The organism is Burkholderia sp. SJZ089 (genome assembly GCF_007828315.1).
Classification (GTDB): Bacteria; Pseudomonadota; Gammaproteobacteria; order Burkholderiales; family Burkholderiaceae; genus Burkholderia; species Burkholderia gladioli.
Genome location: NZ_VIUM01000001.1, coordinates 57,672 through 115,342, shown reverse-complemented (window position 1 = coordinate 115,342; position 57,671 = coordinate 57,672). Strand labels below are relative to the sequence as shown.

The window sequence follows — 57,671 nt, the reverse complement described above, 5'->3', positions numbered from 1 at the left end:
GATTTCCTCGTCGCTGCCGCGCAGATCGACATCGATCGAGCGGCCGGTCGCGTTGTCGAACAGCAGCACCGGGCCCGGCGCCGGCGTCCGCGTCGCGTGCCGGATCGCCACCGCTACCGTGGCGAGATCCCCGGAGACGAGATGGGTCACGCCATCGAAGCCGGTATAGCGTGGAAGAAAGACTGAATCGGACATGGCGTCTGCATCGAGGCCTGGTTGCCAGGCAGGGTGATCGGATTAGCGCAGAATATTACCCGGACAAAAATAAGGCCGTCAATCCGCAAGGGATGACGGCCTGCCTGCCAGATCTCAAACAGCCGACGGCGACGCTTCGGGCACCGGCCCGACATGCGGCACGTTCTGCTCGATCCAGGCGCGCGTCTCGCGCAGCATCTCGTCGGACAGCACCGGATCGTCGGACAGGCGTGCCAGGATCACCGCGCCCACCATGGCTGCCCAACTGCCGATCGCGGCGCGCCGTGCCAGCGTTTCGTCGGCGCCCTCGATGCTCGCCGCGAAGCGCGCCACCTGCCGACCGAGCCCGCCGCCCAGCGCGCCACGCACCTCGGGCGCCTGGCGCGAGGCCTCGGCGCCGAGCGCCGCCAGCGGACAGCCGGCGGCCGGATGGTCGCGGTGGTCGGGCGTCAGGTAGGTGGCGGCGTACTCCAGCACGTTCAGCCCGCGCAGGTCCTCGCTGCCCTTCACCACCTCGGCCAGGGTCTGCGCGATCAGGTCTTCCTTCGACTTGAAGTAGCCGTAGAAACCGCCGTGCGTCAGCCCGGCCGCGCTCATCACCTCGGCCACTGTCACCGCATCGAAACCGCGCTCGCGGAACAGCCGGCTGGCCGCCGCGAGGATCTGCCGCCGATTCTCGGCGACCTGCTCCCGACTCACTCTCATACGCACCTCCCATCCAATGCTTGACATGATACATGATCGACATCATGATTAAAAACATGACGGACATCATGAATAAGTCGATGCCGGTCTTACCCCCATTTCCTTCCTGGAGAAACAGCATGTCGAAGCTTCCCGCAGTGCTCGTCACCGGTGCCTCCACCGGCATTGGCGCCGTGTATGCCGACCGGTTCGCGAAACGCGGCCACGACCTGGTGCTGGTCGCGCGCAATCTCTCGCGCCTGACCGAGGTCGCGAACCGCCTGCGCGCCGAATACGGCGTGAACGTCGAGATCCTCAACGCCGACCTGACCAAGCCCGAGGACCTGCGCCGCGTCGAGGCGCGCCTGGCCGACGACGCCAAGATCGGCGTACTGGTCAACAACGCCGGCACCACCATCCCGGGCAGCTTCGTGCAGCAGACGCCTGACGCGGTCGAAACCCTGATCACGCTGAACACCACCGCCCCGGCGCGGCTGGCCGCGGCCGTCGCGCCGCGTTTCACGCGCGAGGGCCAGGGCGCGATCGTCAACATCAGCTCGGTGGTCGGCTTCGCGCCGGAACTGGGCCTGACCGTGTATGGCGCGACCAAGGCCTTCCTGACCTATCTGTCGCATGGCTTGCGACTCGAGCTCGAACCGAAGGGCGTGTATGTGCAGGCGGTGCTGCCGGCGGCCACGCGCACCGAGATCTGGGATCACGCCGGGACCGACGTGAACTCGCTGCAGGCGGTGATGGAAGTGGACGAGCTGGTGGACGCGGCGCTGGCGGGCTACGACCTGCGCGAGGCGGTGACCATCCCGACCCTGCACGACGACGGCCAGTGGCGCAATTACGAAGGCGCGCGCCAGGCGATGCTGCCGAACATCTCGCAGGTGCACGCCGCGCCGCGCTACAAGCAGGTCGCGTAAGGCCGAGGAAACCGGGCGAGAAGAACGAAACGGCGCGCGAGAACCGCGCGCCGCCATGAAGCGGGAAATCCGGGTAGCGGAAATCCCGGTCGGCGGGCGCCTCAGGCGCCCGTTGCCTTTCTGGCCCTGGCCAGCACGCCGAGGTTGCCCTCGCCGAAACCATGATGGCCGCTGCGCTGGACGATTTCGAAGAATATCTCCCCGGGCCGGCGCTTGACGAAGGTCTGGAGGAACAGGCTGGGCACGCCGTCGACGATCTCGCCGTCGACCAGGACGCCGCGCTTGCGCAGCGCCGCCACGTCGAGCCCGTGGCCCGGCAGGCGCGTATCGATCGAGTCGTAATAAGCGGCCGGCGGCTCGACGAAGCTCACGCCGTTGGCGACCAGCGCATCCACCGAGGCGAGGATGTCGTCGGTGGCCAGCGCGATGTGCTGCACGCCCTCGCCCGGATGATCGGGCAGGTAGTCGTGCATCAGCTGGGTGCGCCGCGTGCCTTCCTCGTAGAGCGGAATGCGTACCTCGCCGCCGGGCGACACCATCACGCGCGATTCCTCCGACACATGCCAGTTCGCGTTGATCTCGTGGATCTCGCGGAAATGCAGCAGGTCGCGATAGAAATCGAGCCATTCCTGCATGCGCCCCGCGCCGACCGTCTGGGTCAGGTGGTCGACCTGGGCCAGCCCGGTGCCGGCGTACTGCAGGTCGGCCTGGGCGGTGGCCGGGTCGATCGGCCGGAAATCGATGTCGAAGATCGAGATGTCGCCGACGCCGCCCGACAGGCCGCCGCGGCCGCGCCAGCGATCGACGAAATAGATGTGCGAATCACCGATGCCCTGGATCGCCGGGATCGCCAGCTCGCCCTGGCCGATCCGCTCGCCCTCGAAGGCCCAGGCGCCGAGTTCGAGCGCGCGGTCGAAGGCGCGCTGCGCGCTGTCGACGCGGATCCCGATCGCGCAGATCCCCATGCCGTATTCGCCGGCGTAGCGCGAGGCGAAGGAATCGGGCTCGGCGTTGAGCAGGAAATGCATCTGTCCTTGCCGGTACAGCGTGACGGCCTTGCTGACGTGCCGCGCGATCGCCTTGAAACCCAGTTGCTCGAAGCGGTGCGCGAGCGCGTCGGGCGCGGGCGCCGCGAACTCGATGAATTCGAGCCCCGCCATGCCGAGCGGGTTCGCGTCCGACGGGACGGGGCGCGCCGAGGCCGTCGACGCGGGAAAGTGGCTGGACATCCGTGGTCTCCAGGAACAGACAATGTTGCGGGGCTGCGTGGCGCGACGGCTGGTTCCGTCGCAGCCGCAATTTTAACCAGATCGTTCACTTCGACCCAAGCCTTCCCGGCGATCGGGCCGCGTGTCTCGCAGCCGACAGTCTGCGGCGCGACGGGTTCGTCCGGCAATCGGGCACATCCAGCAGCAAGGGCACGCCGGCGCTTGCCACCTCCCCGCGCGCCTAGTGCTAACCCGGAAAACGATCGATCATCGCACGGATTTGAACGATAATCGCGCGCCGGCGTTCGCCACGCATTGTCGCGAGCCCGCCGCGCCCCTATGCTGCGAGCATTTTCGTCGCGACGACAGTCAGGCGCGACGCGATGCAGCCGGCCAGACACGCACCGGCCCCGGGACGACAGGAGACAGCCAATGACCCCCGCTTTTGATTCACTCGATCAGGCCGGCGCGCGCCGCGCCCGCAACCAGGCGCGCAAGGCGGCGCTGGGCAGCTTCGTCGGCGCCGTCGTCGACTGGTACGACTTCCTGCTCTACGGCATCGTCGCCGCCCTGGTGTTCAACGCGGCCTTCTTCCCCAAGGTCAGCCCGACCATGGGCACGCTGGCCGCGTTCGCGACCTTCGGCGTGGGCTTCCTGTTCCGCCCGCTCGGCGGCGTGGTGTTCGGCCACTACGGCGACCGGCTCGGCCGCAAGCGCATGCTGGTGCTGACGGTGATGATGATGGGCATCTCGACCGTGGCGATCGGCCTGCTGCCGACCTTCGAGACCATCGGCTGGTGGGCGCCGGTGCTGCTGGTGGTGCTGCGCGCGCTGCAGGGCTTCGCGGTGGGCGGCGAATGGGGCGGCGCGGCGCTGATGGCGGTGGAAAGCGCGCCGGCGAGGAGGAAGGCCTTCTACAGCAGCGGCGTGCAGGTCGGCTACGGCGTGGGCCTGGTGCTGGCCACCGGCCTGGTCTCGCTGCTCAACCACACGCTCGGCGAGCAGGCGTTCCGCGCCTGGGCCTGGCGCATCCCGTTCCTGATGAGCGTGGTGCTGGTGCTGATCGGGCTGTGGGTGCGCGCCAGCATGGAGGAGTCGCAGGAATTCGTCGAGAAGGTCGAGCAGGGCCATCGCAAGCTGAAGATGCCGGTGATCGAGGCCCTCACGCGCCACCCGAAGGCCTTCCTCTACATCGTCGCGCTGCGCCTGGCCGAGCTGTTCACGATGTACATCGTCACCGCCTTCGCGCTGAGCTACTCGACCGCCAATCTCGGCATGTCGCGCGAGCTGTTCCTCAACATCGGCCTGCTGGTGGGGGCGATCAGCTGCGTGACGATCCCCTGCTTCGCCTGGCTGGCCGACCGCTTCGGCCTGCGCCGCGTCTACATCACCGGCGCGCTGATCGGGCTGGCCTCGGCGGTGCCCTTCTTCGTCGCGCTCGAGGCGCGCGCCACGGTGTGGATCGTGATCTTCGCGGTGATGCTGGCCAATATCGCGCACGACATGGTGGTGAGCGTGCAGCAGCCGCTGTTCACCGAGCTGTTCGGCGCCGAGTACCGCTACAGCGGCGCGGGCGTGGGCTACCAGTTCGCCAGCGTGGTGGGCGGCGGCTTCACGCCCTTCATCGCGGTCGCGCTGGTCAGCGTCGGCGGCGGCTCCTGGCACCTGGTGGCCGGCTACCTGGCCGCCGGCTGCCTGATCTCGGTGATCGTCGCGGCGCGCATGCGCCCGGCCTGAAGCACGCCTGAATGCCGCCTGAAACGCGCTCGCCCGCCACGTCGGCCCGGCCTCGCGCCGGCCGCCGTGCCTCTCCCGGACCCGGCCCATGAAGAAAGCCCCCCTCGACAAACGCGACTGGATCGCCGGCCTGGAAAAAGGCCTGATGATCCTGGAGGCGTTCGACAGCGAGCACGCGCGCATGACGCCCACTCAGGCGGCCGCGCGTACCGGCCTCACGCGCACCGCCGCGCGACGCTACCTGCTCACGCTCGAGTCGCTCGGCTACGTGCAGACCGACGGGCGGCTCTACGGCCTCACGCCGCGGGTGCTGCGGGTGGGCTGGTCCTACTTCGACTCTGCGCGGCTGCCGCGCATGGTGCAGCCCTACCTGCAGCAACTGAGCGCGACGCTCAACGAATCGGCCTATGTCAGCGTGCTCGACGACTGGGAGCTGGTGGTGATCGCGCGCAACGGCGTGTCGCGCGTGATGAGTACCGGCTTCGTGCTCGGCGCGCGCGTGCCCGCGCCGCTGGCCTCGGCCGGCGTGGTGCTGCTCGCGCACCGGCACGATCCGGACGAGGTGGCGGCCTGGCTCGCGACCACCGAACTGCCGCCCTACACGCCGCACACGCTGACCAACAAGACGCGGCTGCGGCAGAAGATCGTGCAGGCCCGCGACGACGGCTATGCGGTGATCGAGCAGCAGTTGCAGGTGGGCGTGCGCGGCGTGGCGGTGCCGCTGCGCAACCGCCAGGGCGAGGTGGTGGCCGCGCTCAGCACCAACATGCCGATCGGCGGCGAGACGGCCGAGGCGGCCCTCGCTCGTGTGCTGCCCTCGCTGCAGGAAACCGCGCTGGCGATGCTCAACGTGCTGTGAGGCCGGCGCGATGACGCGCGGCACGGCTGGCGAGGCGCGTCTCGCACGGACCTGGCCACGGGCCGTGAACCGATGCGTCGCCACGCGAACCGCCGCGACGCGCTCGCGTATGAGGCCGCCGCGGCCGCCCTTCCAGCCGTCGAAGCCACGTCAAGCGGCTTTCGACAACGGCTTTCGACAACGCCTTTCAACGAGGCTTCACGCCCGCCAATATCGTCACGAAAAGAACTGGGCCGGCACCCGGACCGGGATCGCGAAACTCGGCCTCGATCCCGGCAGCGCGATGGCCTTCGTCGCCGAACGCGGCCGGCGCCTGACCGGCGCCCAGGGCGCGGTGATCGACCGCGCCGACCAGGCCATGTACGCCACCAAGCACCAGCGCAAGGACGACGACGGCAGCCGCTGAAGGCGGGAAGCCGTCCCGGCGCACAAGCCCAAGTCCAGGCCCAGGTTTACACGCTGGCGCGGCCCCGGTCGACGTGCCACCATGTGCGCGCGACGCGCATTGGCTCGCGCCGCCTCACCGAGGAGCAGCGAACATGGCATTCCCGACCGCCGTCAACACCCAGATCACCGATGCCGTCACCCAGGCCGATACCGAGGTGCTCGGCGACGCCCCGGCCGTGGCGATGGGCAATCTCTTCGTGGCGACTGCGCAGGCACTCTCGAACGCCGCCCATAACGCCACCAATGCCCAGCAGCAACAGAACATTACCGCCCAGGCCGCCACCGTGATGGGCGTGGCCACGCTGTATTCGGTCGACACCGCCACCACCGGCGAAGCCACGACACGCATCTTCCAATGACCGGCTCGCCGCCCGCGCTTCCATCCAGCAGGAGTCACCCATGACCGTCATCGTTTCAGGCCGGCTGCAGCAAGGCCTCGGCAGCTTGTCGGAACCCTCGCGGATCGCGCTGGCCTTCGTCGACGGCGGCATCGAGTGGCTCGCCTGGGCCATCGCCTCGCCCGGCGCCCGCTACGATTTCCCCGACGAGACGCATCTGCTCGACGGCGTGCAGCGCGGCCTGCACGCCTCGCCGCTGACCTTGCTGCCGAGGCTGCAACTGCTGGTCAGCCCGGTCAAGCTGCTGACGCTGAGCCTGGCCGACCTGCGCGCGCTGGCGATCGTCGAGGCCGGCGACGACTCGGAGTTTGCTGTGTCGCGCTCGCGCGCGGTGCTCGACGCGCATCACCTGCTGCCGCACGAGGAACTGGCCACCGGCACCGGCTGGCTGGCCCAGCTGGGGGTGGAAACCGCGCCGCTGTTCCAGGCCCTCGACCTCGACGGCAGCCTGGCGCTGGCCGCGCTCGGGCAACTGCCGGAGCTGGCGGGCCATGCCGAATACCTGCAGCGCGAGGCGGCGGCCTTCGGCATCGAGATGGCGCGCACGCCCCAGGAATTCTGCGATTACTTCCGGCTCTACCTCGACCGCGTCGACGGCCTCGGCAACCACGCCGCCACCAATGCGGCGCAGCGCCGCGACGCGGCGCGCACGGCGGTGCAGACGCTGCTGCCGCTGCTGTTTGGCGCACTCGACTGCCCGCAGGTCGGCGGGCTGGTCGGTCCGTCTGAGGTGGCCGCCGCCGTGCAGGCCTGGCTGCGGCAAGGGCGGATGCTCGGTTTCTCGCGCCTGTCGCGCGGCGCGCAGCAGATGGTCCGCCATGGCGGCTACCGCGACCAGGCCGCCCACGAGGCGCGGCACCTGGTGGAGCGCTACCTGGCGGCGGCCGGCGAGCTGCTGGCGGCGAACCCGGTCGAGCGCGGCGTGATGGGCCAGGACGGCGCGACCTGCTCGTTTCGCATCGAGCACGGCGCGCGGCAGGCGGTGCTGCAACTGGCGCCGGACGGCGTGGTGTCGCTGTCCGCGTTCCACCCGGGCGCCGTCGGCTGAGGCACCGAGGCGGGCGTCCCGGGCCCGGCCGCCAGCAGCGCTCACTGCAGCATGAAGGTCTCGTATTCGAGCGTGTCGAGCTTGCGATCGAGCCAGTAGAGACTCGCCAGCATCACCACGAACAGCGCGAGCGCGAAGCCATAGCCGTAGGCGGCGGGATTCGAGGCCAGCGTCAGCGCGGTCAGCAGCACGTTCAGCACCACGAAGGCCCCTACCAGCCACAGCACGATGCGGCGCTTGTCGAGGTAGAAGAACACGTTGATGATGCCCATGAACACCACCTGCATGCTGGCGGCGATCACGTCGATATAGAGCAGCGGCAGGTAGAGCGCCGGAATCTTCAGCCAGTGCAGCAGGGTCGGCGCGGCCGCGAACAGGATCAGCGCGGCCATCGCCTGGATCTTCAGGATCTCCCACACGCCCTCGCGCAACGCCTCCACCATGGCGCGCTGCATGCGCTCGATGTGCTGCAGCGAGGCGCCCTCGCGCACCGCGTCGTAGAACGCGTCGTAGTACTCGACGAAGTCGGTCTCGATGCGCAGCAGGAACACCGCCATGCCCGGGATGATCGCCAGGTAGGCGAGGAACACCGGGATGTCGTAGATGATCGAGGCGCGCAGCGGGCCGATCACCGGCTGGCCGGTGCCCGCCGAGTACCAGAACATGAACTTGTCGATCCAGATGCCGAGGTTGTAGAGCAAACCGATCAGCATCAGCGAGGGATAGCGGTAGCGCTTCTCGAAGATCTCGAAGGAGATGAAGCGGTCGCTGTCGAAATCGCGGTAGATCAGCCCGAGCAGGCCGCACAGCAGCACCGCCTGGCCCGCCACGAAGCCGGCCAGCAGGCCCGTCAGCCCGAAGCCCTCGAGCGCCAGCGCGGCCAGCGCGGTGGCCGCGTAGCCGACGAAGAACACCACGATGATCGCCACGTAGCGCTTCATGCCCGACAGGAAGATGGTGGCGATCCAGATATTGCTCATCACCACGAAGCCCGCCAGCATCAGCAGCCGGTAGCCGGCGGTCTGGCCGCCGAACGCGAACAGCGCCAGCAACGCGCCGATCAGGGCCGAGGCGGCCGTCACCACCAGCATCACCGCGTGGAAGTTCGGCAGCACCAGTTCGCGCCGCTTCTCGAACAGGCGGTCCGAGGTGAAGCGCGTGTACCAGAGCTGCAGCGGCCCGGTCAGCACCAGCGAGACCGCGATCAGGTAGGTGACCGACACCTGGAACTGCGTGACCGCGCCGTTCGGCTTGACGAAGGGCACGCTCAGCACGCCGATCAGCAGGATCCCGACGATCGACAGCACCCAGGGCCCGGCGCCGATCAGCCCCGCGTAGGTATAGGCCTGCATCAGCCCCGTCAGCGTGTTGCGACGGAGCATCTTGCGCAGCTCGAATCCGATTCCGGCCATGGTTCGCCGCCCTCCTCAGTGCGCCGCGCGGGCCGGCGGCCCGTCCGCGGCCGACTGCGCCGGCGCATCCGCCAGGCGCCGGTACAGCGTGCGATAGGCGCCGATCATCTGCTCCTGCGTGTAGTAGCGCTCCACGCGCGCCACCCCGGCGCGCTGCGCGGCGTGCCAGTTGTCGTCCTGGAACAGCTCGATGGCGGCCTCGGCCAGCGCGCGCGGGTCGGCGATCTGCACTACCCGGCCGGCCGCGCCCAGCGCCGCGTCCTCGCCGGGCAGGCCCTCGATCAACTGCCGGCAGGAGCCCACGTCGGTGGTCACCGAGGGCACGCCGGCCGCGAAGCCCTCCAGCACCACCAGCGGCAGCGCCTCCGAGATCGAGCTGAGCACCAGCAGCCCGCACTTGGGCAGCAGCTCGTCGATCTTCTGGAAGCCGAGGAACTTCACCTTGTCCTTGAGCCCGAGGCTGTCCACCAGCGCGCGGCATTCCTGCGCGTAGGCGAGATCCTCGTCCTCCGGGCCGGCGATCCAGGCCTCGGCCTCGGGCATGCGGCGCAACACGGTCAGCATGGCGCGGATGAAGGTCTTGATGTCCTTGATCGGCACCACCCGGCCGATCAGGCACAGCGTCTTGGGCACCGCCGCGGCCCGTTGCGCGCGCAGCGGCGCGAGACGCGCCAGGTTCACGCCGTTCGGGATCGTACCGGTGCGATCGGCCGGCGCGCCGTCGACGATCTGGCGCTGCCGGTTGCCCTCGTAGAGCGCGATGATGTCGCTGGCCGCGTCGTAGCAGGCGCGGCCCAGGGCCTGGAAGAAGCGCACCCAGAGATCGCGGAAATAGCCGACCTGCGAGACGTCGCGCTCGAAGATGCTGCGGTTGTCGCGGATCCACTCGCTCTGGAACAGGTCGATCTTGCGTTCCTTGGTGTAGATGCCGTGCTCGGACACCAGCAGCGGCCGCCCGCTGCGGTAGTGCGCCAGCGCGCCGAGGAAACCCGCGTAGCCGGTCGACACGGTGTGCAGCACCTTGGCTGCCGGCAGCCCCTCGGCCACGCGCACGAGCTGCCAGAGCGGCTTGTGCATGATGCGCACGGTCCAGAAGTAGTCGACGAAGGACGGATCGGTGCAGTGCTTGCGGTATTGGTCGGTGAGGAAATCCCAGGCCTGCTTCGAATACAGGAAGGCGTCCTCGCCGAGCGCGCCGCCCGGCTTCAGGTCCTCGAGCATCGACTTGAGCAGTTGCGCGCCCACCTCGCGCATCGCCGGGTTGCGCATGGTCTCGTGCAGCTGCGCCGAGCGCGCGAAGGCCTCGGCGTCGCCGCCCATCTTCTTCACCAGCGGCGGCGGCGCGAAATCGTAGAGATAGTGGGTCTCCAGGTGCACCACGTTGTCGGGCAGCGCGTACTGCTGCTTGACGTAGTCCTGCGGGCGGCTGCCGAGGAAGCACAGCGCGAAGCTGTGCTCCGGGAAGGCGCGGATCATCTGGTTGACCCAGCTCGACACGCCGCCGCTCACGTAGGGAAAGGTGCCCTCGAGCAGCAGCAGCACGTCGGCGGAGGTGGCGCGCGGCAGCGCGGGCGTGGCCGGTGTGGTCATGGTGGAACTCATACGCGGGGGGCGCCGGCGGCGGTGGCGGCCGGTTGCCAGAAATCGAGGGCGGCCTGCAGGGTCGGCGTGACGGCATGCCGGTCCATCGCGCCCAGCAGGCTGCGCACGCGCGGGAAATCGCGGCGCCAGTAGGCGGCCTCGGCCAGGTAGGGCAGCAGCCGGTCGCGCGGGAAGCCGCAGTCGATCGCGCGCTGCAGCATCGCGTCGGCCGCGTCGAGGTCGCGGCGCAGCAGCGCCAGCCGGCCGCGCAACCGCCACAGCGCCGCGTCCTCGGGAATCAGCGCGAGTGCCGCCTCGGCGTAGCGCTCGGCCTGCGAGATCGCGTTGTCGTAGACGTCGCCCGTCACCAGTTGCTGGTAGATCAGCTCGCCGTACAACTCGGCCAGCACCTTGTTCGAGCGGGCCCGCTCGACGCCGGAGCGCGCCGCGCCGCCGGGCGCGTCGAGCACGGCGCGCTCGGCCGTGATGCGCTGGGTCAGGGCCTTCTCCTTGCTCTCCAGGCTGCCGTAGGCCAGCAGGCGGATGTCGTCGAGCGGGTCGGCCAGCATCTCCTGCAGGATCGGCGAGACGGTGCGCACCGGCAGCGACTGCAACGCGAGCAGTGCCGTCATGCGGAAATCGACGCTGGCCTCGGCATTGCGCAGCTCGGCCTTGAGCCGCGAGCCGCGGCCGTAGGACACCGAGCCGATCAGGTACTCGGCGAATTCGGGCTCCTCCACCGTGTTGACGGCCAGGCTCGCGCGGTTGGCCGGCAGCACGCGCGACAGCACGAAGGCGCCGAGCGTGCAGAGGACGCCGCCCAGGGGCACCGCGAAGTCGAGAAAGCCGAGCAGCAGCAGGCCGCGCCAGGTGACAGGCCTGAGCCGGCGCGGCAGCAGCCGCGCGCTGCCGGTGGCGGCGAACAGCGCGGCCAGCAGCTGCACCAGCAGGCACAGCGCGAACACCCGTGTATTGGCCTCGGCCGCCGCGGCCGCGGCGCCGGCATCGACCGGCAGGCCGCTCAGCCATTGCGCCGACGGATCGGGCAGGCTGCGCAGCGTCAGCAGGCAGGCCAGCAGCTGCAGCGCGATGCCGAGCGCCAGCGTCAGCGCGGCCAGCAGCGCGCCGAGCGTGTCGCCGGCCGGCGCGCGCGGGCTGGCCGGGTCGGGCCGGCGCGGCTCAGCCGGCGACACCGCAGTGCTCCATCAGCTTGACCAGCGGGCGTATCGGCTCGCTGGCCGGCACGTTCATCGAATACACCGCCACGTGGGCCGCCTCGAAATCGACACCGAACTGCGCGCGCAGGTTGTCCTCGATGCGCAGCAGGTAGCCGTCCACGCCGCTGGCGCCGGACAAGGGCATCAGGGTCAGCACGGCGCGGCGCTTGCCGCCGATCACCTCCCATTGCGAATCGAGCGCGCGGCGCGTGCGCACGATGTGCTCGCTGAGCGCGGCGCCCAGCTCGTCGTTGTCGAACACCAGGGTGACCACCGCGGACAGCACCCGCGAATCGCGGCGCAGATGCACCAGCCGCGCGTAGTCGAGCGCGAAGCGCTGCGGGCAGGCCGGGAAGGCGCTCAGCATCTCGTGCGAGACCTCGGCATGGCGTACCCCGTCGGCATAGAAGCTGCAGAGCACCAGCAGGAACTGCAGGTTGTCGCGCGTGAGCGCCAGGAACGGCATGCGCTCGATCGCCACCACGCCCACCGGCTCGCCTTTCACGTCGAGCAGCGGCACGCAGGCCAGGTAGCGGCTGCCGATCGCGGCGGCGCTGGCATGCGCCTGCGCGTCGACATGCACCAGCCGGCGCGTCTCGATCGCCTCGCGCACCAGCGGATCGTGCACGTCGAGCGGCCCCGCGCCGCCCACCGACGCAGCGACCTCGGCCGCCGGCGCGCCCTGCCGCCAGGTGTGCACGCTGGCCACCTCGAGCTGCACCGCCTGCGCGGCCGCGTCGAGGAAGGCCTGGGCGCCGCGCAGCGCGAGATCGCCCTGCTCGGCCGGCGTCGGCAACTGCTCGAACACCACCGCGCGCAACCGCGCCAGCGAATCGCGCAGCGTGGCCGGGCGGCTCAGCAGGTCCTGCTCGAGCCGCTCGTGCGAGAGCCGCAGCATGAACTGGTTGCGCGTCAGGATCGACAGGCGCTCGGACAGGTAGTCGTTGGCGATCCGGTTCTGCCGCAGCCGCGACATCCAGATGTCGCCGAACTGGCCGGTCAGCAGCGTGAGGAAAAAGCCGCCGAAGAAGAAGCCGACCGGGAACGGCCGGCTCAGCACCGTGTCGCCGGTGAACACCGCGCTCGCGCCGCCGGTGCCGGCCGCCACCGCGGTGACGACCGGCACCGGCACGGCCGGATAGAGCAGATACCAGGCGGCCAGCAGCACGAAGCCCGATACCAGCCCCGCCACCGAGCCGTAGCGCAGCGAGACCACCACCGGCACCAGCCAGATCCAGCCGAAGCCGCTGTGGATCAGCAGCGGATCGTCGGCCGAGAAGGCGCGGCACAGGCCGATCGCGATCAGCGTGAAGCCGAGCGTCTCGAGCAGCGCGACGGTGCGCCGCCGCGCGCTGCCCTCGGGCGGCGCGATCAGCGTGCTCCACCATGCCGCCGCGCCGGTCGCGCGCACGGTTCGCGACCGCGACGCCGCGCGCGACTCGCCCGGGTCCGGCCCGGTTGCCTGGGTATTCATGCCCACCGCCTGATCGATGTCGATATCGGTTTCATCACCGCCCCGCCCTCGCCCACGAACCCATGGAGGCTCAGCGGCCGAGCGGCGCGAGCAGCTCGCGCTCGAGCTTCTGCGCCACGCCCGACAGCGCGTCGCGGCTCCAGCCGGTACGGCTGCCGGTGCCGGTCCAGACCACCTTGCCGGTCTGCACGTCGATCACGTCGAAGCTCAGGCCGACGGCCGGCTCGCCGTCCACGCCGACCTTGTAGCGCCACTCGTTGACCGAGCCGGTCAGCGCGTAGTGGATGTTCTGCTGGCGCGCCCAGTTCAGCGCGTTCTGCTGCGCATCGGGCTTGGCCGGGTCGAACAGGGTCTCGTCGTCGCCGCCGCCCGGGTAGGCCACCAGGTTCTGGTAGCCGAAGGTGCGCAGCAGGCTCTGCGCGATCGAGCCGGCGCGCTGGCCGGCCTGCGGCGTCTCAGTGTGGTTGGCGATCGGCAGGACGGTCCAGGTCTCGCCCTTGGCGGCGGGAATCGCCGCGCTCTGGTCGAGCACCGCGCAGCCGCCCAGCGCGGCCGCCGCCAGCGTGACCGCGCCGGCCAGCGCGACGGCCCGCAGGTGCCGCGATGCGTGCTTCGTGTTCATGCGTTTCTCCTCAGATTGCGTTCAATACAGCCAGCGGTACCGCGCGCCGATTTCCTTCACGGACGTCGAACTGTTCGACGATGCCCCTTGATACAGCCCGTACAGCAAGGCCTGGTCGCCGCCGAACACGCTGCCGGCGAGCCCCAGTTCGACCTGCCCGGTCCAGCCCGCGCGCGAGTCGCGCACCGGGCCGGCCGAGAACATCGGCCGCCAGCCCTTCGAATAGGTTTCCGGCAGGTCGTCGCCGAACGAGAACAGCAGCGCGCCCTGCGTGAAGGTCTGCGGCATGAAGGCGGCCGCGGTGGGCGGCGTGCCGGCCGGCAGGATCGCCGCCAGCTGCGCGCCCGGCGTGCCGCCGGCGTTGCCGTACTGCCCGTGCGTGAAGACCGCGCGGATCGTGTAGTCGGGATAGTCGGCCTTGATCTTGTAGCCGGCGCTCAGCTCCAGCAGGTGGCCGTCGCCGAAATAGGTCCGGTCCTGGCCGTGGAAGCGCGAGTATTCGTAGCGGCCGCTGCCGAACCAGTGTGGATCGAACTGGTAGCTCAAGCCCACCGTGGCCAGGTCCTTGACGCCGCCCACCATCAATTGCGTGGTTTCGGTCGCGTCCTGGTTGTAGCCGAGCGCGTAGCTCAGGGTGAGCTTCGAGTTCAGGCGCGCCCGGCCGTCGACGCGCGCGGTGGTGATATCGCGCAGCGCCTCGCGGCGGCCTACCGTCAGCGTTTCCTGGTCGTCCTGGCACTGGTGGCGGTACATCGCGCTGAGCACGCGGTCCTGGCTCGGGATGTGCGGCAGCGTGGCCGCGTCGCTCGACTGCTCGCGCTGGCGGTAGGTCAGGCGCACGCTCTGCGAGGGCGTCAGGCGCGTGCCCACCGAGGCGCTCTGCTCGTTGTAGCGCAGCGCGCCCTGGTTGCTGTAGCGCGTCGAGACGTCGACCGACTGCGCGCTCTTCATCAGGTTGTCGCGCAACTGCTGCTGCATCACGTCGTCGTGCGGGGTGGCGATCAGCGACTGGTAGGCCGTCGATTGCGCATCGGTCAGGCGCCCCGTCAGGGCCTGGGCGTCGACACGGTTCTGGCGCGGGATCAGGTCCGGCAGCGTGTCGAGCAGGCGGTTCAGCGTATCGACGTCGCCCTCGTCGATCGCCAGTTGCGCCTCGGCATAGACCGGGCGCGTGTTGCGGTCGATGAACAGCCTGGTCAGCCAGGCGTGCTCGAGGTCGGGTTCCTGCTGGGCCTGCGCCCAGGAGACGGCGGCCTCGCGCGCGATCGCCGAGACCACGCGCTGCTCGCGCCGGATCGCCTGCTGCTTGAGCGGCGGCAGCATGGCGAAATCGCCGAGTTGCGACGGATAGGCCGCGCCGCCCGGCCCGCCATTGCCATCGTCGCCGTCGCCGGCCGCGTCGGCGCGCAGCATTGCGATCAGCACCGCGCGCGACTGGTCGCCGTTGGCGAATTGGGTGGTCAACGAAACGAAACGGCCGGCCAGGTCCTCGCGCTCGGCTTCGGGCAGCGGCGCCGCGTTCGGGTCGCGGCGGCGCCGCGCCAGCTCGACCCAGGTCGACTTGCGCAACTGCCAGGCATCGTCGGCGCGGCCGTCGAGTTCGAGCGCATCGGCGAAGGTCAGGCGCCAGAGCGGATCCTGGCGGTTCGCGTCGGCCTGCTTGCGCAGGTAATGCAGCGCCATGCGGCCGTCGCCGAGCCGCAGCGCGGCCGCGATCATCGGCGGCCACAGCGGCGCGTCGCTCTCGGCATGGGCGCCGTAGCGGCGCATCGTGTCGCGCAACTGCGCCTCGGTGCCGCGATCGTTCAGGTACCAGAGCCAGGTGACCTGCGCCTCGGTGCTGTCGGGCGCGATCGCCAGCGCGCGCTGCACGTCGCGCGCCACGTCCTGCTGGCGGCCCGCGTCGCGTTCGTACTGGGCGCGCGCCAGCAGGAACGGCGCCGACTGCTCGGCCGCCGCCAGTTGCTCCGCGCTCAACGAGGCCAGCAAGGGCGAGATGCGGCCGCGCGCGTGGGCGCGCTCGTAGTAATAGATCGCCTGGGTCAGCATCCGCACGTTGCCGGTCTGCCGGTAGCCGTATTCGGCCAGGCGCGCCGCGTCGATCGGGGTGTCGTCGTAGAAGCCGATCATCGCCTCGAGGTCGTCGCGGCCGGCCTTGCCGCTGGCCAGCAGTTCGCGATAACCGGCGCCCGTGTCGTGCTGCTGCTGGGTGGTGGTGCCGAGCAGCGCGTAGAAGCGCCAGAAATCCTGGTCGGCCGGCGTGGCGCCGCGCTTGCCCTCGTTCATCGCGGCCAGCGCCGCGTCGAAGCGGGTGCGCGTGTAGAGCATGGTGGCGATCTTCAGCGCGTAGCCGGCGTTCGGGCCGTAGTCGCGCTCCAGGTCCTGCCAGCTGCGCAGGGCCAGGTCGTCGTCGCCCTTGCGCTCGGCTTCGGTGGCGTAGCGCTCGCGCGCGAGCCGCCCGAGCGGGCCCTTGAAACGCGCCTGCAGGAAACGCAGCGCGCCGTCGGGGTCGCCGTTCAGCTCGTAGGCGTTGACCACCGCGTCGAGCCGCTTGACGTCGCCGGGGCTGGTATCGGCCTGGTGCAGCGTCAGCGCCAGCATCGCGCGCTGGTCGTTCAGGCCCGGCGCGAGCCGCGCCACCTGCTGCCAGGCATGGGCGTCGCCGCGCGACTGCGCGAGCGCGAGGTAGTTGGCCAGCGCCACGTCGGGATGGTGGTTCCATTCCGCCACCTGGGCGAGCCGTTCGCGCCAGCTCGCGGCGCCGGGGTCGCGCTCGAGCGCCTGGTTCGCGACGCGCTCGGCGCTGGCGACATCGCCGGCGGCCAGGAACACGCGATAGGCCAGCGCGAAATCGGCATCGCCGGCCTTCTGCTTCGGGGCTGCGTCGGACGCCGCGGCGGAAGGCGGCGAAACCGGCACGGCTGGCGTGACCGTGGTGCTGGCCGAGTCCGCTGGCGCGGCGGGCGCGTTCGCCGAAGCCGGCGCGCTGCCCGAGATCGGCCCCGTCACCACCTTGCCGTCCGCGCTCGAGGCCGAGGCGGTGGTCGAGGCGATCCGCAGCCGTTGCACGCCCTCGCCCGAACGCGCCGCCGCATCGCGCAACGGCAGCGCGCGGCGCTTCACGGCCGGCAGCCAGGCCGCGCGCAGCCACAGACCCTGGTCGTTGCGATGGGCGATCAGCGGCTGGTCGTGCTCGGTGCCGCCGGCGTGCACGGCCGCCGGGCCGGCGCCATCGCCCGAGCGCTGAACCGTAAGCGCCCTGCCCATGGCGCCGTCGAGGCGCAGGCTCGCGAGACGCATCGCGCCGGCTTGCGCACCGGCATCGCCGAGCACCTGCAGCAAGCGCTTCACATATTGCGCGGCCAGATCGGGCCGCCCCGCCGCGAGCGCCACGTTCGACAGGAAGCGCAGCGTGTCGGGATCGTCGCCGAGATCGCCCAGGTGCGCCTGCGCGGCGGCCATCGCGCCGCCCATGTCGTTGCCCGACTGCAGCGCCTTGACGCCGGCGATGAAGGCATCGCGCCGCGCCGCCCGGGTGGCGGCGCGTGCCTGCAGCGCGAACCAGGCGTCGGCCGCCGCGCGATAGTCCTGGCCGCCGAGCCGGGTGGCCGCCAGCTCGGCGAGCCAGGCATCGGCATGCGCCGGATCCTGCTGCGCGAGCCGCGCGTAATAGCGGCCGGCCAGCGCGTTGTCGCCGAGCCCGCGTGCCTGGCGCGCCAGGGCGCCGAGCGCCTCCAGGTCCCAGGGGCGGTCCACCGCCTGCGCGAGCAGCGCGTCGAGTTCGCGGATCCGCGCCGGGCGCGCCGGATCGTCGGGCTTGAGCGCGTAGAGATGGCGCTGCGCGATCGAGATGCGGATCGCCAGCGCGTTCTGCCGCGCCGACGCGTCCCGCGCGGCATCGAGCCGGTCGAGCATGCGCGCCGCGTCGGCGCTGCGCCCGCCGCGCAGGTAGGCGCGCGTGAGCACCGCCTGCACCTCGGCATTGTTCGGCTCGATGCGCAGCCAGGCTTCCAGGTAGGCGATCGACAGGCTGTCGGTGCCGGCCAGCACGCGCACGTCGAGCTTGCTGCGCGGATAGGCGAGCAGCAGCAGCGCGCCGATCAGCACGCCGAGGACCAGCACCACGGGCAGCGGAAAGAACCGCTGGCGCTCAGATGTCGCAGGCGACGTCAACATGCAGGCTCGAAGGGGTGGAGGCAAGCGGATGGCGGGTGACGCGGCAGGCGCCGGCATTGGCCAGGCGGAACTGCGGCACGATCAGCGAATGCAGGTCGAAGGAGAAACCGCGCGCGTTGCGCTCGAAGTTGTCGAGCGAGCCGTTCGCGTCGGCCAGGTAGGGGATGCGCGGCGCCTGGGCGGCGTCGATCACGGCGAAGCGCGCCTGGCTGCCGCTCAGGTGCACGTAGGTGCCGCCCGGGCCCGGCGCGTAGCCGGCCACGCCGGTGGCGCCGCGCAGGTCCGGCACCTTGCCGGCCGGCAGGCGCACCGTGCGCAGGCGGCCGGCATCGCGGATCACCCAGGCATCGCCGTCGCGCGCGATGCTCATGTCCAGCGAGTCGAGCACCTTGCGCGCGTAATCGGACGAGAACACCGGCGTGACCGGCTGCGCCAGCACCGCCTTGAAGATGGTCTCGAGCGCCTTCATCGAGGCCAGCTTGGTGCCCGAGAACATGTGGTAGTAGATGTCCATCGGCTTGAAGCGGATCGGCGCGTCGGTCATCGCGAAGGTTTCCAGCACACGCGTGAAGCCGTAGAACGGGCCGTGCCAGAGGTCGGTATAGAGCTCCTCGTTCTGGTTCGGCGCGAACACCTGGTAATACCCGTCCTTCATCACGCCCAGCGGCGCGATCGCGGTCCAGCTCGGGTAGCTTTTGGTGATCAGCGTGTCGCCGCCGTTCATGTTCAGCACCCCGGCGCGGTAGGCCGCCTTCAGCACCGGCGCGGGCACCTGGCAGTCGCCGCTCCACAGCACCATCTTCACCGGCTTGGCGGCCGGCGCGATCTCGCGGTCGATATAGGAGATCGAGCCGCCCACCTCGCGGTCGATGCTGAAGCGGTAGCCGGGGATGTCGATCGACAGCCCGCTGGAGCTGGCGGTGCCGCCGCCCTCGGCCGGCGCGTCGTCGTCGGACACGCCCAGCCCCGTCACGCGCATCCATTGCAGCGGGTGCGTGTAGGTATGGGTGGCCACCTCGACGTTCGGCAGCTCGAACAGCTTGCGGCCGATCCCGCGCAGATGCGCGGCGAAGGCGCGATACGGGCCCTCGTCGCTCACCTCGCCCTCGATCAGCGAGACCGTGGTCGGCATGCCCGAATCGCGCAGCAGCCGGTACAGCTCGTCGCCGGAATACAGCGGCGTGGCCGGGGAGTTCGGCATGGCCGCGGTCGAATACTCGGAGCGCGAGGCGAAACCGTCGCCGTCGATATGCGACATCAGCAGGCGGCGGCCGTTCTCGGTGGTGGTGTCGGGCACCGGCATGTCGGCCGGCAGGCGCAGCGCGGCGCGCAGGAATTCGAGCGGCTGGGTGACCCAGCGCGACTGGTTGACGGCGCCCAGCGAGTAGACGCCGAACGGCCGCATCACATAACCGCCCCAGGGCGTGAGCGCCGCGCCGTCGATCTCGAAGGCGCCCGAGCGCAGCCGCAGCAGCGAGCGGCTGTGCGCACCGGCCCGCACCGCCGTGTAGTCGCGCGGATCGGGCATCGGCTTCATCTCGAAGCCCATCAGTCGCGGGTCGTAGTTCTCCACCTCGAGGCGGCCCTTGGCGGGCGCGCCGTCCACCATCGTCAGGTCGAGCTTGCGCGCGAGCTGCACGTCCATCGGCGTGCCGAACGAGGTGAACACGGCGATCGGCATGTGCGCGTCGACCTGCGCCTCGAGCCAGGCACGATAGGCGGCGCCGCGCGGCACGTCGTTGTTGAGCCAGAGCACGATGCCGGCGTAGCGGTCCGACAAGGCGCCGCCCGGCAGTTCCCCGCGCGCGTCCACGTAGTCGACCTGGTAGCCGAGATAGTTGAGCGGCATGGCCAGGTAGCGCACGCCCGGCGAGACGTTCAGGTCGGTGCGCGCGGGCGGGTCCTGCAGCACCAGGATGCGGCGCTTGAGCGGCTCGACCGCGCCCACGCCCATGGTGGCCAGCGCGCCGTCGGTCACATAGGGCACCAGCCCGTCACCGCGGATCCGTTCGATCGCGTCGCGCGAGCAGGCGCTATCGCCGGGCGCGCAGTAGTCGATCGAGATCACCGGCAGGCCGTATTGCGAGCGGATCGTCCTGGCCTGGCCGAGCAGCCAGTCGCGATCGGCCTGCGGCACCGCCACGTAGCGCTGCTGGGCCTGGTTCCAGCCGTGATAGAGCGATTCGAAGGCGACCGCGTAGACCTGGTCGTGCACCTGCGGCAGGATCTCGAAACCGCGGTTGAGGATCAGCTTCGCGGCCGGATAACGCGCGCGGATCGCGCGGATCACGGCGACCAGCCCGGCCTGCTGGCGCGCACGCGCCTCGTCGGTGGTGGCGGCGAGCTGGTAGGAATCGAGCGTGTCGAGGAAGAAGCCGCGATAGCCCTTCTCCCACAGCGGGCGGATCACGTGATCGACGAAGAAGGCCGGCCAGTCGGGCTGGCCCTGGTCGATCACGCGCGAGGCCCAGGCGGCATTGCTGCCGGCGAACCAGTTCTTCGGGATGCTCGCGTAATAGTCGCGCGAGGGCAGCACCTCGCCGACGCTGGCGTAGGCGAACCAGGTGGTGTGTGGCAGCGGATGCGCGAGCGGATCGAAGCCGCTGTCGGGCTCGACCACCGCCGCGTCGTAGGCGGACAGCAGTTCGACGGGAGGCTGCTTGCCGTAATAGAGGGCGAAGGACGGTTGCGCGGCGGACTTCAGCGGCGAGGCGGCGGGAACGGATGCCGCCGGTGCATCGTCGGCAGCCAGCGCGGCAGGCGCGCTCGCCAGGCCCGAGGCCAGCAACGCGGCCACGCCGAACCAGCGGCGCATGATGCGCGCCATCCGTGCGGCTCGGGCGTGTCTAGTATCTGCTTCGTCATTGCGGGAGTCTGGCTCCCGCTTATCGAACAGGCGGCGTCTCGTCATCGATTTCCAGTGCGTCGATCGGCAAGCGGGCAAACCACAAGGTCATGGCATGGCGCCACTGGACCGCCCTTTTTTTGAATACGGCGATTCTAGCCAAATAACGAATGCTGGCAAATCCATTTGCCGGAAAGCGTCACAGTGACGACACAATGTTGTCCGGTACTTGCCGAACGCGATGGATGCTGCGTGATTGCCGAGCAGGTCGTCGCCGAATCCGCGAATCCCGGTACGGTGGCGCGTAGCGCCGGTATCGACGCGAATGAAATGATTGGTCTCTGCCATTCAACGATTTCGAATGAATCATTTCAGCCGGCATTCGATAAATCATTCATGGCAATCGGTAAAAAATAGCCAAGGACATATCGCCATCGTGGCGGGCTGACCGATCCTCGCGTGATTCGAGATGCTCGCCTGGGAAACATCCGGATGACGGGATGGTTGCGCATGCAACTCCACGCGCATCGGCGGCGATAAAGCTGACGAATGACCGGCTCGCGAGCCTTGCCCGATGCGAGATGGCCGGGTGGGCGACGAGCAGTTCCCGTGCCCGGGCCGGACTCGAGGACGGGCGGCTGAAGCGCCGGGAAAGACACCGCGCCGGCCCCATGCGAGCGCATGCGGGCCGGCCACGGTGGATGAGGATCGGCCTGGGCGGCTCAGGCCGGGGCGCTGGCCTCGTCGAGCTCGCGCACGTCGGCGGCGCTCAGTTCGAGGCGGATCGCCTCGCCGAGCGCCTTCAGTTGTTCGAGCGAGGTGGCGCTGGCGATCGGCGCGGTGATGCTCGGCCGCGCGATCTGCCAGGCCAGCGCGACCGAGGCCGGCGTCGAGCGATGCCGCCCGGCCACCGCGTCGAGCGCCTCGAGGATCCGCAGGCCGCGCGGGTTCAGGTACTTCTCGACGCGTGAGCCGCGCTGGCTCTTGCCGAAATCGGCCTCGGAACGATACTTGCCGCTCAGGAAGCCGCTGGCCAGCGCGTAGTAGTTGATCACGCCCAGGCCCAGCTCCTTCACCACCGGCTCGAGATCGCTCTCGTACTCCGCGCGGTCGTACAGGTTGTACTCGGGCTGGAACACCTGGTAGGCCGGCAGGCCGTCGCGACGGCTGATCTCGGCCGCCTCGCGCAGCCGCGCGCCGCTGTAGTTCGAGGCGCCGATGATGCGCACCTTGCCCGCCTCCACCAGGCTGCGATAGGCGCCCAGCGTCTCCTCCAGCGAGGCCGTGTCGGCCAGGTCGCGATGCGAGAAATAGAGGTCGATGTAATCGGTCTGCAAGCGGCGCAGCGAATCGTCGGCCGCCTTCAGGATGTTCTCGCGCGACAGCCCCGCGCGCGCCTCGAGCAGCCCGACCTTGGTGGCGATCACCACGCTGTCGCGCTTGCCGCTGCGCTTGAGCCACTTGCCGATGATGGTTTCCGAGTCGCCGCCCTGGTTGCCCGGCACCCAGGCCGAGTAGACGTCGGCGGTGTCGATGAAGTTGATGCCGTGGTCCGCGAGCGCGTCGAGCAGCGAAAACGAGGTGGCTTCGTCGGCCGTCCAGCCGAACACGTTGCCGCCGAACGCGATGGGCGAGACCTGGATCTCCGAGTTGCCGAGTGAACGCCTTGCCATCTGCCTGTCCTCCATGGAGTCGTTGAAGCCGCCGGGCGCGCGCGAGGCGCGGCAGGCGGCGCGATGAGAGCCGATGCGCCATGCTAGTGCCGCGCATCGGCGCGACCAAGCGATTAAACCTGAAATGGAAATGGGCTGCGCTGGGAAGGCCGGCGAGCTCGCCGCCGGCAGCCGGCGGGCGCATCGCCACCTGTCGAGATGCGGCCCGCCTCGCGGCTATTGCTGTCGCCAGTAGACGCTGCGTCCGTCGCCGGTCGGCACCAGCTTGGTGTGGTTGACGTGGGTGAAGGCCAGCGGCGCGCGCACCCAGTCGTATTCGAGCACGAACTGGCGCGCGTGCAGCGTCGCGACCAGGTCGGCCAGGCTGATGCGGGCGGGCGCGTAGCCGCGCAGGATGAAATACTGCATCTGCCAGACCTGGGCCCAGGCCCAGTTGTCGTGCCAGCCGAAGTCGCGCTCCGACCAGACCGAGACATGCGCCTCGGACAGCACGTTGTCGACCGAATTCTGGATCGCCGCCTCGGGCAGCACGATCACGGTGTAGGCCGAGCGATAGGTCAGGAAGTTGAGCAGGTCGAGGCCGGCCGATTTCGGCAGGTGCTCGATGCAGTCGCCGATGATGGTCAGGTCGAACATCTCGTCGACCATGCGCGCCGGGATCTCGGTGGCGCTCGTCAGGTGCAGCGGGTGGTAGAGCCGGTCGAGGCCGTACTTTTCGACATAGGACGGCTCGATCTCGACGCCTTCGAGCCGCGCCCCGGGCAGCGCCGCGCGCACCATCCGCCCGTACTTGCCGGCGCCGCAGCCGATATCGAGCACGCGCGAGGGCGCGACCGCGGCGAGCAGCGCGGCCGTGACCGCGTCGAAGGAACCGGCGGAAAACGGCATGGAGGTGTCTCCCTGGAAGATCGATCGAGCCGGGCGGGCCGGCGGCGCCTGGGCGATCAGCATAGCGTTCGGCCGGCCCGCGCCGCAAGGCCGGAGCGGCTGGGGGGGTGCTTGCTTGGGGCAGTGCTTGCTTGGAGCCGTGCTGGGTTCTGGCTGCACGGGGTTCGGGCCGTGCTCGTTCAGCGCCATGCCTGGTTCGAGCCGCGATTGGTTCGAGCCGCATCCGGTTCGCGCCGGCTCGACTCGCGACCGGCTTGGTTCGTCGTGCCGCCCCGATCCGAGCCCCCTTTCAGGCTCGACGTCGCGCCCCGCGGCGGCCCCCCCCTCGATCGATTCCGCGTTGTTCGATCGGCGATCGATCCCCTACAATGCGCCGACCGACGTTTCCGCCTCCACGCCATGCCCCGCCTGCCCGCGCCCTGCCTCCAGCGCGCCCGTTCCCGATGAGCCGCCGCGCCGGCCCGAGCGCCGCGACCACGCGCTACGAGGCGCTCGCGCACGCGCTCGCCGACGAGATCCGCTCGGGCAACGTGGCGGTCGGCGCGCGCCTGCCCTCGCTGCGCCAGATCATCGCCCAGCACGGCGTGAGCCAGTCGACCGTGTTCCGCGCCTACTACCTGCTCGAGGAATGGGGCTTGATCCGCGCCCAGGAGCGCTCGGGCTACTACGTCGCGCCGGGTGCGCGCCTGGCGGCGGCTGCGGCCCGCTGCGCCGCCACGGCCGGGCCCCAGGCCGGTGCCGGCGACGACGCCCTCGCGCATGCGCCCTCCACCCGCGTCGACATCAGCGAACTGGTGTTCTCGGTGCTGGACGCCGTCAAGCGCCCCGACATCGCCCCGCTCGGCTCGGCCTTCCCCGCTCCGCAACTGTTCCCGCTGCCGCGCCTGGCGAAATCGCTGGCGACGGCCGCGCGCGAGCTGGACCCGTGGAGCACGGTGGTCGACCTGCCGCCCGGCAACGAGGCGCTGCGCCGCCAGATCGCGCTGCGCTACCTGGGGCTGGGCATCGCCCAGCCGCACGACGAGATCGTGGTCACCAACGGCGCGCTGGAGGCGCTGAACCTGTGCCTGATGGCGGTCACGCGGCCGGGCGACGTGGTGGCGGTCGAGGCGCCGGGTTTCTACGCGGCCCTGCAGGCGATCGAGCGGCTCGACCTGCGCGCGGTGGAGATCCCCGTCGATCCCGAACGCGGCCTCGACCTCGAAGCGCTGGCCGAGGCGCTGGCGCGCCATCCGATCCGCGCCTGCTGGTTCATGACCAGCTTCCAGAATCCGACCGGCGCGCTGCTGGCCGATGCGCGCAAGCGCGCCCTGGTCGAGCTGCTGGCGCGCCACCAGGTGCCGCTGATCGAGGACGACGTCTATGGCGAGCTGCATTTCGGCTCCCGCGCGCCGCTGCCGGCACGCGCCTTCGACCGCCACGGCCTGGTGATGCACTGCAGTTCCTTCTCGAAGACGCTGGCGCCGGGCTACCGGATCGGCTGGGCGGCAGCGGGCCGCTACGCGGCGCGCGTGCAGCGCCTCAAGCTGATGACCACCATCTCGGCCAGCATCCCGGTGCAGGCGGGCCTGGCCGACTATCTCGAACACGGCGGCTACGACCGCCATCTGCGCCGGCTGCGCGCGGCGCTGGCCGCCCAGTTGGAGGCGCTGGCGCGTGCGATCGCGCGCTGGTTGCCGCGCGAGGTGCGCTGGACCCGCCCGCAAGGCGGCTACTTCGCGTGGATCGAGCTGCCCGCGGAGATCGACGCGATGGCCCTGCACGCGCGGGCGCTGGCGCGCGGCGTCGGGCTCGCGCCGGGGCCGATCTTCTCGGCCTCGCATGCCTTCGCCAACTGCATCCGCCTGAACTTCGGCCATCCCTGGTCGGACGAGCTGGAGCGCGCGATCCGCACGCTCGGCGAGTTGCTGGCCGATCCGGCCGTGCAACGTCGCGGCTGAACGGGCGCTTGCCGCCCGGGCCGGGCACGAGGCGACATTCCTCCCGAAGCCCGCGCCGGTTCCCTGGCTGACGCTGGTGCTCGTGCTTCGGCCGGCGGGCGCTTGCCGCCGGGGCTCGGGATGAGGCGGGCATCCATCCCGAAGTCCGCGCCCGCTCCCTTGCCGACGCTCGTGCTCGTGCTTCGGCCGACGCTTTTCCCTTGCCCGGAATATCGATCCCCGAACTGCTTGGTTGCCAGCGCCGTGCGCGGCTTCGTATAAATCGGGCTTGGTCCACCCGCAAGGAAAGCCCCATGTCCCGCACCGCCCCTCCCGCGCTGTCCACCGGCACCGACTACGAGACGCTGGCCGCGCGCTTCCGGCCGATCTTCGCGCGCATCGCCGAAGGCGCCGTGGCGCGCGACCGCCGGCGCGAGCTGCCGGTCGAGCCGATCCGCTGGCTCAAGCAGGCCGGCTTCGGCGCGATTCGCGTGCCGGCCGAGGCCGGCGGCGCCGGCGCCTCGATCCCGCAACTGTTGCGCCTGCTGATCGAGCTGGGTGCCGCCGATTCGAACCTGCCGCAAGCGCTGCGCGGCCATTTCGCCTTCGTCGAGGACTGGCTCAACGCCGAGCCCGGCGAGGCGCGCGATACCTGGCTGGCGCGCTTCGTCGACGGCCAGCTGGTCGGCAATGCCTGGAGCGAGATCGGCGAGGCGGCGCTCGGCGAGGCCGGCACCAAGGTCTCGCGACGCAATGGAGAATGGGTGGTCGACGGCGAGAAGTTCTATACGACGGGCAGCCTGTTCGCCGACTGGATCGACGTCTACGCGCAGCGCGCCGACGACCTGAGCCCGGTGATCGCGGCGGTGGCCACGGCCCAGCCCGGCGTGAGCCTGGTCGACGACTGGGACGGCTTCGGCCAGCGCACCACCGGCAGCGGCACCACGCGCTTCCAGGCGGCGCGCGTCGATCCGCACGGGCTGGTCGAGTTCTCGCGGCGCTTCCGCTACCAGACCGCCTTCTACCAGTTGTTCCACCTGGCCACGCTGGCCGGCATCGCGCGCGCGGCCGAGCAGGACGCCGCGCGGCTGGTGCGCGAGCGGCGGCGCGTCTACAGCCACGGCAACGGCACGCGCGCCGGCGACGATCCGCAGATCCTGCAGGTGGTCGGCGAGGTGGCGTCCTGGGCCTATGCCGCCGAGGCGATCGCGCTGCGCGCGGCCGAGCCGGCGCAACTCGCCTATGCATTGCACGATGGTTCGGACGGCGCCGGGGAACATGCCGCCAACCTCGCCGCCGAGCTCGAATCGGCCCAGGGGCAGGTGGTGGTGACCGAGCTGGTGCTGCGCGCGACCACCCATCTGTTCAACGCGCTGGGTGCCTCGGCCACGCGCGAGGCGAGCGATCTCGACCGTCACTGGCGCAACGCGCGCACGGTGTCCTCGCACAATCCGGTGGTCTACAAGGCGCGCATCGTGGGCGATCGCTCGGTCAACGGCACCGAGCCGCCCTTCGTCTGGAAGGTGGGAACGCCGGCCGCGGGCGCCGCATCGGCCTCGGCGGATCGCAAGCAGGCGGCCTGAGCTCGGGCGGGCCTCGAACGATCGTCACTCCACGCGCCACCAGCGCGGCAGCAGCCGCTGCACCTCGCGGCGCCGGTAGCGATCGTCGATCAAGTGCACCACGCCCTCGTCGTGCTCGGTGCGGATCACGCGGCCGGCCGCCTGCACCACCTTCTGCATGCCCGGGAACAGGTACATGTAGTCGTAGCCGCTGCCGAAGCGCGCCTCCAGCGCGCGCCGCATCTGCTCGTTGACCTCGTTGACCTGCGGCAGCCCCAGCGTGGCGATGAAGGCGCCGATCAGCTTGTCGCCCACCAAATCGATGCCCTCGGCGAACGCGCCGCCCAGCACCGCGAAGCCGATGCCCTGGCCGCCTTCCCGGAAACGCGCCAGGAAGGCGTCGCGCGCGGCCTCGTCCATGCCGCGCTCCTGCATCCAGACCGGTAGCTCGGGATGCGTCTCGCGGATCAGTTCGACGATGCGGCGCAGGTAGTCGAAGCTGCTCAGGAAGCCGAGGTAGTTGCCGGGCCGCTCGGCGTATTGCCTGGCGATCAGCTCGACGATCGGCGCCAGCGAGCGCTCGCGGTCGCGCCAGCGCGTCGACACGTGCCCGGCCACGGTCACCTTGAGCTGCGCGGCGCGGAACGGCCCTTCGACGTCGAGCGCCGGGGTCGCCTCGGGCAGGCCGAGCGTGTCGAGGTAGAAATGGAACGGCGTCAGCGTGCCCGAGAACAGCACGGTGGCGCGCGCCAGCGCATGGCGCGGCGCGAGGAAATCGGCCGGGATCACGTTGCGCACGCACAGCACCGATTTCGCGCGCCCGCCGCGCGAGCCGCGCTGGCGCGCCGCCTCGCCCTCGACGCGCGTGACGTCGAAGATCGAATGCGTGTCGAACTGCTCGGCCAGGTTGACGAAGTGCATCGCGTCGAAGGCGAACTGCAGCACGTTCGGCTCGATCGACAGCGGCGCGTCGGCCATCACCTCGCTGACGCGCCCGATGAAGCGCTGCGCGGCCAGCAGCAGCGCCGAAGGCACCGTATCCATCACCAGGTAGGCGGCTTCCTGCTCGCGGTTGAGCGCGTTCCACTCGCGGTTCAGCTTCTCCAGCGGCGCGGCCAGGGTGGGCGGCGCGTGACGCTTGGCGTCGGCCAGCACGAACTGGTCGAGCGTCGCGCTGTACATGCCGCGCGCGCGATCGAGCAGGTTGTGCGCCTCGTCCACCAGCACGCCGATCCGCCACTGGTTCTGCACCGCCAGCGAGTGCAGCAGCGCGCTGCCGTCGTAGTAGTAGTTGTAGTCGCCGACGATCACGTCGCTCCAGCGCGCCAGTTCCTGCGCCAGGTAATACGGGCAGACCTGGTGCGCCAGCGCCACCTCGCGCACCGTCGCGCGGTCCAGCGTGCGTAGCGCCAGCGCCTGGGCGCGCGCGCCGCCCAGCCGGTCGTAGAAGCCGCGCGCGAGCGGACAGGATTCGCCGTGGCAGGCGCGGTCCGGATACTCGCAGGACTTCTCGCGCGCCACCAGTTCGAGCGTACGCAGCGGCAGCGGCGCTGCACCGGGCACGGCGGGGGAAGGCGCCGCCTCGGCCTGCGCATTGGGCGAGGATTCGGGCTGCGCTGCCTCGGACGATGAGTCGGCTGGGGCTTCGGGCGACGACGTTCCGGATGACGAATCGGCGGCGGCTCCGAGCGACGACGCATCAGACGGCAAACCACCCGCGGCTTCGGATGACGCGCCCCCAGGCGGTGACTCAGCCGCCGACGCGGATGCGCCACCGACAGGAGAGCCCGCCGCCGCGCCCTCGTGCGCGGCGCGCAGCAAGGCCAGCGCATCGAGCGCCAACGCGCGCCCCGGCGTCTTGGCGGTCAGGAACAGCACGCGGTCGAGATAACCATCGCCGCAGGCGCGCAGCATCGGGAACAGCGTGCCGACGGTCTTGCCGATGCCGGTCGGCGCCTGGGCCAGCAAGGCGCGGCCGTCGCGCGCGGCGCGATAGACGTCGGCCGCCAGCGCGCGCTGGCCGCTGCGGAAGCTGCCATGCGGGAACGGCAGCACGCGCAGCGCCGCGTCGCGCGCCTCGCGATGCGCGGCCTCGCTGGCCGCGAACGCGGCGAAGCGCTCGCACTGCGACTCGAACCAGTCGCGCAGCGAGTCGGCACTGTGCGTCTCGGTCAAGACCGACTCGCGATGCGAATCGACATCGAAATAGACCAGCGCCACGGTCAGGTTCGCGAGGTCGCGCATCTTGCAGAGCAGATGCCCGTAGACGCGCGCCTGCGCCCAGTGCAGCGCGCGATGGTTGGCCGGCATGCGGTTCAGGTCGCCGCGATAGGTCTTGATCTCCTCGAGGCGGTTCAGCACCGGATCGTAGCCGTCGGCACGCCCGCGCACCGCCACCTCGCCATGCTCGCCGGCCAGCGCGATCTCACGCTCGTAACCGTCGTCGCGGCGCGAGGTGACGATGCCGTGGCCGATGATGCCCTCCTGCGACGAGGGCGCCGGCGTGAAGCGCAGGTCGAGATCGCCGCTCTTGGCGGTGAACTCGCACATCGCGCGTACCGCGACGGTGTAGCTCATGCGCCCGGCTCCGTTTCGGCATCCACATCGGCATCCGCCCACTCGACATCGATCACGCGCACCGGCACGCCGTGCGCCACGCAGTAGTCGAGCCAGCGGATCTGGTTGTCCTGGAGGCGGTCGCCGGGGCCCTTCACCTCGATCAGCTCGTAGCAGCGCTCGGCCGGCCAGAAGCGGATCAGGTCCGGCAGCCCCGAGCGGTTGCCGCGCGGGTCGTCGAGCAGGCGTTCGAAGCAGCGGCGCAGATGGCGCGCGTCGATGCAGTCGAGCGCCAGCGCCAGCAGGCCGTCGTCGAGCGCGCCCCAGAACACGAAGGGCGACTGCAGCCCGGCTTTCTCGCGATAGCGGCGCAGGATCGTGTCGCGATAGGCGCCGCTCTCGAGTTCGGCCAGGCAGGCCTCGAAACCGGCCGCGCGGCGCGCGCGGAAATCGGGCGCGTGCAGGTCGGCCGGGCCGCGCTGGAACGGGTGGAAGAAGGCGCCGGGCACGGCCGCGAACACGGCGTCCCAGCACAGCAGCCCGAACAGCGAGTTGATCAGCGTGTTCTCGACGTAATGGACCACCGCGCCGGCGCCGCTCAGGTGCGCGCCGACCGCCGTCTCGACCGAATGCGGGACCTGCGGGATCGCCAGCACCAGGGTCTCGCGCGCGGCCGGCGCCAGCGCGGCGAGACGCACGACGGGCCGCCCGGCGCGGCGCAGCAGCCGCGGCAGCATGCGCGCGATGCGCTGGCGCTCCTCCTCGTTCTCGGGCCCGGCGGCGGCGGCCTCGGCCAGCGCCAGCGCCTCGGCGTCGCGCCCGCAGCGCTCCAGCACGCGCACCCGCCGGTGCCGGCTGCCGGGCCAGGCGCTGGCGCCATAGGCGTCAAGCGCGCCGGCCCAGTCCTCGCGCCGCTCGCAGGCATTGCCGATCTGGTGCAGCAGCTTCGCGCGCCGCGTCGCCAGCCAGGCCTGCGCGCAGTCGATCGCGTTCACGTGGCGGGTCAGCTCGTCGTGGGGCCGGTCCTCGGGCCAGGCGCCGAGCGCCTCGCGGCACAGGAACAAGGCCAGGTAGACATCGACGTCGGCGCGCTGCTGGAAGGCGCGCGAGGACGGCTCGAAGGCCACCGTCTCGTACTGGAACACGCCCAGGTCGGCCAGCACGAATTCGGACCAGTCCTGGTGCAGGTTGCCGAAGAACATCAGCCGCAGCCGGTCGCACAATGCGTCGATCCGGACCTCGAACACGCGATCGCCGGTGGCCGGCAGCCAGGCCTCGAAGGGCTGCTCGGCCTGGTGTTGCTCGCGCAGCGACTCCAGCCAGTCGCCCTTGCGCGCGCCCCTGGGCGCCGCGAAGCGCTGCGCCAGCTCGGGCCGCGTGGCCAGCGCGAATACGCCGTCGAGCGTCAGCGGCGGCGCCGCGTCGAGCCAGCCCAGCGTCACCAGCGGCTCGGCCGCCGCCGCGGTCGCGCCGATCTCCTGGTAATTCAGCTTGCTCTGGCGGAAATACGGCCCGCTGCGCATCAGCATGCGTACCAGCAGCGCGCGAGAGGGACGCGGCAAGGCCGCGAAATCGCGCAGGAAGGCGCGCTCGGCGATGTCGAACAGGTCGTCGTAGCGTTCGGCGAGCCAGCCGAGCGCACGCTCGAAGTTGTCGAGGTAGTAGAACGCGTAAGGCGGTGGAGAGGCGACGGCGGATGACACGGAATGGCTTGGGGCAGGTCCTTGGGAGCGCGTGCCGTTCGACGGGGGTCGGATCTGGATACCGGATCAGCCGCCCCGAACGGCGTGGCGCGCCCGCCATGATGACACGGGAACGCGCCGCGCATGGGCCAGCCTGGCGGGACGCTCGCCGCCGAGGGAGCACGGCGCCGAAATGCGCCCGGGCGCACGAACTGACACGAGATTTATACATTCCGTCACATCGCGTGCGCCGCGATGCGGTTAAATGCGTGGTACCTGCCAAACCAGAACGAATCTCGCCCGCGTCATGGATGACTCCCGTCGCAACCTGCTCGGCGCCGCCGTCGGCGGCTGGCTCACGGCCATGCTGCCTGGCGCGCGGGCCCAGGAGCCGCCTGCCCCGGCCGCGCCGCCGGCCGGCGCCCCGCGCCTCTTGCCCGACGAGGCGATCCGGCTGTGGCCCGGCAACCCGCCCGACGCGCTGCCCGGCGCGGTGTTCGACGGCGAGCAGGTGGTCCGTCACGGCGCCGTGACGGGCGTGGTCGCGCCGCGCCTGCATGTCTACCGCCCGGCCACGCCGAACGGCGCCGCCGCGCTGGTGATCGCCGGCGGCGGCTACGAACGCGTCGAGCTGGCCCAGGAAAGCGGCCCCGTGTGCCGCTGGCTCGCCTCGCGCGGCGTGATCGCCTTCGAGCTGGTGTACCGCCTGCCCGAGCAGGGCTGGGTGCGCACCGCGCCGCTGCAGGACGGCCAGCGCGCGATGCGCGTGATCCGCTCGCGCGCGCAGCGTGACGGCTTCGATCCGAACCGGATCGCGATCCTGGGGTTTTCGGCGGGCGGCCATCTGGCCGGGATGACCGCCTTCGACCCGAACGCGCGCCGTTATCCGGAGGCGGACGGTATCGACCGCCTGTCGGCACGCCCGAACCTCGCCGCCCTGCTCTATCCGGTGCTGACGCTGCTGCCGCCGTTCGACCGCACGCGCTCGCATCGCCACCTGCTCGGCGACACGCCGCTGCCGGGCACCGCCGAATCGCTCTCGCCGGTGCTGAGGATCGACGCCAACGCGCCCAGGACCTTCCTCGCGCAAGCCGTCGACGATCCGGTGGTGCCGGTCGACAACGTGCTGCTGGCTCACACCGCCCTGCGCAACGCGCGCGTGCCGGCGGCCCTGCACGTCTACCAGACGGGCGGCCACGGCTGGGCGCTCGGCACGCCCGACAGCGAGCCGGCCTCCTGGCCGGGGCTGTTCGAGCGCTGGGCGCGCAGCCATCGCTGGTTCGGCTGAGCGCGGCTTTCACGGACAACCCGAGCCCGGCACCAGGCCCCGGCACGCCGCGCCGTGGTACGCCCCGAAGCGCCCGCGGCCGCCCCTTGGTTTCCCCGCCGGCCTCCGTTATGCTGTCCCCGCTTCGCCGCGGCCAGCCGCGCTGAATCGACCCGAACAGCAATACAGAGCAGCAACACAAAACCAGACGAATCCCCATAAACGAACGACGAATCGTGGAAGCCGGTGCGAATCCGGCGCGATCGCGCCACTGTGACCGTTCGCGTCGGCCTCGCGCCCGCGCGACGTAAGCCAGACCGCCCTTCGTCGTGAAGATCGGACCGATCGGGGCGCGCAACCCCGTGGAGCCACCATGACAACGAACCCGACCGCGCGCCGGCCAGGCCGGCCGTCGCGCCCGCGAAACCGGGCGCCCGACGTGCGCCCGATTTCCGGCATCGCCATGCCGCTCGCCGCCTCGCGCGTCCTCGCCGCCTGCCTGCTCGCCGGCCTGGGCAGCGCCGCCTCGGCCCAGAGCCTGTCCCTTTACGGCGAGCTCGACAGCGGCCTGGCCTACCTCAGCAATGTCGGCGGCCACGCGCAGTACCTCGCCACCTCCGGCCTGATCGACGGCAGCTTCTGGGGCCTGCAGGGCAGCGAGGATCTCGGCGGCGGCGCCAAGGCGCTGTTCCGGCTGGAGCGCGGCTTCACCGTCACCGCCGGCAGCCAGTTGAACGATCACCCGAGCTACGTCGGCCTGCAATCGGAACGGCTCGGCACGCTCACGCTCGGCCATCAATACGACCTGATCCACGACTACGCCGCGCCGTTCACGCTGACCGGCGGCACGGGCGGCACCGCCTTCGCCCATCCCTTCGACAACGACAACGCCAACAACACCTACCTGGCCGCCAACGCGGTGAAATACGCCAGCGCCAGCTACGGCGGCTTCAGCTTCGGCGGCCTCTATGCGCTGTCGAACGGCGCCGGCCGCTTCGCACGGAACCGCGCCTACGGGATCGCCGCGAACTACACGCACGAGGCCCTCAGCGCCGGCGTGGCCTGGATGCACCACGACGGGCGCGGCCTCGCCGCCGGCGGCGCCTACGATCCGGCCAGCCTGCCGGGCGAGGACGGCACGCCGGCCCCGCTCGGCGCGCAGCGCCAGGACATCGTCGCAGCCGGCGCCAGCTACGCGATCGGCCAGGTGACGCTGGGCGCCGCCTGGTCGCGGGCGATCTACACGGGGGTGTCGAACACCGACAGCGGCATTGCGCTGCCCTCGATGGCGTTCTCGAACTACGAGGTCAATGCGGTCTGGCAGGCAACGGACGCGCTCGCGCTGGCGGGCATGCTCACCTACACGCACGGCAATGCCGCGCACTGGCAGCAAGGCGCCGCGCAGGCCGTCTACCAGTTCTCGAAGCGCACCGACGTGTATGCCGAGACGCTGCTGCAACGCGCCTCGTCCGGCGCGCTGGCGGTGATCAACAGCGCCGATCCGTCGAGCGGGCGAAGCCAGTTGCTGGTCGCCGGCGGCATCCGCCATCGCTTCTGATCGCGGGGCGCCGCGCGGGAGGCGCGCAACAGGCGGGCGCCGCGCCCCGCTTCAGCCCTGCGGCCTCGCGCGCTTCTTCAGCAGATAGGTATCCATGATCCAGCCGTGGCGCGCGCGCGCCTCGGCCCGCACGCGCACGATCTCCTGCTTGACCTCGGCGAGACGCCCCGCCACCAGGATCTCGTCGGGCGTGCCCACGTAGGCGCCCCAGTAGATGTCGACATCGTCCTCGACGCGCTCGAAGGCATTGTGCGCGTCGAGCATCACCACCACGCTGTCGACCGCCTCGGGCAGGCGCGCGCCGAGCCCGCGGCCGTTGACGATCTCGACCGCGCGGCCGATCTCGTTGAGCGCGATGCGGTGCCGCGCGGCCAGCGCCTGCACGCTGCTGATGCCGGGAATCACCTCGTGCTCGAAGTCGTGGCGGCCGCCGGCGGCGATCGCGGCGACGATGCGCATGGTGCTGTCGTAGAGCGCGGGATCGCCCCAAACCAGGAAGGCGCCGCATTCGCCGTCGCGCAGCTCCTCGCCGATCAGGCGCTCGAACACCTGCTGCTTGTCGCGGTTCAGTTGCTCGACCGCGCCCACGTAGCTGTCGCCGTCGGGGCCGCGCTCGGGGCTGGCCGACTCGACGATGCGCCAGGGCCGCTGGCCGGCGTGGCGCTCGATGATCTCGCGCCGCAGGACGATCAGCTTCTCCTTGACCGCGCCCTTGTCCATCACGAAGAACACGTCGGCGCGCCGCAGCGCGTCGATGGCCTGCAGGGTCAGGTAGTCGGGATTGCCGGCGCCGATGCCGATGATGAGGACGTGTTTCACACGCGGCTCCAGGAGGTCGAAAAACGGGAAACGCGCAGTCTACCCGCTTTGGCGGCGCGGCTGGCAGGCCGGGAGGGTCGGCGGGCGACGCGCTCAGGCGCCGCCGAATTCGTCGGCCAGCAGCGCCCAGCGCTCGTGGTCGCGCCATTCGCCATCGATGCGCAGGTAACGCGGCGAATAACCCTCGAGGCGAAACCCGAGCCGCCTGACCAGCGCGATCGAGGCCGTATTGCCGGGCTGGATATTGGCTTCGAGGCGATGCAGGCCGGCTTCGCCGAAGGCGCGGCCCAGCACCTGCCGCAACGCCTCGCGCATCAGCCCGCGCCCGGCGAAGGCCGCCATCCCGTAATAGCCGAGATAGGCGTTGTGGAACGCGCCGCGCACGATCTCGCTCAGGTTGATCACGCCGACCACCTGCCGCGAGGCGCGCTCGCGCGCGACGAAGCCGAGCTGCGGCCCGCTCTCGCAGCGCGCGAACCAGGCGTCGAAGCCGGCCTGGTCGGTGAAGGAGGCGACCCAGGGCAGGTGATGGGCCTGGCTGGCGCGGTTGGCGGCGATCAGGTCGGCGGCATCGGCCGGCGTGACGCGATCGAGCAGGATCGGGCTCATGGTGGCGGGCGAAGGCGGAAAGGGAAGCGGCGCAGTATCGCCGACATCGGCCGAATGTGTCACCTACCCGGCCGCGCATCGGCGTGGACCGCTCATGCCGATTCGCCATTACGGCGCGCGGATCGGCATACGCCCCCGGGTCAAACCCGACGCGATGCTGCCACCTGCGCTCAGGCGCCCTTGCGGCCGAGCTTCACGGCCACGCCGGCAATCGATTGCCGGTCGCGCGGCGCCACGAAATCGCGCGGCCCCGCGCCGGCCAGTTCGAAATAGACCTGCGCGCCGGCCCGCAGGTCGACGATCCGGAACGCGCCCCAGGGATTGAGGATGATCGCGTGCGAGATCAGCCCGAGGCGGCAGGAGCCGTCGCGGTAGGCCAGGGTCGCCGCATCCCGCAGCCCGGGCAGGCTCCAGCTCGTCAGGCCGGCGCGCGCCATCGCCATCAGGATCGCCTCGCGTGCCGCCTCGGCCGTGTCGGGCAGCGGCCGGATGCGGGCCAGCTCGGTGCGCAGCCGGCCGAGCCGCTCCCGCGTCTCCTCCCGGCGCAGCGGATCGATGCCGCCGCGCGAGCGTTTGCCCTCGACGCCCAGCGTCCTGAGCCCGGCGATTGGCGCGTCGGCGGCGCCCGGGGACGCCGCCGACGGCTCGGCCGAAGCGGGGCGAGCGCCGGCCTGGCCCTCACGGGCCGGCAGCGCGAAATCGGGCAGCACGGAATGGGATGGGATGCGGGTCATCGTCTGGATGGCGGGCCGGGCCGCGCGCGGGCCGCGAAAGCGGCACCACGCGCCTGCCCTGCTGTATACCGCCGATCGGCCGACGGCCGGCGCCCTCATCCGAACCCGCGTCGGACGGAGCGAAGCGGCGCGAGCCGCTCAGTAGACCAACTGGGTGCGCAACTCGCGCTTGACCGCCAGCGCGAACTTGCGGAACGCCGGGTAATCGGCCGGGGTGATCAGCGGGCCCGAAGGCTTCAGCAGCAGGTCCCGCGTGACCGTCACGACCGCGCCGTCGCTGCCGTCGTGACGGTAGCTGGCCCGGTAGCTGCCCAGCGGCGAATCGATCGCCACCGGCTCGGGCAGGCGCGGAACCCGCACGCCGGGCGCCAAGGTGACGATGGTGGTCTCGACCACATGCCGCGCGGCCATCGCGATCGAGGTTTGCCGCGTCTCCAGCCCGGCGGCGTCGAAGGTCGAGGCGATGCCGTTGATACTGCCCAGCCCCACCGGCACCGGGATCGCGCCCGGCCCAGGCAGCAGCGCGTACTCGGGCAGGCGGAACGCCGAGCCATAGACGAAGGGCTTGCCGAGATCGCGCACGTCGGCGTAGTGATAGGTGCCGGTGCCGTCCTGTCCCGTGAGGGCGAGGATGCGCTCCGCGACCTGGGCCTCCATGCCCGGCGGCAGCGAGGCGAACACGCTGCGCGCGTTGAGGTCGAAGACGCCCTCGTTGTCGATCTGCCCGCTGCCCTGCAGCGTGCCGTCGGCCTCCATGGCGACGCGCCGGGTCACGCGCACCGTGTCGTGGGCCGGATCGCCGAGCGGCAGGGTGCGCAGGCTGCCCGCCTGCTTGTCGGTGCCGGCCACCAGGCCGCGCTTGCCGAGCTCGGAGGACGGCAGCACGCCGAAGCGCGCCAGCATGGCGGTCGAATCGACATACAGGTCGAACTCGGGGAGATAGGTGATCGCGTGGTCGAACACGCCGAGCGGCAGCGCGACCTTCGGCACCCAGTAGGTGTTGCCGAGATTGACCAGCACCGGCTGGCTGGCGATCCCCTTGGCGGCCAGCAAGGCCTCGAGCAGGGTCACGTGGTCCTTGCAATCGCCATAGGCGGCGGCCAGGATCGCATCGGCGTCGTGCGGCACCACGCCGCCCAGGCCGAGATAGAGCGCCACGTAGCGGATATGCGTGCTGACCCAGTCGTAGAGGATCTCGGCCTGGCGGCGCCGGTCGCTCACGCCTTCGGTCAGCGAATCGGCCAGGGCCTGCACCTTCGGCGTGACGGCCGCCTTCGGCATCGCGCGCTGCTGGTAGGCGGCGCCGATCGCGGCATAGTCGGCGAAGCTGGTGATCGCCACGCGCGGGCTGCGATCGAGGCTGGCGGTGGAATACAGCTCCGGCGTGCGCGCCGGCTGCTTCGACAGCGACCAGCGCCAGACCTGGATGCCCGCCTCACCACCGGCCTCGCCGGCGGGCTGGCGGCCGCCCGGCAGGTCGACCGCGTCGGCCTGCAGCGGCATCGCCGCCGGGGCGCGCACCGTCAGTTGCATCGATTCGCGCGGGACGCCGTCGCTGAACTGCTCGAGCGCCGAGAACTGCCCGGGGAACAGCGGCGTCTTCTGGGCGAGGCGGTAATGCAGCATCAGCTTCGCACCGACCTCCACCGCCGGGAACACCACCACCTTGAGCCGCTGGTCGACGAACATCGGCGCGCGCGCGCTGGCCGGGCTCTGCTGCTCGCGGATCTGGTCCGGCGTCACGTCGATGCGGCGGCCGTCCCGGGTCAGCGTGTAGGCCTCGACGATCTCGAGCGCCTGCAGCGAGGTGCTGTAGCCCAGCGAGGATTCGCCGCCCTCGCGCACGCCCTGCTCGGTGTCGATGCGATCGAGTTCGGTGACGTCCTTGGTATAGCTGCCGTCGGCATGCACGTCGTAGACGATGTCGTTCGACAGGACGGTGGAGTTGGCGCGGTATTCGGCGGCATGCACGGCCAGGCATGACGTCGAGAGGATCAGCGAGGCGAGCGGCATCGCGATCCCGTAGCGAGTGAATCGTGTCATTGTTGTGGTCGGTCCGGTTGCGCCGATGCCCTCGATTGATTCGTCTGCATGGCGAATCAATCGAGGGCATCGGATCGGTTGGGAAGCCATCGCGCGACGGCTCCGCGGGCGGGCCGGCAAACCGCCGGCCCAGCGCCCCGGCGATGCTAGCAAATCGTGCCACCGCGCTCAAGCCATGCGCCTCTGCCATAATCGCGCACCAGGACCACCCACCCCGCGCGCCCATGAGCTCCCCCGCCTCCGCCCCGCCCCTCGCGCTGCCGCCGATCCATTGCCTGCAGCACGACGACCTGCCGTGGCTGCCGATGGCCGACGCGCTGCCCGGCCTCGCCATCAAGTACCTGCATATCGATGTCGCCCGCGACGAGCTGAGCGTGCTGCTGCGCATGCCGGTCGGCACCACGCTGCCGCGCCATCGCCACGAAGGCACGGTGTTCGTCTACACGCTGGAAGGGGAATGGCGCTACCGCGAATACGACTGGGTGGCGCGCGCCGGCAGCACGGTGCTGGAGCCGGCCGGTTCGGTGCACACGCCCGAGACGCTGGCCTCGCCGAGCGGCGACGTGATCACCTTCAACCTGATGCGCGGCGACCTGGTGCTGCTCGACGAAGCGGGCCACGACGTGGCGCGCGAGAACTGCCGCGTCGCGCTGCTGCGGCAGCGGCGGCATGCGCGCGGCGCGCCGTCGGCGGCGATGCCTTTCGTCACGCGCTGAACCCGGAGCGCGGGCCCGGCCGGCCCGCCCCGCCGGGAAGCGGCTGACCCGCCGCCGGCTAGTTCTTGCCGTCCGGCGCCGTGTCGATCGCGCTGTCCGACCGCACCAGCGTGCGCAGCTGGAACTTCTGGATCTTGCCGGTGGAAGTCTTCGGCAATTCGCCGAAGCGCACCGCCTTGGGCATCTTGTAGCCGGCCAGCAGGGTCCGGCAATGCGCGAGGATCTCGGCCTCGCTCGCCTGCATGCCCTCGCGCAGCTCGACGAAGGCGCAGGGCACCTCGCCCCACTTCGGATCGGGCAGCGCCACCACGGCGGCCACCGCGACGGCCGGATGCCGGTACAGCGCATCCTCCACCTCGATGCTCGATATATTCTCGCCGCCCGAGATGATGATGTCCTTGCGGCGATCCTTGATGCGGATGTAGCCGTCCGGCGTCAGCACGCCGAGATCGCCGGTATGGAACCAGCCGCCCGCGAAGGCCTCGTCGGTGGCGCGCGGGTTCTTCAGGTAACCCTTCATGCAGATATTGCCGCGGAACATGATCTCGCCGAGCGTCTCGCCGTCGGCCGGCACGCTCGCCATGGTGTCGGGATCGAGCACGGTCGCGCCGGCCTGCAGGTGGTAGCGCACGCCCTGGCGCGCGGTGCGCTGCGCGAGTTCCTCCTCGGGCAGTTCGGCCCAGTGCTGCTGGGTGGCGCATACGCTGGCCGGCCCGTAGATCTCGGTCAGCCCGTAGACATGCATCAGGTCGAAACCGATCGACTTCATCTTGGCGATCACGGCCGGCGCGGGCGCGGCGCCCGCCACCTGGGCATGCACCCGGTGCTCGATGCCGGCGCGCCATTCGGCCGGCGCGTTGGCCAGCGCGCCGTGCACGATCGGCGCGCCGCTGTAGTGGGTGACGCCCTCGCGGCGGATCAGCTCGAACACGGTGCGCGGATCGAACTTGCGCAGACAGACGTTGACGCCGGCGCGCGCCGCGATCGCCCAGGGGAAGCACCAGCCGTTGCAGTGGAACATCGGCAGCGTCCACAGGTAGACGGCATGCTTGGGCATGTCCCATTCCAGCAGGTTGGAGATCGCCGCCAGGTAGGCGCCGCGATGGTGATAGACCACGCCCTTCGGGTCGCCGGTGGTGCCCGAGGTGTAGTTCAGCGCGATCGCCTGCCATTCGTCGGCGGGCGGCGCCCAGGGCGTGTCGGGGTCGCCGCCGGCGATGAAGGCCTCGTAGTCGGTGGCGCCGCCGAAGCTGGCGGGATCGGCCGGCATCGCATCCGCCACGCAGACGATGCGCAGCCCCGGCAGCTCCTCGGCCGCGCGCCGCGCCACCTCGGCGTATTCGGTATCGACGATCAGCAGCTTCGCCTCGCCATGACGCAGCATGAACAGTACCGAGGCGGCGTCGAGCCGCGTGTTGATCGCGTTGAGCACGGCGCCCGCCATCGGCACGCCGAAGTGCGCGTCGAGCATCGGCGGAATGTTCGGCAGCATCGCCGCCACCGTGTCGCCATGCGCGATGCCGGCCCCCTTCAGCGCGCCGGCCAGGCGCCGCGCGCGGGCATAGGCCTCGCGCCAGGTGTAGCGCTGCTCGCCGTGCACCACCGCGAGCCGATCGCCATACACCTCCGCCGCGCGCGCGATGAAATCGATCGGCGTGAGCGGCACGTAGTTGGCCTCGCGCCGCTCCAGTCCCGTCTCGAACAATTGCGTCATGTGCTGTCTCCCGCGGGCGCGCCCGCTCGTTATTGGCGATATCGATCCGATCGTAATTGCGCTAGGCTACTCGGCGCATTGTGAGCCGTCTGTCATCGAAACGACAGACTCGCCCGCCGCGAACCCGCGTTATCCCTAAGCTCGCTAACCCTGTCCATGTCCGACGCCGCTTCCGTCACCCTGCCGGCCCTCGCCGAGACGGCTTCGCCGGCCGCCCCCGCGTGGCCCGAGCGCATCACGCCGGAACTGCTGGCCACGCTGTTCGCGCGCTGCGGCTGGTTCCGCGCGCTGGCGCCCGAGCACCAGGCGCGCGTGCTGGCCGACGCGCGCGCCGAACAGCGCGAGGCCGGCGACTGGGTGGCGCGCCGCAACGCGCCCTCCAGCGACTGGATCGGCGTGCACGACGGGCTCGTCAAGCTGTCGATCCACAATGCCTCGGGGCGCGGCTGCACGCTCTCGGGCGTGCCCTCGGGCGGCTGGTTCGGCGAGGGCAGCGTGATCAAGCGCGAACTGCGCAAGTACGACGTGGTCGCGATCCGCCGCTCGCTGGTGCTGTTCGTGCCGGCCGACACCTTCCATGCCCTGCTCGACAGCAGCCTGCCCTTCACCGGTTTCGTGATCCGCCAGCTCAACAATCGCATGGGCGAATTCATCGCCTCGATCCAGAACGCGCGGCTGCTCGAGGTCGACGCGCGGGTGGCGCAGGCGCTCGCGCAATTGTTCAACCCCGATCTCTATCCCGATACCGGCCCGACCCTGCCGATCTCGCAGGAGGAACTGGGCATGCTGGTAGGCGTGTCGCGCCAGCGGGTCAACCAGGCGCTGCGCGAGCTGGAGCGGCTGGGCCTGCTTGCACTCGCCTACAACCAGATCGCCGTGACCGACCTCGCGGGCCTGCGCGCGATCGGCACCGACCAGATCTGAGCACCGAACCCGGGCCAAATCCGCATTCCTGTGACGAATATCCGTCCATTCCTGACAATTCGGCCATTTTGGTGTCAGGAAAGCGTCCCGGCCACCTGACTATCATCCAGTCCCAATCCTCGCCCCGCCCCTCGAGCCGCCCCTCCCGCCTCCCCCATGTGGATCGTCAATCTCGCGCTGCGCCGCCCGTACACGTTCATCGTGATGGCCATCATGATCCTGCTGGCGACGCCGCTCGCGCTGATGCGGACCCCGACCGACGTGCTGCCGTCGATCGACATCCCGGTGATCAGCGTGATCTGGAGCTACAGCGGCTTCTCGGCGCGCGACATGGCCGAGCGCATCACCTCGGTCCATGAACGCACGCTGACCACCACCGTCAGCAATATCGAACATCTCGAATCGCAGACCCTGCCCGGCATCGCGATCGTCAAGGTGTTCCTGCAGCCGGGCGCGAACACCCAGACCGCGATCGCGCAGACGGTGTCCTCGGCGCAGTCGATCGTGCGGCAAATGCCGCCCGGCGCCACCCCGCCGCTGGTGATCAGCTATTCGGCCTCGAGCATCCCGGTGCTGCAGCTGGGCTTGTCCAGTTCCTCGCTGAGCGAGGAGTCGCTGGCCGACATCGCGCAGAACTTCCTGCGCCCGCAACTGGTGACGGTGCGCGGCGTGCAGATCCCCGCGCCCTATGGGGGCCGCACCCGCGTGATCTCGGTGGACCTCGACATGCAGGCGCTGATGGCCAAGGGCCTGACGCCCTCCGACGTGGTCAACGCGGTGGGCGTGCAGAACCTGATCCTGCCGACCGGCACCGCCAAGATCGGGCCCACCGAGTACCGGGTCGGCACCAATGCCTCACCCGACACGGTGGCCGAGCTGAACCGGCTGCCGATCCGCACCCAGAACGGCGCGACCCTCTACCTGTCCGACGTGGCCCACGTGCGCGACGGCTTCACGCCGCAGACCAACGTGGTGCGCAAGGACGGCCAGCGCGGCGTGCTGATCTCGATCCTGAAGAACGGCGACGCCTCCACGCTGCAGGTGGTGGGCGCGCTCAAGGCGTTGCTGCCGAGCGTGGCGGCCACCCTGCCGGCGGACCTGAAGATCACCCCGCTGTTCGACCAGTCCGTGTTCGTGAAGGCCGCCGTGCAGGGCGTGATCCACGAGGCGCTGATCGCCGCGCTGCTCACCGCGATGATGATCCTGCTGTTCCTCGGCAACTGGCGCAGCACGCTGATCATCGCGGTGTCGATCCCGCTGTCGATCTTCACCTCGATCCTGGTGCTCTCGGCGCTCGGCCAGACCATCAACATCATGACCCTGGGCGGTTTGGCGCTGGCGGTCGGGATCCTGGTGGACGACGCCACCGTGACCATCGAGAACATCGAGCGGCACCTGCACCTGGGCACCGGGCTGCGCGAGGCGATCCTCGACGGCGCCGGGGAGATCGCCGTGCCGGCGCTGGTGTCCACGCTGTGCATCTGCATCGTGTTCGTGCCGATGTTCTTCCTGACCGGCGTGGCGCGCTACCTGTTCGTGCCGCTGGCCGAGGCGGTGGTGTTCGCGATGCTGGCCTCCTACGTGCTGTCGCGCACCCTGGTGCCGACCCTGGCGATGCTGCTGTTCCGCCGCGCCGGGCCGCATCCGGGCGACACCGACCCGGCCCGGGCGCGGCGCCCATCGCGCTTCGCGCGCATCCACCACGGCTTCGACCGCGCCTTCGAGCGCCTGCGCGCCGGCTACATCGTGCTGCTGGGCATGCTGATCGTGCGCCGCCGGGTGGCCGCGATCGCCTTCCTCGGCTTCTGCCTGCTGTCGACCGGGCTGGTCTTCGCGCTCGGCCGCGACTTCTTCCCGAGCGTCGATTCCGGCAACATCCGCCTGCACATGCGCGCCCAGACCGGCATCCGCATCGAGGAGACCGCGCGCCTGGCCGACCAGGTCGAGCAGGTGGTGCGCGAGGTGGTGCCGCCGGACCAGCTCGACACCATCGTCGACAACCTCGGCCTGCCCTCGAGCGGCATCAACCTGTCCTACAGCAACGCCGGCACGATCGGCACGCTCGACGGCGAGATCATGATCGCGCTGAAGGAAGGCCACCCGAGCGCGCACCGCTACATCGAGACGCTGCGCCGGATCCTGCCGCAGCGCTTCCCCGGCATCGAGTTCTTCTTCCAGCCGTCGGACATCGTCACGCAGATCCTCAACTTCGGGCAGCCGGCGGCGATCGACGTGCAGTTGCAGGGCAACGACGCGGTCTCCAACATGGCGATCGCCAGCCGCCTGCTCAAGCAGATCCGCACCGTGCCGGGCGCGGTCGACGCGCACATCCTGCAGCGCATCGACGAGCCGATGCTGACCGCCTACATGGACCGCACGCGCATGCAGCAACTGAACCTGTCGGCGCAGAACGTGGCGCAGAACCTGCTGATCTCGCTGGCCGGCACCTCGCAGACCACCCCGACCTTCTGGATCAATCCGCAAACGGGCGTGCAGTACCCGCTGACGATCCAGACGCCGCAATACCAGATCCACTCGGTGGGCGACCTGCTCAGCACGCCGGTGGCGGCCAACGGCAACCTCGGCACACCCTACCAGCTGCTCGCCAACCTGGCCGACCTGCGCCGCAGCGTCGATCCGGCGGTGGTCACGCACTACAACATCCGGCCGGTCACCGATCTCTACGTCAGCGTCGACGGGCGCGACCTGGGCGCGGTGGCCGCCGACATCGACACGCTGGTCGGCAAGGCGCGCGCGACGCTGCCGCGCGGCACCAGCATCACGCTGCGAGGCCAGGTCGACACCATGCGCAGCTCCTACTTCGGCCTGGGCGCCGGGGTGGCGATGGCGATCGTGCTGGTCTACCTGCTGATCGTGGTGAACTTCCAGTCCTGGATCGACCCGCTGATCATCATCAGCGCGATGCCCGCGGCGCTGGCCGGGATCGCCTGGATGCTGTTCGTCACCGGCACCCACCTGAGCGTGCCGGCGCTGACCGGCGCGATCATGACGGTGGGCGTGGCGACCGCCAACTCGATCCTGGTGGTGGCCTTCGCGCGGCAGCGGCTCGATGCCGGCGTGCCGGCGCTGTCGGCCGCGCTGGAAGCGGGCGCCACGCGGATCCGCCCGGTCATGATGACGGCGCTGGCGATGATCATCGGCATGATCCCGATGGCGCTCGGGCTCGGCGAAGGCGCCGAGCAGAACGCGCCGCTGGGCCGCGCGGTGATCGGCGGCCTGCTGTTCGCCACCGTCTCGACGCTGTTTTTCGTGCCGCTCGTGTTCGCGGGCGTTCATCATCGCCTGGCGAAGCGGCGCGCGCATCGCGCCGAAGCGTCCTGATCCCTGGATTCGTAGAGACCGGTTGAACTCATGGAAGACAAACGTCACAGCGCCGTCGGGCTCCACGCCGACGAATCCGGGCTCGACCTGCCCGCCCGCGCGCAGGTCCGCCGACGCACCCGGCTCGCCCTGGTGGTGGTGGCCGTGGTGCTGGCCGCGCTCGCGGCGCGCACCCTGGTGGCCGACTACCTGAACCGCGGCCGGCTCGACAGGCTGGCCGAGCAGAACGCGCGCCAGTACGTGAGCGTGGTCGAGCCCAGCCCCTCGAAGGGCGATACGCGCCTGGCCCTGCCGGGCACCCTGCGCGGCTACGTGGAGGCGCCGATCTACGCGCGCGCCAACGGCTACGTGAGCCGCTGGGACGTCGATATCGGCGCGCACGTGAAGGCCGGCCAGGTGCTGGCCGAGCTCGACACGCCCGAGGTCGACCAGGAATACGCGCAGGCCGTGGCGCAGCGCCAGCAGGTGCAGTCCTCGCTGGCCCTGGCCAAGACCTCCTTCGATCGCGCCCGGCAGTTGCGCCAGCGCGATGCGGTCTCGCAGCAGGAGCTCGACGATCGCCAGGGCGCCTACAACCAGGCGGTGGCGAACCTCTCGGCGGCCGACGCGAACGTGCGCCGCCTCACCGAGCTGAAGGGCTTCCAGAAGATCGTCGCACCGGTGGACGGCGTGGTCACCCAGCGCAACATCGATATCGGCGACCTGGTCAATGCCGGCAACGGCGGCGCCGGGCGCGCGCTGTTCGTGGTGACCCAGGCGGACCGGCTGCGGCTCTACGTGCGCGTGCCGCAGACCTACGCGCAGCAGGTCAGGCTCGGCCAGCACGTGGCGGTCACGCAATCGGAGCTGCCGGGCCAGGCCTTCGACGGCACCGTCACGCATACCGCGCAGGCGATCGACGTGGCCACCCGCACGCTGCAGATCGAGATCACGCTGCCGAACGCCGACGGCCGGCTGCTGCCGGGCGCCTATGTGAAGGCCACCCTGCCGATGGCCGCGGTCGGCACCCTGACGATTCCCGCCAATACGCTGCTGTTCCGCGCCGAAGGGCCGACCGTGGCGGTGGTGGGCGCCGACGGCAAGGTCGCCCTGCATCCGGTGCAGATCGCGCGCACGCTCGGCAAGACACTCGAGATCGACACCGGCGTGTCGCCGGGCGACCGCATCGTGCTGAATCCGAGCGATTCGCTCGCCACCGGCGACGTGGTGATCGCCGAGGCGGCCGAGCCGGACCAGGTCGCCGGCAAGGCGGTGGGCAAGCCGGCATCGAATCCGGCCGCGAATTCGGCTGTAACTCCAGCCGTAGATTCGGCCGCAACGCCGGCCCCCGCATCGGCGGCAGCAGCGTCGGCATCGGGCGCTTCCGCGCCGGGGGCCGGATCGTGAAGACGCCGCGCGCCTCGTCCGGGCCCCGCGCCGGCACCGCGATGCGCCGGCCGGCAGCCATCGGCCTCGCGCTGCCGGCGCTGGCCGCCGCGCTGCTGGCCGGCTGCGCGGTCGGCCCCGACTATCACCGCCCCGAGGTCGAGACGCCGGCCGCCTGGCAGCAGCCGGCGGGCGACACCTATTGGCAACGCGCGCGCCCCTCGCATGCCTCGCTCACGCCCGACTGGTGGCTGGCCTTCAAGGACCCGCTGCTCGACGAGCTGGAAACGCGCGCGCTGGCGGCCAACCAGACGCTGGCCGCGGCCGCGGCCCATTACGCCCAGGCCAGGGCCACCCTGGCCTCGACCGCGTCGGCCCAGTTGCCCTCCGTCGGCCTGAACGCCGGCGCGAGCCGCGAGAAGATCTCGGCCGACCGCCCGCTCACCAACTACGCGCAGCGCAACCAGTCGACGGTCCAGAACGACACGCAGATCGGCGCGACGGCCAGCTACGAGCTGGACCTGTTCGGCCGTATCCGCCGCAACGTCGAGGCCGCGCGCGCCAGCACCGAGCAATCGGCCGACGACCTGGCCAACGCCCGCCTGGTGCTGACGGCCGACCTGGCCACCGCCTACCTGGCGCTGCGCGAGACCGATGCCGAGATCGACGTGCTGAACCGCTCGGTGGCGCTGCAGCAGAAGGCGCTCGACTTCGTCAGCGCGCAGCACGAGCTGGGCGCCGTGTCGGGCCTGAACCTGCTGCAGCAGCGCTCGCTGCTGGACGCCACGCGCACCCAGGCGCAGTTGCTGCTCAACACGCGCCAGCAATACGAGCACGCGATCGCGACCCTGGTCGGCACGCCGGCACCCTCGTTCTCGATCGCCCCGCGCGTGCAGCCCTTGATCGCGCCGGCCCTGCCGACCGGCCTGCCCAGCGACCTGCTGCAGCGCCGCCCCGACGTGGCCTCGGCCGAGCGCGCGATGGCCGCCGCCAATGCCCGGATCGGCGTGGCGCGCGCGGCCTATTTCCCGCGCATCGTGCTGTCGCCCGACATCGGCTGGGACGCCACCAACTTCGCCAGCCTGTTGACGGTGCCGTCGCTGCTGTGGTCGGTGGGCGCCTCGGTCTCGCAGCCGCTGTTCGAGGGCGGCCGCCTCAAGGCCGGCGTCGACTTCGCCCAGGCCGGCTACCAGGCCGCCCAGGCGAACTACCGGCAGACCGTGCTGGGCGCCTTCGAGGAAGTGCAGAACGCGGTGACGGGCCTGTCCACGCTGGACGAGGCCGAGCGGCGCGCCCGCGCCGCGCTGGAGGACGCGCGCCGGCTGGTCTCGCTGGCGCAGGACCGCTATGCGGGCGGCCTGACCGCCTATATCGACGTGATCAGCGCGCAACAGCAGCTGCTCACCAGCGAACGCCAGGAAGTGCAGATTCGTGGCCAACGTGCCGCGCTGGTGGTATATCTCGCAAAAGCGCTCGGCGGCGGCTGGTCCGCGACCGATCCGGAAGGCGGCGGCGACACGCCGGCCCGCGCCGGAGCGGGCGCGGCCGATCTCGCCGCCGGGCCAGCCAACGGGAAAGCCGAATGAAAGTATTGATCGTCGAAGACGAACCGAAGGTCGTCGATTACCTGAAGAGCGGGCTGTCGGAGGAAGGCTGGGTGGTCGACACCGCCACCGACGGCGAGGACGGCGCCTGGAAGGCCGTCGAATACGACTACGACGTGGTCGTGCTGGACGTGATGCTGCCGAAGATCGACGGCTTCGGCGTGTTGCGCGCGCTGCGCGCGCAGAAGGACACGCCGGTCATCATGCTGACCGCGCGCGACCGCGTCGACGACCGCGTGCGCGGCCTGCGCGGCGGCGCCGACGACTACCTGACCAAGCCCTTCTCCTTCCTCGAGCTGATCGAGCGGCTGCGCGCGCTGACGCGCCGCGCGCGCGTGCAGGAGTCGACGCTGATCTCGATCGGCGACCTGCGGTTCGACCTGATCAGCCGCCGCGCCACCCGCAACGGCATCCGCCTGGACCTGACCGCCCAGGAATTCCAGCTGCTCGGCGTGCTGGCGCGCCGGCGCGGCGAGGTGCTGTCGAAGACCACCATCACCGAGCTGGTCTGGGACGTCAATTTCGACAGCAACGCCAACGTGGTGGAAACCGCCATCAAGCGTCTGCGGGCCAAGCTCGACGGCCCGTTCTCCGACAAACTGCTGCATACCATCCGCGGGATGGGATACGTGCTCGAGGTCCGCGACGAGCCCGAACCCGACCTGCGCCGCTGAGCTTGCGATGAAACGTTCGATTTCGCTGCGCCTGTCGGTGATGTTCGGCATCACCTCGCTGCTGGTGTTCTCGCTGATCGGCATCGGCCTGTTCGCGATGATGGAGCGGCAACTGTTCGCCGAGCTGCGCGCCACGCTGGAGACGCGCGCCAAGGTGGCTGAGATGATCGTCTCGCACGCCACCACCGCCGCGCGCTGGCACATCACGCAGGAAAAGCTCACCGACCTGCAGCCGCTGGACGGCTCCACGCGCTACATCGTCACCAGCGAGGATCCGGCCTTCCGGCTCGGCACGCCGATCGACGGCGAGCCGGTGGGCATGCCGATCGGCGCGTTCCAGCTGGTGCACTGCGTGGGCAGCAGCTACAACGTGATGACGCGCACCACGGTGATCCCGACCAATGGCGTGCGCCCCGAGCTGACCCTGATCGTGGCCGCGACCTGCGACCGGACCCAGAAGATGCTGCGCTTCATCGCGCTGACGCTGGCCGGGCTGATCGGCGCGGCCACCGTGATCGCGCTGCTGCTGAGCCGCGCGGTGACGCGCTTCGGGCTCGAACCGCTGGCGCGGCTCTCGAAGGAGGCCGCCGCGCTGAGCCCGGCCAACCGCAAGCAGCGCCTGCAGACCGACGCGCTGCCCAGCGAGCTGCACGACCTGGCCAGCTCGTTCAACGGCGCGCTGGAGCGCATCGAGCACGCCTACGACCGGCTCGAGTCCTTCAATGCCGACGTGGCGCACGAGCTGCGCACGCCGGTCAGCATCCTGATCGGCCAGACCCAGGTGGCGCTCAGCTCGCGCGATCGCAGCGTGGAGCGCATGCAGCGCACCCTGCAGTCGAACCTCGAGGAGTTCGAGCGGCTGCGCGTGATCGTCAACGACATGCTGTTCCTGTCGCGCAGCGACCGCGGCGAGCGCGCCACCAATCTCAGCGACGTCTCGCTGGCCATCGAGGTGTCGCGCATGCTCGACTTCCTGGAGGTCTCGCTGGAGGATGCGCAACTGCGCGCCGAGCTGACGGGCGACGCGCGCGCCAGCGTCGATACCTCGCTGTTCGGCCGCGCGATGACCAATCTGCTGATCAATGCAATCCAGCACTCGCGGCCCGGCGACACGATCCGCGTGAAGATCCGCGCCGCGGAGGAGCAGGTGGTGATCGCGGTGGCGAACCCGGGCACGCCGATCGATCCGGCCGTGCGCGCGCACATGTTCGAGCGCTTCTACCGGCTCGAGGAAGCGCGCAGCAACAGCAACGAGAACCACGGGCTGGGCCTGTCGATCGTCAAGGCGGTGGCCGACATGCATGGCGGTTCGGTGTTCGTGGCCTGCGACGAGGGCTGGAATACCTTCGGCTTCTCGGTGATGGCGCGCCCGGCCGCCATGCCGGCCGACGCGCGCTCGCCGCTCGAGGGCTTGCCGCACAACGCGGCGCTGCGGCCCTCCTGAGCCGCTGTCGATCCCCGCGCCGATGACAGCGCGGCGGCTTGCCGACCGGCGAGCCGCCGCGTTTTTTCATGCCGCGTTTTTTCAGGCCCGGTTCGAAGCACGTCGCGCCGACGGCTCTGCGTGGCTTTCCCGATTTCCCCGCCTACTCCTTACGATTCGGCAACGACATGTTTAACAATCGTTTCCTCGCCGATACGTTCACGCGCGCCTCACGGCGCCGTGCCAAAACCCGCCCCGGTCTCGCTGCTTTTCCCCGAAACCCTTGATCCGCGCGGATTCTGCCGAACCTCGGCGATCCATTCGGAAAGACTTGCCGGCCGCGCCCGAGCTTCCCGAGACACGAACCGGGACGGCTCGTATCGCGTCGGCGGCGTCGCGCCCCCTTCCGTGTTACGCCGCTGATACGTTTTCGCGCATCGCCTCCGTGCGCCGCGATGCTCATCTCGACATCGACCCAGCAACGGCGCGCCTCTCGCTCCGCTGGCACGCTATTCGCTGAATGTCTCGCACAACGGAGAACCGCGATGCCTGCCCTGAACCGCCACCTCTGCCTGATGCTCACCGCCGCGCTGCTCGCCCTGGCCTCGATCCCGGCCGCGCAGGCGCAGGTGATTCCGCTGGCCGCCACGATCGGCGACGAAGCCGCGCCGGAGATGTTCGCCGGCCTGCGCGAGTTGCCGCTCGACGAGACCACGCTGGCCGCCCAGCGCGGCCGCGCGGCCGGCATGACGATGATGGTCTCGGCCTCGCCGGCGATGCTGGCCGGTGCCGGTAACCACGTCACGCTGTGGGACGAACTCGCGCCGCCGGCCCTGCCCTCGCCGCTGCCGATGCCGGCCGACGCGCCCCGCCCGATGCAGGGCAACAGCCTCACCTTGACGCGCCGCTGATCCGGCCGCCGCGAGGACATCACCATGAACCGCCAAACCGTCTCCTTGATTGCCGCCCTGGTCGCGCTCGTATACGCGGCAGGCAGCGCGCAAGCCCAGCAGGTGCAGAACCCCGGCGACATCATCGTGCTGCGCACGGTCACGCCACGCATCGCCTACCGGCCGGTGCCGGTCGAGCAGGATCCGGTGGCGGTGCGCGCCACCACCTTCCCGGCCAATACCTTCGATCCGATGATGGCCAACGTGGTCTCCGATCTCGACCTGACCAATGCGCGCGGCTCGGTGGGCGTCGTCGCCCGCACGGTCGGCAACACCAATGCGACGGTGGCTGCCGTCACGCAGGTGCTGACCTCCGACCTGGCCGGCCCGATCGGACGCGGCAACGCCGGCGTGATGGTGCCGACCGCCGGCCTGGGCGGACTCGGCAACACCATCTCGTCCACCATCAACGGCGCGATCTCGCCGCTGGTCACGGCACTGGGAGCGATCAAATGAGCCACCGCCCCTCACGTGCCTTCGCATCGAACGATCATTTCGTCATCCGAATCGTTTTCGATGCGCGCGCCATGCTGGTCTGTGCGCTGTTCGCGGCCGCGTTGCCGCAGGCCCGGGCGCAGGCGGTGCCCGACGTATCCGGCACCGCCGTGATCGCCACCAACGCGGCACGCGGCATCAGCGGCGTGCTGAGCATCAACGAAACGGCCGGGCTCGGCAACGCGCAGGCCAACCAGCTCGCGATCGGCATCGGCTCGGCGGCCGGCGCCGGCGTGTCCTCGCTGCAGGCGGCCGGCACCGCCGCGCACACCGGCGACACGAGCGTGCGAATCGAGGGCGGAGCCCTCTCAAATCTGTCCGGTGCGGCGATGGTGAATCAAAGCGCGGGCAGCGCGAATCTTCAGCGCAACAGCATGGCCATCGGCACGCTGGGCGTTGGGATCGAGGCCGTTTCGGACAGCGAACTGTCCGAAACGGCTCCGAAGGCTGGAGGCCTGGGAATACCGGCGGGGGGCCGGGATAGGCGGGATGTGTCGATTAGCGGCGACGCATTCAAGCATATCAGCGGAATCGTACAAGTCAACCAGACAGCCGGCGCCGGTAACTCCACGGCAAATAGTTTTGTGCTCCGTCCCCCGGCGGGCACGCTTTTTATCAACTAGCCACTTCTGTATCGGAGCGCATCATGAAACGCACTGTCATTGCAGCAGCGATTCTCGCATCGGCGGCCACCGGGTCGGCCCACGCAGCGAACGCCTTCCTCTACAACCTCACGGGGGTTACCGAGTCGGTCGGCATCTTCGGCTTCGTCGGCCTGTACGGCGCGGTCGGCGTGTCGAGCACGGCCGGCGCCGTGATCAACAACAACCAGGCGGTCTCGCTGAATCATGTGTCATTGCACCCGCTCGCCCAGAGCTACACCAAGGGAGCCGTGACGACCACGGTCGACAACGTCCACTCGTCGACCAGTGACTACGGCCAATCCTATTTCGCCACGGGACACGGTTCTTCGCTTGATGCGTCGATGCAGACGAACGCCTCGCAATCGATGTCGCGCAGCGGCAGCAGTTGGATTGCCGGCGGCTCGTACAGCACCGCCTCGTCGCATCAAAGCGCGACGGTCAACCAGTCCGCCAGTCTGCATCAGTCCGGCAATACCGGCGGTTCGGCCTTCTTCGCAGGCGGAGCCGCTGGCGCCTCGGGCAGCAGCCAGTCCGGCCAGATCAGCGGTTATTTCCTGCCAGGCCTGTTCGGTTTCGTCGCCGGCGGCAGCGCCTCGCAGAATCAGAGCGGTTATATCGTCGGCGCCGCCGGCGCGGTGTGGGGCGGAACCTCCTATACCAATGCCACGGGATCGGCGCATCAGCATGTCGATGCGAGCGCGAGCCGCACCAATTCGCAATTCGGCACGGCCTGGAGCGCCGGCGGCATGCAAAGCCAGTCGCAATCCTCGCAAAGCGCGTCGATCTCCGCTCACGAAACCTCCTCCGCATGGCGTACCACGCTGTGGGGTTTCAGCAACGACTACAACTCGTCAACGGTCTCGACCACGGGCAGCGTCACGCAATACATCGATACCGAGAAACCCGGCTCGCTGACCGCAACCACCGGCCTCAATGCCGCCACCGGCGTCAAGGGCAACCTGGGCGTGAACATCGCGGAAGGCATCAACAACGCGCAGAGCAACGACGTGGCCCTGGCCTCGGTCGACGTCGGCAACGTGTTCGGCAATGCGCAGATCTTCAGCAACCAGTCGTCGATGGGTCACGCCAGGATCGACAACTTCATCCTGAACGCCTCGATCGGCGACGGCTCGCTCGCGCAGGTGTCGGGCAACGTCGGCGTGAACGTCGCATCGGGTATCGGCAACGTGCAGAACAACAGCCTGGCCGGCTCGATGACGACGGTTGACGCAGCGCATGCCCGGACCGTGGCAATGGTTGCCACCGACGACAATACGCAGGTGGCAAACGCCCAGGTCAGCGGTCGCTTCGTCGGCACTGCCGCGCTCGGCGGCTATACCCTCACCGGCGCCACGGGCAACATCGGCGTGAACATCGCCGGCGGCGTGGGCAACCTGCAGCACAACGGCCTGGCCATCGCAGCACTGAACAGCGGTCACTGATCGCTGCCACGACGTCCCGCATCGCCCATCACGGCGGCGTGGGACGTCGCTTTGTTCCGTTCGTGCCAGTCGCATCGCCGCGCTCGCTCCACCGCGCGGCAGTCTCGGGGGAGACGCCCATGTCAGCGGTATCCGATCATTGGCCGGCCCGGCTCGTCGCCTTGTGCGCGTGCTGGGCCCTGGTACCGGCAGCCGTCGCGCAAGCCAGCGTGGAAACGCTGCCGTTTGCCGGCGTGCCGTTGCACAAGCCGGTGCGCTCGATGTACGAGCTGCGTCATCGCGACATCGTCAACCAGCAATTCGATTTCAGCTGCGGCTCGGCCGCGCTCGCCACCCTGCTCAAGTACGGCTACGGGATCGATATCCCCGAGCCCGAAATGATCGCCCGGATGATGGCGTTCTCCACCCCCGAGGTGGTCGTCAAGCACGGTTTCTCGATGCTCGACATGAAGAAGTTCGTCGAGACGCTCGGCCTGCGCGGCCGCGGCTTCCGGGTCGGCACCGAAGCGCTCTACCAGTTGCAGATCCCGGTCATCGTGCTGATGAACATCGACGGCTACGAGCACTTCGTGATCGTCAAGCGCGCCGCCGAAGGCCGCATCTTCCTCGCCGACCCCGCGCTCGGCAACCGCATCGTGTTCGAGCAGGACTTCGCGAAGTCCTGGAACGGGCTGGTGTTCGCGGTGGTCGGCAAACCCTTCAGGGAGGACTCTCCATTGCTGCAAAACAACGAATCGCTGGCGCTGAAACTGCGCGAACAGGCGCTGTCCACCGGCTCCGCCGCGATTCCGTTCGTCGAGTACGGCTTGATCAAGGCAGACCTGTTCTGACCCATCATGAATCGCTCACTCTCGTTCCTGCGCGATGCGGCCTGCGCGGCCGCCTGCGCACTCACCGGCAGCGCCGCCCTGGCTGTCTCGCCCGCCGGCATGTCGCTGCCGTTCGCGGCCGGGCCGGGCGCCGCGGCGCTGCCGATCATCGCGGTAGACGACGACGTGCTGGCCCGTCAGACCGGCAAGTTCGCCGACGCGACGATGATCTCCGGCGTGGTCGTCAACCTGCTCTCGCAATGGCAATTGCCAAACGGCGCGCTGGCGGTCGCCCAAGGCACCTTGAACATCTCCGCCAATGCCGCCAACCAGCTCTCCGCCCAGGTGCAGACGCTGGCCAGCGTGGTCGGCGGCGACAGCGCCGGCCCATCCGGCGCCCAACCCGGCAACGGTGCCGGCGGCGGCCAGTCGATCCGCGTCAACGGCGTCTCGCAGGTCACCCAGGTGGCCGGCAACGGCAATGCCGGCAACAACGGCATGTCGATCGACTTCGGCTCGAACGGCAACCTGCTCACCATGCTGGCCGGCGCGAGCAACGCCCCCTCGGCCAGCGCGTCCAATGCCGACGGCTCGATCCGCGCAGCCATCTCCTTCGGCGCCAACGGCGTGACGCTCGCGCTCAACACGCCGGCGGGCCTCGCCACCCAGACCATCGCGCCGGCCGCGGCCGCCCAGGCCGGCTCGATCGCCCAACTGCTGCAGATCACCGGCAACCAGCAGGTCGTCTCCAACCAGTTGCAGCTGCAGTTGCGCACGCAACAGATGTCGGCGGGCGCGCTGCGCCAGTCCGGCGTGCTGCAGGCGCTGCAGGCAGCTTTCCCGGTGAGGAAATGAGGCGGCGCGCAAGCCGTTGATCGATCGATAACGATGGCGCCCGCATGCGGACCCGCGCGACGGACGCCGATGACAGCACAAGGGATGTGCCGCGCCTTTTGCCGCCGGGCGATTGCCCCGGCGAGCGGCACGCCGACCTCGCTTCCTGACATAAACCATACCCGGGGGGGTAGACCATGAAGGCCACATCGTTACCGCGTCACACGCTCGCGGCCATTCCGGCCGCAGTGCTGCTGTTCGCCATCGCGAGCAGCGTCGAGGCGCAATCGCTCGCGAACCAGTCGATCGAGGATCGGCTCAACACGTTGATGAAGCTGGTCGATGCGCAGCAGCGCAAGATCCAGTCACTGGAAGCCCAGGTGGTCGACCTGGAGATGGCGCAGCGCGGGCGCGGCTTGTCCGACGCGCCGACGGGCACCGTCACGCTCGCCCAGGCGACGCCGCTGTCGCCGGCGCCGGGCGACGGCACCGGCACGGCCACCGGCGTGCCGGTGGTGCCGCCCGCCGCCGGCTCCGGCAGCGCGAGCGGTTCGAATAACGCAGGCTCCGGCGGCGGCGGCTCGCGTGCCGGCGCCAATGCCGGCGCGCCCGCGCCGGGCACCATCGGCACCGACAACCGTGCCGCCGAGCCGGTGCGCACCGAGGCCGAAAACGCCGTGGTGCAGCGCGAGCATGCGCCGCTGTTCGACCACAAGCTGACGATCGACTGGGGCATCAACGACACCTACTACGATCGCCGGCAACTGCAGCTGTCCGGCTTCCTCGCGCTCGACGCGATCTTCCTGGGCAACCTGAACCTCGGCCAGACCAAGTCGCACCAGCTCTCCAGCGATGTCGACGTGCGCTACGGGCTGACCAGCCGCATCAACGTCGACGTCGACGTGCCCTATGTCTATCGCACCAGCAACTTCATCGTGGGCGGCGCGGGCGGCGCGGCCAGCACGCTGTCCGACGCGAGCGGCAACTCGCACGCGCTGGGCGACGTCAACTTCGGGATCTACTACCAGTTCCTGAAGGAGACGCAGAACCTGCCCGACGTGGTCGGCAGCCTGCGCGTGAAGGCCCCCACCGGCACCTCGCCGTTCGGCATCAAGCTGCGGCAGACCGATCCGAACAACACCAACCTGGTGGCCCCCGACACCCTGCCCACCGGCACCGGCTTCTGGAGCATCACGGCCGGCATGTCGGTGCTGAAGACCTACGATCCGATCGTGCTGTTCGGCAGCCTGTCCTACACCTACAACGTGGCGCGCTCGTTCTCCGACATTTCCTCGGTGGTCGGTCAGACGCAGCCGGCCAAGGTCAAGCTCGGCGACATCGTGCAGATCGGCGGCGGGGTGGCGCTGGCCTTCTCCGAGCGCGACTCGGCCAGCATCGCCTACACGCTCGCCTTCGAGCCGGAAACCAAGACCCAGGCGCCCGGCGAGTCGTGGCAGAAGGTGCCGGGCAGCCAGACCACCGCGTCGACGCTGAACTTCGGCCTCAACCACGTCTTCAACAAGCACCTGACGATGAATGCCTCGGTGGCGGTCGGCCTCACGCCGGATGCGCCGAACTTCGTGGTCGGCGTGCGTTTCCCGTACACGTTCTGATCGTCGCGCCGGAGCCCATCGTGCACGAATCCCGCGTTCCTCCCGGCGTCATCGCCGCCGATTTCTCCCGGCGCCGCCGCGCCGCAACCGAGACGGCCGAGGGCGCGCGCGCCCTGGTCTACCTGGCGCGCCAGCCCGATCCGGTGCTGGTCGCCTTCCTGTCCCAGCACGGCTGGAGCGTCAGCCTGGCGGCCTCGCCGGCCGAGTTCGCGCGCCGGCCCGCGCCGCGGCGCGCGCAGGCGGGCATCGTGGCGCTCGACGACCTGGCGGACGACGAACTGGCCGCGCTCGACGGCGCCCTGCGCTGCCCGGCCACCGCCTGGATCGCGCTGGCCGAGGCGGCCCGTTTCGACCGGCCCGAGGTGCGACGGCTGGTGCGCCATTACTGTTTCGACTACGTGAAGTCGGGCGCCCCGCCCGCCACGCTCGACCTGCTGGCGCGCCACGCCTACGGCATGGCCCGCCTCGACGAACCCGCGGCAGAGGACGCGGGAGGCGTCGCCGCGAGCCCCGGCGGCAAGGCCGACACCGGCCACGCTGGCGGCGGCGAGATGGTCGGCACCTGCGAGGCGATGCAGGCGCTGTTCCGCACCATCCGCAAGGTGGCCAATACCGACGCGAGCGTGTTCATCGCCGGCGAATCCGGCACCGGCAAGGAGCTGACCGCGCTGGCGATCCACGAACGCTCGGCGCGCCGCCAGGCGCCCTTCGTGCCGATCAACTGCGGCGCGATCCCGCCGGCGCTGCTGCAATCGGAGCTGTTCGGCTACGAGCGCGGCGCCTTCACCGGCGCGACCCAGCGCAAGATCGGCCGGATCGAGGCCGCGCAGGGCGGCACCCTGTTCCTCGACGAGATCGGCGACATGCCGCACGAGAGCCAGGCGAGCCTGCTGCGTTTCCTTCAGGAAGGCCGCATCGAGCGGCTCGGCGGGCGCGAGTCGATCGCGGTCGACGTGCGCGTGCTGTCGGCCACCCATGTC

The 57,671-nt window shown here is 70.2% G+C and carries 45 protein-coding genes and 1 riboswitch (2 of these 46 cut by a window edge); of the genes, 25 read left to right on the top strand and 20 right to left on the bottom strand.

Annotated elements, in window-relative coordinates:
* Together FB600_RS00435 and FB600_RS00430 are read right to left on the bottom strand one after the other, a co-directional pair.
* Positions 1 to 195, bottom strand: the 5' portion of a protein-coding gene (locus tag FB600_RS00435; protein WP_145756033.1) for a DUF2239 family protein. The gene continues 456 nt to the left of window position 1, outside the view; the window shows 195 of its 651 coding nt (coding positions 1–195); its start codon is at positions 193 to 195; the stop codon falls past the left edge of the window.
* A gap of 114 nt (positions 196 to 309) precedes the next feature.
* Positions 310 to 900, bottom strand: a complete 591-nt coding sequence (locus FB600_RS00430; protein ID WP_046574758.1) for a TetR/AcrR family transcriptional regulator — start codon at positions 898 to 900, stop codon at positions 310 to 312.
* Positions 901 to 1,019: 119 nt separating this feature from the next.
* Here FB600_RS00430 and FB600_RS00425 point away from each other — a divergent pair, with 119 nt between their 5' ends.
* On the top strand, positions 1,020 to 1,808 hold the full coding sequence (locus FB600_RS00425) for an SDR family NAD(P)-dependent oxidoreductase (RefSeq protein ID WP_145756032.1): 789 nt from the start codon (positions 1,020 to 1,022) through the stop codon (positions 1,806 to 1,808).
* A 101-nt stretch (positions 1,809 to 1,909) separates the two neighbouring features.
* On the opposite strand, the gene FB600_RS00420 is transcribed toward FB600_RS00425, so the two are convergent.
* Entirely contained in the window at positions 1,910 to 3,037 is a 1,128-nt protein-coding gene (locus FB600_RS00420) for a 4-hydroxyphenylpyruvate dioxygenase family protein (protein ID WP_096751113.1), read from the bottom strand.
* A gap of 411 nt (positions 3,038 to 3,448) precedes the next feature.
* On the opposite strand from FB600_RS00420, the gene shiA reads away from it, so the two are divergent.
* From shiA to FB600_RS00400, 5 genes are all read left to right on the top strand, one after another.
* Positions 3,449 to 4,753, top strand: coding sequence for a shikimate transporter (shiA, locus tag FB600_RS00415; RefSeq protein ID WP_098182926.1), 1,305 nt, complete (start codon positions 3,449 to 3,451; stop codon positions 4,751 to 4,753).
* Between the two features lie 88 nt (positions 4,754 to 4,841).
* Positions 4,842 to 5,612 carry an IclR family transcriptional regulator C-terminal domain-containing protein gene (locus FB600_RS00410; protein WP_145756031.1) on the top strand — a complete coding sequence of 257 codons (771 nt, stop codon included), beginning with the start codon at positions 4,842 to 4,844 and terminating at the stop codon, positions 5,610 to 5,612.
* 283 nt (positions 5,613 to 5,895) lie between these two features.
* A complete protein-coding gene (locus FB600_RS37575; RefSeq protein ID WP_261383277.1) occupies positions 5,896 to 6,018 on the top strand; it encodes a hypothetical protein in 123 nt (40 codons plus the stop codon).
* Between the two features lie 133 nt (positions 6,019 to 6,151).
* Complete coding sequence (locus tag FB600_RS00405; RefSeq protein ID WP_096751111.1) at positions 6,152 to 6,418, top strand: RebB family R body protein; 267 nt, start codon at positions 6,152 to 6,154, stop codon at positions 6,416 to 6,418.
* A gap of 40 nt (positions 6,419 to 6,458) precedes the next feature.
* Positions 6,459 to 7,505, top strand: a complete 1,047-nt coding sequence (locus tag FB600_RS00400) for a hypothetical protein (RefSeq protein ID WP_145756030.1) — start codon at positions 6,459 to 6,461, stop codon at positions 7,503 to 7,505.
* Between the two features lie 41 nt (positions 7,506 to 7,546).
* Here the strand turns inward: FB600_RS00400 and pelG are convergent, their stop codons facing one another.
* The 10 genes from pelG to FB600_RS00350 all read right to left on the bottom strand — a co-directional run bounded on the left by pelG (position 7,547) and on the right by FB600_RS00350 (position 23,393).
* Positions 7,547 to 8,917 (bottom strand): exopolysaccharide Pel transporter PelG, encoded by a 1,371-nt coding sequence (gene pelG / locus FB600_RS00395; protein ID WP_145756029.1) that lies wholly within the window; start codon positions 8,915 to 8,917, stop codon positions 7,547 to 7,549.
* 15 nt (positions 8,918 to 8,932) lie between these two features.
* The gene (gene pelF, locus FB600_RS00390) at positions 8,933 to 10,507 is read right to left on the bottom strand and encodes a GT4 family glycosyltransferase PelF (RefSeq protein WP_145756028.1); all 1,575 of its coding nucleotides are present in this window, start codon (positions 10,505 to 10,507) and stop codon (positions 8,933 to 8,935) included.
* Between the two features lie 8 nt (positions 10,508 to 10,515).
* Entirely contained in the window at positions 10,516 to 11,691 is a 1,176-nt protein-coding gene (locus FB600_RS00385; protein WP_186024615.1) for a sugar ABC transporter permease, read from the bottom strand.
* On the bottom strand, positions 11,678 to 13,189 hold the full coding sequence (locus FB600_RS00380; RefSeq protein WP_145756027.1) for a PelD GGDEF domain-containing protein: 1,512 nt from the start codon (positions 13,187 to 13,189) through the stop codon (positions 11,678 to 11,680). The genes FB600_RS00385 and FB600_RS00380 overlap by 14 nt, the downstream gene beginning before the upstream one ends.
* Positions 13,190 to 13,259: 70 nt before the next feature.
* Positions 13,260 to 13,811, bottom strand: coding sequence for a hypothetical protein (locus FB600_RS00375; RefSeq protein WP_013690258.1), 552 nt, complete (start codon positions 13,809 to 13,811; stop codon positions 13,260 to 13,262).
* Between the two features lie 21 nt (positions 13,812 to 13,832).
* Entirely contained in the window at positions 13,833 to 17,987 is a 4,155-nt protein-coding gene (locus FB600_RS00370; RefSeq protein ID WP_145756026.1) for a tetratricopeptide repeat protein, read from the bottom strand.
* On the bottom strand, positions 17,962 to 20,814 hold the full coding sequence (locus FB600_RS00365; protein WP_244256399.1) for a bifunctional glycoside hydrolase 114/ polysaccharide deacetylase family protein: 2,853 nt from the start codon (positions 20,812 to 20,814) through the stop codon (positions 17,962 to 17,964). The genes FB600_RS00370 and FB600_RS00365 overlap by 26 nt, the downstream gene beginning before the upstream one ends.
* Before the next feature lie 126 nt (positions 20,815 to 20,940).
* Entirely contained in the window at positions 20,941 to 21,180 is a 240-nt protein-coding gene (locus FB600_RS00360; protein WP_127837756.1) for a hypothetical protein, read from the bottom strand.
* A gap of 374 nt (positions 21,181 to 21,554) precedes the next feature.
* On the bottom strand, positions 21,555 to 22,505 hold the full coding sequence (locus FB600_RS00355; protein ID WP_025098931.1) for an aldo/keto reductase: 951 nt from the start codon (positions 22,503 to 22,505) through the stop codon (positions 21,555 to 21,557).
* A 216-nt stretch (positions 22,506 to 22,721) separates the two neighbouring features.
* Positions 22,722 to 23,393 carry a class I SAM-dependent methyltransferase gene (locus tag FB600_RS00350; RefSeq protein WP_186016954.1) on the bottom strand — a complete coding sequence of 224 codons (672 nt, stop codon included), beginning with the start codon at positions 23,391 to 23,393 and terminating at the stop codon, positions 22,722 to 22,724.
* Between the two features lie 443 nt (positions 23,394 to 23,836).
* Here FB600_RS00350 and FB600_RS00345 point away from each other — a divergent pair, with 443 nt between their 5' ends.
* Positions 23,837 to 25,333, top strand: coding sequence for a PLP-dependent aminotransferase family protein (locus FB600_RS00345; protein WP_096751104.1), 1,497 nt, complete (start codon positions 23,837 to 23,839; stop codon positions 25,331 to 25,333).
* 293 nt (positions 25,334 to 25,626) lie between these two features.
* On the top strand, positions 25,627 to 26,895 hold the full coding sequence (locus FB600_RS00340; RefSeq protein ID WP_096751103.1) for an acyl-CoA dehydrogenase family protein: 1,269 nt from the start codon (positions 25,627 to 25,629) through the stop codon (positions 26,893 to 26,895).
* Positions 26,896 to 26,919: 24 nt separating this feature from the next.
* Here the strand turns inward: FB600_RS00340 and FB600_RS00335 are convergent, their stop codons facing one another.
* Complete coding sequence (locus FB600_RS00335) at positions 26,920 to 29,451, bottom strand: ATP-dependent DNA helicase (protein ID WP_145756024.1); 2,532 nt, start codon at positions 29,449 to 29,451, stop codon at positions 26,920 to 26,922.
* Entirely contained in the window at positions 29,448 to 31,133 is a 1,686-nt protein-coding gene (locus FB600_RS00330) for a VRR-NUC domain-containing protein (RefSeq protein ID WP_145756023.1), read from the bottom strand. Before FB600_RS00330 ends, FB600_RS00335 begins: the two co-directional genes overlap by 4 nt.
* Positions 31,134 to 31,419: 286 nt before the next feature.
* Here FB600_RS00330 and FB600_RS00325 point away from each other — a divergent pair, with 286 nt between their 5' ends.
* The gene (locus FB600_RS00325; RefSeq protein ID WP_145756022.1) at positions 31,420 to 32,400 is read left to right on the top strand and encodes an alpha/beta hydrolase; all 981 of its coding nucleotides are present in this window, start codon (positions 31,420 to 31,422) and stop codon (positions 32,398 to 32,400) included.
* A 171-nt stretch (positions 32,401 to 32,571) separates the two neighbouring features.
* A riboswitch (cobalamin riboswitch) is annotated at positions 32,572 to 32,720 on the top strand.
* A gap of 122 nt (positions 32,721 to 32,842) precedes the next feature.
* Positions 32,843 to 33,937: a porin gene (locus FB600_RS00320; protein ID WP_145756228.1), complete on the top strand. Its 1,095-nt coding sequence runs from the start codon at positions 32,843 to 32,845 to the stop codon at positions 33,935 to 33,937.
* A gap of 51 nt (positions 33,938 to 33,988) precedes the next feature.
* Here the strand turns inward: FB600_RS00320 and cobF are convergent, their stop codons facing one another.
* From cobF to FB600_RS00300, 4 genes are all read right to left on the bottom strand, one after another.
* Positions 33,989 to 34,756, bottom strand: a complete 768-nt coding sequence (gene cobF, locus FB600_RS00315; RefSeq protein ID WP_013690247.1) for a precorrin-6A synthase (deacetylating) — start codon at positions 34,754 to 34,756, stop codon at positions 33,989 to 33,991.
* Positions 34,757 to 34,849: 93 nt separating this feature from the next.
* Positions 34,850 to 35,365 (bottom strand): GNAT family N-acetyltransferase, encoded by a 516-nt coding sequence (locus FB600_RS00310; RefSeq protein WP_013690246.1) that lies wholly within the window; start codon positions 35,363 to 35,365, stop codon positions 34,850 to 34,852.
* Positions 35,366 to 35,535: 170 nt separating this feature from the next.
* Complete coding sequence (locus tag FB600_RS00305) at positions 35,536 to 36,099, bottom strand: hypothetical protein (protein ID WP_124076762.1); 564 nt, start codon at positions 36,097 to 36,099, stop codon at positions 35,536 to 35,538.
* Between the two features lie 138 nt (positions 36,100 to 36,237).
* Complete coding sequence (locus tag FB600_RS00300) at positions 36,238 to 38,142, bottom strand: DUF3857 domain-containing protein (RefSeq protein WP_254227745.1); 1,905 nt, start codon at positions 38,140 to 38,142, stop codon at positions 36,238 to 36,240.
* Positions 38,143 to 38,366: 224 nt separating this feature from the next.
* Here FB600_RS00300 and FB600_RS00295 point away from each other — a divergent pair, with 224 nt between their 5' ends.
* Positions 38,367 to 38,858, top strand: coding sequence for a 2,4'-dihydroxyacetophenone dioxygenase family protein (locus tag FB600_RS00295; RefSeq protein ID WP_096751096.1), 492 nt, complete (start codon positions 38,367 to 38,369; stop codon positions 38,856 to 38,858).
* 58 nt (positions 38,859 to 38,916) lie between these two features.
* Here FB600_RS00295 and FB600_RS00290 read toward each other — a convergent pair whose 3' ends face one another.
* The gene (locus FB600_RS00290) at positions 38,917 to 40,572 is read right to left on the bottom strand and encodes an acyl-CoA synthetase (protein ID WP_096751095.1); all 1,656 of its coding nucleotides are present in this window, start codon (positions 40,570 to 40,572) and stop codon (positions 38,917 to 38,919) included.
* Positions 40,573 to 40,728: 156 nt separating this feature from the next.
* Between FB600_RS00290 and FB600_RS00285 the strand changes: the two genes are divergently transcribed.
* From FB600_RS00285 to FB600_RS00220, 14 genes are all read left to right on the top strand, one after another.
* Positions 40,729 to 41,496: a Crp/Fnr family transcriptional regulator gene (locus FB600_RS00285; protein WP_036038589.1), complete on the top strand. Its 768-nt coding sequence runs from the start codon at positions 40,729 to 40,731 to the stop codon at positions 41,494 to 41,496.
* Between the two features lie 156 nt (positions 41,497 to 41,652).
* A complete protein-coding gene (locus tag FB600_RS00280; protein WP_145756021.1) occupies positions 41,653 to 44,838 on the top strand; it encodes an efflux RND transporter permease subunit in 3,186 nt (1,061 codons plus the stop codon).
* A 30-nt stretch (positions 44,839 to 44,868) separates the two neighbouring features.
* The gene (locus FB600_RS00275; RefSeq protein WP_145756020.1) at positions 44,869 to 46,224 is read left to right on the top strand and encodes an efflux RND transporter periplasmic adaptor subunit; all 1,356 of its coding nucleotides are present in this window, start codon (positions 44,869 to 44,871) and stop codon (positions 46,222 to 46,224) included.
* Positions 46,225 to 46,265: 41 nt separating this feature from the next.
* Complete coding sequence (locus FB600_RS00270; protein WP_145756226.1) at positions 46,266 to 47,789, top strand: efflux transporter outer membrane subunit; 1,524 nt, start codon at positions 46,266 to 46,268, stop codon at positions 47,787 to 47,789.
* A complete protein-coding gene (locus FB600_RS00265; RefSeq protein WP_145756019.1) occupies positions 47,786 to 48,481 on the top strand; it encodes a heavy metal response regulator transcription factor in 696 nt (231 codons plus the stop codon). The genes FB600_RS00270 and FB600_RS00265 overlap by 4 nt, the downstream gene beginning before the upstream one ends.
* Positions 48,482 to 48,488: 7 nt before the next feature.
* Positions 48,489 to 49,925 carry a heavy metal sensor histidine kinase gene (locus FB600_RS00260; RefSeq protein ID WP_096751091.1) on the top strand — a complete coding sequence of 479 codons (1,437 nt, stop codon included), beginning with the start codon at positions 48,489 to 48,491 and terminating at the stop codon, positions 49,923 to 49,925.
* Between the two features lie 524 nt (positions 49,926 to 50,449).
* Positions 50,450 to 50,815, top strand: a complete 366-nt coding sequence (locus FB600_RS00255) for a hypothetical protein (protein WP_096751090.1) — start codon at positions 50,450 to 50,452, stop codon at positions 50,813 to 50,815.
* 24 nt (positions 50,816 to 50,839) lie between these two features.
* Entirely contained in the window at positions 50,840 to 51,310 is a 471-nt protein-coding gene (locus FB600_RS00250) for a hypothetical protein (protein WP_096751089.1), read from the top strand.
* Positions 51,307 to 51,972, top strand: coding sequence for a hypothetical protein (locus tag FB600_RS00245; protein ID WP_096751088.1), 666 nt, complete (start codon positions 51,307 to 51,309; stop codon positions 51,970 to 51,972). Before FB600_RS00250 ends, FB600_RS00245 begins: the two co-directional genes overlap by 4 nt.
* Positions 51,973 to 51,995: 23 nt before the next feature.
* Positions 51,996 to 53,435, top strand: coding sequence for a cell wall anchor protein (locus FB600_RS00240; protein ID WP_096751087.1), 1,440 nt, complete (start codon positions 51,996 to 51,998; stop codon positions 53,433 to 53,435).
* 119 nt (positions 53,436 to 53,554) lie between these two features.
* Positions 53,555 to 54,265 carry a C39 family peptidase gene (locus FB600_RS00235; RefSeq protein ID WP_047839350.1) on the top strand — a complete coding sequence of 237 codons (711 nt, stop codon included), beginning with the start codon at positions 53,555 to 53,557 and terminating at the stop codon, positions 54,263 to 54,265.
* Between the two features lie 6 nt (positions 54,266 to 54,271).
* A complete protein-coding gene (locus tag FB600_RS00230; protein WP_096751085.1) occupies positions 54,272 to 55,099 on the top strand; it encodes a peptidase C39 in 828 nt (275 codons plus the stop codon).
* Positions 55,100 to 55,275: 176 nt separating this feature from the next.
* On the top strand, positions 55,276 to 56,691 hold the full coding sequence (locus tag FB600_RS00225) for a hypothetical protein (RefSeq protein ID WP_096751084.1): 1,416 nt from the start codon (positions 55,276 to 55,278) through the stop codon (positions 56,689 to 56,691).
* Between the two features lie 20 nt (positions 56,692 to 56,711).
* On the top strand, positions 56,712 to 57,671 hold the 5' portion of the coding sequence (locus FB600_RS00220) for a sigma-54 dependent transcriptional regulator (protein WP_145756018.1). The gene runs 507 nt beyond the window's last position; the window shows 960 of its 1,467 coding nt (coding positions 1–960); the start codon lies at positions 56,712 to 56,714; its stop codon lies off the right edge, out of view.

Bases quoted from the DNA above. Each gene is read 5' to 3' on its own strand.
- FB600_RS00305 (WP_124076762.1), bottom strand. From the start codon at position 36,099: ATGACCCGCATCCCATCCCATTCCGTGCTGCCCGATTTCGCGCTGCCG.
- FB600_RS00410 (WP_145756031.1), top strand. From the start codon at position 4,842: ATGAAGAAAGCCCCCCTCGACAAACGCGACTGGATCGCCGGCCTGGAA.
- FB600_RS00380 (WP_145756027.1), bottom strand. From the start codon at position 13,189: ATGAATACCCAGGCAACCGGGCCGGACCCGGGCGAGTCGCGCGCGGCG.
- FB600_RS00340 (WP_096751103.1), top strand. From the start codon at position 25,627: ATGTCCCGCACCGCCCCTCCCGCGCTGTCCACCGGCACCGACTACGAG.
- FB600_RS00370 (WP_145756026.1), bottom strand. From the start codon at position 17,987: ATGTTGACGTCGCCTGCGACATCTGAGCGCCAGCGGTTCTTTCCGCTG.
- FB600_RS00350 (WP_186016954.1), bottom strand. From the start codon at position 23,393: ATGCCGTTTTCCGCCGGTTCCTTCGACGCGGTCACGGCCGCGCTGCTC.
- FB600_RS00360 (WP_127837756.1), bottom strand. From the start codon at position 21,180: ATGGCAGAGACCAATCATTTCATTCGCGTCGATACCGGCGCTACGCGC.
- FB600_RS00320 (WP_145756228.1), top strand. From the start codon at position 32,843: ATGCCGCTCGCCGCCTCGCGCGTCCTCGCCGCCTGCCTGCTCGCCGGC.
- FB600_RS00345 (WP_096751104.1), top strand. From the start codon at position 23,837: ATGAGCCGCCGCGCCGGCCCGAGCGCCGCGACCACGCGCTACGAGGCG.
- FB600_RS00365 (WP_244256399.1), bottom strand. From the start codon at position 20,814: ATGGCGCGCATCATGCGCCGCTGGTTCGGCGTGGCCGCGTTGCTGGCC.
- FB600_RS00255 (WP_096751090.1), top strand. From the start codon at position 50,450: ATGCCTGCCCTGAACCGCCACCTCTGCCTGATGCTCACCGCCGCGCTG.
- shiA (WP_098182926.1), top strand. From the start codon at position 3,449: ATGACCCCCGCTTTTGATTCACTCGATCAGGCCGGCGCGCGCCGCGCC.
- FB600_RS00265 (WP_145756019.1), top strand. From the start codon at position 47,786: ATGAAAGTATTGATCGTCGAAGACGAACCGAAGGTCGTCGATTACCTG.
- FB600_RS00280 (WP_145756021.1), top strand. From the start codon at position 41,653: ATGTGGATCGTCAATCTCGCGCTGCGCCGCCCGTACACGTTCATCGTG.
- FB600_RS00250 (WP_096751089.1), top strand. From the start codon at position 50,840: ATGAACCGCCAAACCGTCTCCTTGATTGCCGCCCTGGTCGCGCTCGTA.
- FB600_RS00375 (WP_013690258.1), bottom strand. From the start codon at position 13,811: ATGAACACGAAGCACGCATCGCGGCACCTGCGGGCCGTCGCGCTGGCC.
- FB600_RS00260 (WP_096751091.1), top strand. From the start codon at position 48,489: ATGAAACGTTCGATTTCGCTGCGCCTGTCGGTGATGTTCGGCATCACC.
- FB600_RS00275 (WP_145756020.1), top strand. From the start codon at position 44,869: ATGGAAGACAAACGTCACAGCGCCGTCGGGCTCCACGCCGACGAATCC.
- FB600_RS00300 (WP_254227745.1), bottom strand. From the start codon at position 38,142: ATGACACGATTCACTCGCTACGGGATCGCGATGCCGCTCGCCTCGCTG.
- FB600_RS00290 (WP_096751095.1), bottom strand. From the start codon at position 40,572: ATGACGCAATTGTTCGAGACGGGACTGGAGCGGCGCGAGGCCAACTAC.
- FB600_RS00420 (WP_096751113.1), bottom strand. From the start codon at position 3,037: ATGTCCAGCCACTTTCCCGCGTCGACGGCCTCGGCGCGCCCCGTCCCG.
- FB600_RS00295 (WP_096751096.1), top strand. From the start codon at position 38,367: ATGAGCTCCCCCGCCTCCGCCCCGCCCCTCGCGCTGCCGCCGATCCAT.
- FB600_RS00400 (WP_145756030.1), top strand. From the start codon at position 6,459: ATGACCGTCATCGTTTCAGGCCGGCTGCAGCAAGGCCTCGGCAGCTTG.
- FB600_RS00430 (WP_046574758.1), bottom strand. From the start codon at position 900: ATGAGAGTGAGTCGGGAGCAGGTCGCCGAGAATCGGCGGCAGATCCTC.
- FB600_RS37575 (WP_261383277.1), top strand. From the start codon at position 5,896: ATGGCCTTCGTCGCCGAACGCGGCCGGCGCCTGACCGGCGCCCAGGGC.
- FB600_RS00310 (WP_013690246.1), bottom strand. From the start codon at position 35,365: ATGAGCCCGATCCTGCTCGATCGCGTCACGCCGGCCGATGCCGCCGAC.
- FB600_RS00230 (WP_096751085.1), top strand. From the start codon at position 54,272: ATGAATCGCTCACTCTCGTTCCTGCGCGATGCGGCCTGCGCGGCCGCC.
- pelF (WP_145756028.1), bottom strand. From the start codon at position 10,507: ATGACCACACCGGCCACGCCCGCGCTGCCGCGCGCCACCTCCGCCGAC.
- FB600_RS00405 (WP_096751111.1), top strand. From the start codon at position 6,152: ATGGCATTCCCGACCGCCGTCAACACCCAGATCACCGATGCCGTCACC.
- FB600_RS00245 (WP_096751088.1), top strand. From the start codon at position 51,307: ATGAGCCACCGCCCCTCACGTGCCTTCGCATCGAACGATCATTTCGTC.
- pelG (WP_145756029.1), bottom strand. From the start codon at position 8,917: ATGGCCGGAATCGGATTCGAGCTGCGCAAGATGCTCCGTCGCAACACG.
- FB600_RS00225 (WP_096751084.1), top strand. From the start codon at position 55,276: ATGAAGGCCACATCGTTACCGCGTCACACGCTCGCGGCCATTCCGGCC.
- FB600_RS00335 (WP_145756024.1), bottom strand. From the start codon at position 29,451: ATGAGCTACACCGTCGCGGTACGCGCGATGTGCGAGTTCACCGCCAAG.
- FB600_RS00355 (WP_025098931.1), bottom strand. From the start codon at position 22,505: ATGGCAAGGCGTTCACTCGGCAACTCGGAGATCCAGGTCTCGCCCATC.
- FB600_RS00240 (WP_096751087.1), top strand. From the start codon at position 51,996: ATGAAACGCACTGTCATTGCAGCAGCGATTCTCGCATCGGCGGCCACC.
- FB600_RS00270 (WP_145756226.1), top strand. From the start codon at position 46,266: ATGCGCCGGCCGGCAGCCATCGGCCTCGCGCTGCCGGCGCTGGCCGCC.
- FB600_RS00325 (WP_145756022.1), top strand. From the start codon at position 31,420: ATGGATGACTCCCGTCGCAACCTGCTCGGCGCCGCCGTCGGCGGCTGG.
- FB600_RS00285 (WP_036038589.1), top strand. From the start codon at position 40,729: ATGTCCGACGCCGCTTCCGTCACCCTGCCGGCCCTCGCCGAGACGGCT.
- FB600_RS00235 (WP_047839350.1), top strand. From the start codon at position 53,555: ATGTCAGCGGTATCCGATCATTGGCCGGCCCGGCTCGTCGCCTTGTGC.
- FB600_RS00425 (WP_145756032.1), top strand. From the start codon at position 1,020: ATGTCGAAGCTTCCCGCAGTGCTCGTCACCGGTGCCTCCACCGGCATT.